The sequence below is a fragment of the Micromonospora sp. NPDC005979 genome, from assembly GCF_040614415.1.
Taxonomy (GTDB): Bacteria; Actinomycetota; Actinomycetes; order Mycobacteriales; family Micromonosporaceae; genus Micromonospora.
In genome coordinates, this window is record NZ_JBEXUR010000007.1 from 123,582 (window position 1) to 180,917 (window position 57,336).

Sequence of the window (57,336 nt, forward strand, 5' to 3'; positions counted from 1 at the left end):
GAAGCAGTCGAACAGCCCGGGCGTACGGCCGGTCACCACGAGATGGGCGGTGCCGTCCAGGGTGGTCGCGTTGGGGTTCCCACCGGCGGAGCGGATCGCCTCGACGATCCGGTCGTGCACCGCCTTGGCCGCCTTGGACCGTGACCCGGTGAGCGGGTGCGGCTTGTAGACCAGACGCACCCCGGGGTTGCTCGCCAGCAGGCCCTTGACGATCCGCTCACCCATCAGCACCAGCGAGGTGTGGTACGGGTCGTCGTCGAGCCAGCCCTCCCAGGTGGGCGCGTAGAGCACGGTGAACGGACGGTCCACCGACTCGGCCCCGAAGGTGTGCACGCCGGCCAGCTGCGGCCGGCCGATCTCCACGATGTCCGAGTCGAGCACGCCCACCCCGGCCCGGGCGTACCGCTCCCGACCGGCCAGACCCGCGACCCAGACCTCGTCGTACACCTTGCTGTAGGGGTTGACGCTGGCCTGCTTGTCGCTGTCGCCGTGCCCCACGAAGACGTGCTTCATGCCGGGCTCGCGCAGCATGTGGATGTTCGCGCCGACGTTCGCGGCGTAGAGGGCGGCGCGGACGCTGCCGAGTTCGAGGTTCATGAAGTCCACCCCGGCCGGTACGCAGAGCACCGGCAGCCGGGTGTCGGCCAGCTCGAAGAACGCCTCCCGGCTGCGCATCAGCACCACCGCGCGCTGGTTCAGCGCCTCGGTGGGAGCGAGCCACATGTTGGCCTGGTAGACGTCCTTGGCCGGGCCGGCGAAGTAGAGCGCCACCTCGGGCCGGTGGGTGTCGAGCCAGCGCTGCACGGCCGGCAGCAGCGGTCCCTGGCCGGAGCCCCGCCCACGCAGCCACGTCACGGCGATGATCGCGCCCACCACCCCGGTCGCCGCCACCGTCAGAGCGGCGGCGATGAAGTACGGCGTCGGCTCGTGCCGCACGGCGGCGACCACCGCGGCCGGGACCAGCAGGAGGTTGAGCAGGGGCATCCGGTCCCCCGCGACGGCCGCCGCCCAGGCCGGTGGGCGGGGGGCCGAGCGCAGGGGGCCCAGCTCGATGTTGCGGACCAGGGCGGACTGCGGGTTACGACGGTCGATCATGGTGGAGAGCGCGCCCGCGAAGACCGAGACGACCCACACGGCCGCCGGCAGGATCAGCAGGAGGCTCAACTCGACGCCGTCGAGCTCGACCTGGGCGGCGACCAGCAGCACGGCCGACAGGTCACGGGTCAACTGCCGGTACGAGAAGTTCAGGCCGACCTTCTCCAGCAGCACCTGCGACGGCGGGGACCAGCGTGCGGCGGCGAACTCCCCGACCACCGCCGCCAGTCCGGCGACGGCGAACAGGCCGACCCAACCGAAGACTCCTGCGACGAGCATGACCAGGTAGGCCAGCACCAGCAGCGCGCTCTGCGCGGCAACGCCGATGCGTCCCGATAACGTGCCGAACAAAGGTAAAGCTCCCTATGCGAGTGGTGACCGGCTGGGCGAGTGGGCCCTCGACGGCGACACCGGGTGGGGCGGGTGACGGACCACGCCGGGCCAAGGCGACGACGTGGAATTCGCATCCTCGCGCGCCGGCGGATCAGTCCGGATCACACACGCCACGTTCGATGTCCGAGCTCCTGATGTGCAGTGTGCCACGCGCGTGCCGGCCCGCACCGACCACAACGGGCCGTTCGTGGCGTGACTGCGACCTTAACGTCGCCGGACAAGAAGGCATCACCCGGGTGTCCGCCACCATTGCGGGCAGCGGGCCGGCTTGCCGGCACCGCGTCCGTCGACCGGCCACACCGACCCGACCAGAATTCGCCCGTACCGGCACGCCACGGCCCGGACGCGGTGGACGTCCGGGCCGTGACGACTGACTGTTCACTCAGTTCAGTCGCCGGCGGTCGGCGTCGCGGCCGAGGTGGTGCGGTAGCAGTACATCCCGCCGGGGGACTTGCGCGACGCGAACCGTTCCAGCCCCAGATAGCGGGCGGCGTCGGCGACTGTCGTGTTGGTCTTCCACACACAGACCACGCTCACCCCGACCCGGTGCATCGCGCCGTCCACCTCGTAGATCGAGACGGGTTCGCCGTCGGCGAACCTCGCCAGCAGCAGCCGATCCTGGGAGAACTCCGTCTGCGGGCCGTAGTCGGTGAGGTAGAGGTCCCGAGGCAGCACCACCCGAACCTCGGTGGTGACCTGTGGAAGCGCCCGCATGATGGTCGACGGGGCGAGCACCAGTCCCTCTGGCCGGTCCAGCCGCTTGATCCAGAAGGACACGTTCTTGCGGGTCTCCGGCATCCGCCAGGTCGGCTTCGTCTGCACCAGGTCGCCCGCCCACATCGGCTTGCCCTGGGTGTAGAAGGCGACGACCAGAAGGACCGGCAACGCGAAGGCCAGCACCCGGTTCACCCGGGCGAGCCCGGGCAGGCGGATGACCGCCAGGACGCCGACCAGCGCTGGCACGGGCAGGATCCACGGAACCCGCCACAGCACCGCCGTCAGCCCGCTCAGATCACCGCCGAGCTTCAACAGGCCGGGCACCATCAGGGCCGTCACCGCCAGCGCGGCGCCGGCCGCGAGCTGCTGCGGTGCCCCACGGCGAAGCAGAAGCGGCGACCACCACACCGCGAGCCCGCCGATGACGCCGAGCAGACCGAGCCAGAGCGTCAACTCGTAGATGGTCCGCAGGGGCAGCAGCGGAGAGTACGTCGCGGCGGCCTCCTCGACGCCGCCGCGCAGGACCTGGACGAGCACTCCGGACAGCAGCGGGTAGAGCGAGGCGGCCGCGAAGCACAGGACCGCGTCCCGGACGCGCCTCATGGCGACCAGCACCACGCCGGCCGCCGCCGCGAGCAGGGGCAGCAGGATGACGGCGGTGGTGGTGTAGCCGACGCTGGCCACCGACAGCAGCGTGAGCAGCACCAGAGCACGGCGCGAACGGTGCTCCAGGTAGTCGGTCAGGTAGACCCAGGCCAGGGGGATCAGGGCGTGCACGAACACGCTCTTGCCCTGGGTCAGCCGGGGCAGGTGGTAGGTGTTCAGAGCGTCGGCGTAGTACGCGACCAGGAGGATGTAGGACACCGCCACGCCGAACACGACGAGCGGCCGCCGCGGGGCCCACCGCTGCACGAGCCGCCACAGCGCGAGGATCGCGAAGACGGCCAGTACGGGCAGCAGGAGATACCAGGTCGTGGACGCCGCGTGGATGTGCAGGAACCGGGCCAGCGCCCCGATGAACACCTCGAACGACGGCAGCGGCGGGTTCGCCGAGCCACCCGGCAGGACACCCTCGGTGAACAGGAAGTCGCGGAACGGGATCTGGTCACGCTCGGCGACCCAGACGGACTTGCCGACGTAGAAGACATCGTCGAGCGACACCCGGCCGATGAGGGTGGCGAAGTACGCGGCGGCCAGCGAGACGGCGAGGACGACGTACGCCTGCGCCGGCGTGGTCCGGGTCTCCCGGACGGTCGGCGTGGGCCGCGTGCCGGCCGGGCTTGGGCGCTGGGACAGCGCCAACCAGGCGGACACGACCGAGACCAGGCCGAGCACGGCGGCCAGCCACCAGCTCAGCGTGCCGGTGCCGACCGCCGCGAACAGGGCCGCGGCGACCGCGGTGCCGACGGGCAGGGCGTAACGACGCAGCAGGGACGCGCTGTCGAATCGGGTCTCCTCCGCCGGCGGGGACACCGTTTCGTCGGCCTCGCGCGGTGCCGACACGTCCCGCCGCCGCAACCGCCACGCCACGTACGCGGCGACCGGTAGCAGCACGAGCCAGGCGAGGAAGACGACCGACGGACGCAGGTCGAGGCCGAGGTTGAGGTGGTAGAGCAGCGTCCAAATGGCGAAAGCGACCACCGCCGCGTCGGTGAACACCACGGGCGTGGCGGCCACGGCGGCGTTGAGCCGGCTGATCAGGCCGCGATCCCGACCGGGCTGGCTCGCGCCCTCCAGCCGAGCACCCGCACCAGGGGAGATCTTTCGGTCGGCTAGCGCTGGTGCCACGACAGCGTCTTCGACTTTCGTCACGGGGCGTCCTTGTCGTCCGGCGGCGGATGTGAGGGCGAAAAGTGGATGTCGGCTCGGTGACGGCCGGGTGTCAAGGGGGCAGCCTAGCGGAGGCGGGTGGCCCGCCAGGTCCCCGTCGTGGGTGGTGTCGCGGGCCCGGTCAGCCGGATACCGGCGTCGCCCTCGGCCGGGGCACGACGCCGGTCGCGCCGAGTCCGACGGCCACGGATTCGACCAGGTTGTCCAGGTAGCTGTCGGTGAGCGGCAGCCGGGCGATGGCGAGCCGCCAGTAGAGCGGGCCGACGATGAGGTCGACGGCGGCGTCCGGATCGGTGTCCGCGGGCAGCTCGCCGCGCTGCACGGCGCGGATGACCAGGCGACCGCCGATCTCCTGCTGGCGGGCGCGCAGCACCTGGCGCAGCGTCTCGTCGATGGCCGGGTTGCGGGCCGCCTCGGCCAGCAGGTCGGGGATGATCTGCGACGCCAGGGGGTGACGCAGCGCGTGCGCCACGGCCTGGAACAGCAGCGCGAGGTCGCCGCGCAGGGTGCCGGTGTCCAGCACCGGCAGCTTGCCGTGTGCGGCGGCGGCGACGATCTCCACCACCAGGTCGAGCTTCGAACTCCACCGGCGGTAGACCGCCGTCTTGCTGACGCCGGCCCGTCGGGCCACCGCCTCGATGGAGAGCCGGCCGTAGCCGACCGCTGCCAGCTCCTGCATGAGCGCGCGCCGGATGGCCGTGGTGATCTCGTCGCGCAGCACCGCCGCGCCGGCCGGTACGCGCCTCTTCTCGGTCGTCACCGAGGACTCTTCTCGCAGGTCACGCCCGCTAGAGTAGCGCAACGACGGTACGGTTGCGTCCCGACGTGTTTCGGACTACTGTCCACGCAGCGACGAGGCGGCGTCCCGCGCACAGTTCCCACTAGGATTCCATCGTCGCGAGCAACCCGTCTGCACGAAAGATCGGAGTGCCATTTCCATGGCCACCACCGCGCTGGTCGACCCGGACACGGGTCTGACCCAGGCGCAGCTGGCCGCTCGGCACGGGCTACGGGTCGCCGGTGAGCGACCCACCCTCGTCGAGTACAGCCGCCGACTCTGGGCCTACCGGCACTTCATCGCCGCGTACGCAAACGCCAAGCTGGTCGCGTCCTACAGCAACGCCAAGCTGGGCCAGCTCTGGCAGGTGCTCACCCCGCTGACCAACGCCGCGGTCTACTACCTGATCTTCGGGGTGGTGCTGGCACAGAACAGCATCCCGAACTTCATCGCGTACCTGACCACCGGGTTGTTCATCTTCAACTTCACCCAGAGCGCGGTCCTGGCCGGCACCCAGTCGATCAGCAGCAACCTCGGGCTGATCCGGGCGCTGCACTTCCCCCGGGCCAGCCTGCCGCTGTCCACCACCGTGACCCAGTTCCAGCAGCTCCTGGCGTCGATGGTGGTGCTGGTCGGCATCGTGCTGGTCACCGGCGAGCCGATCACCTGGGACTGGCTGATGCTGGTGCCGGCCCTGCTGTTGCAGGCGGTCTTCAACGCGGGCGTGGTGCTGCTGGTCGCCCGGCTGGGCTCCAAGGCCAGCGACCTCAAGCAGGTCATGCCGTTCGTCATGCGCACCTGGATGTACGGCTCCGGCGTCCTCTACAGCGTCAGCCTCTTCGAGCGGCTGCCCGGCTGGGCGACGACGGTGGTCCAGTTCAACCCGCTGCTGGTCTACATCGAGCTGGCCCGGTACGCGCTGCTCGAGCAGGCGCCACTGCTCAACGAGTCGCTGACCCAGCTCTGGCTGGTCGCCGCCGGTTGGGCCGTGGTGGCGGGTATCGGCGGCTACATCTACTTCTGGCGCGGCGAACAGGAGTACGGCCGTGGTTGATTCCCTGCCGGCCGCCGACGAGGCGACCGTCTCCCTGCCGACGCTGACGTCCGAGCGGATCCCCACCGTGGTGGTGGACGACGCGCACATCATCTACCGGGTCCACCAGGGCGCCACCGGTGGCACCACTCCGGTGGCGGCGCTGCGCCGGCTGGTCAAGCGCACCAACGCGCCGAACGTGCGGGAGGTGCACGCCGTCAAGGGCGTGTCGTTCACCGCGTACCGGGGCGAGGCGATCGGGCTGATCGGCAGCAACGGCTCGGGCAAGTCCACCATCCTGCGGGCCATCGCCGGCCTGCTGCCGGTCAACCGGGGCGCGATCCACACCCAGGGGCAGCCGTCGCTGCTCGGGGTGAACGCGGCGCTGCTCAACGACCTGTCCGGCGAACGCAACGTCGTGCTGGGGTGCCTGGCGATGGGCATGCACCCCGACGAGGTCGCCAAGCAGGCCGCTGGGATCATCGACTTCTCCGGGATCAACGAGCGGGGTGACTTCGCCAGCCTGCCGATGCGCACGTACTCGTCGGGCATGGCCGCCCGGCTGCGGTTCTCCATCGCCGCCGCCAAGAAGCACGACGTGCTGCTCATCGACGAGGCGCTCGCCACCGGCGACAAGGGTTTCCGCAAGCGCAGTGAGCAGCGCGTCCGCGAGCTGCGCGAGGGCGCCGGCACGGTGTTCCTGGTCAGCCACCAGCTCTCCTCCGTGCGCGACACCTGCGAACGGACGATCTGGCTGGAATCGGGCCTCATCCGGATGGACGGCCCGACCGACGAGGTCATCCGCGCGTACGAGGCGTTCGCGAACAGCAAGTAGAGTGCCGGCCAACCACCGGCATCGACACGGCAACCAGGACCGCGTCGCCCGCGTTGGGGCGGCGCGGTCCGCGCGTTAAGGTTCATTCCGTCGCCGCTCGGGCGGAACCTTCCGTTAACGCAACCCTGAGAGTGAGGATCCGGCAATGACGCAGGACCAGACCACTGGCCCGGACGCCGCAACGGAGACCCCCGCACCGTGGCGGCCCTCGCGGACAGTGGCCGTGGTGCTGGCCGGCGGCACCGGGACCCGGCTGGGCCTCGGCATCCCCAAGCAGCTGCTCAAGATCGCCGGTAAGCCGATCATCGAGCACACTCTCGCGGTCTTCGAGACCGCTCCGGAGATCGACGAGATCATCGTGCTGATGGCGACCGGTCACGTCGACGACGCCCGGCAGATCGTCGAGAAGGCCGGCCTGCGCAAGGTCACCAAGGTGATCGAGGGCGGCGACACCCGCAACGCGACCACCCGGATCGCGCTCGACGCCGTCGGGCCGGCCGACTGCAACATCCTCTTCCACGACGCCGTCCGCCCGCTGCTCAGCGGCCGGATCGTCCGCGAGTGCGTCAACGCGCTGTGGACCTACGACGCCGTCGACGTCGCCATCCCCTCCGCCGACACGATCATCCAGGTGGACGAGAACGACTGCATCACCGACATTCCGGTGCGCTCCCGGCTGCGCCGGGGACAGACCCCGCAGGCGTTCCGCTCCCCCACCATCCGCGAGGCGTACCGGATCGCCGAGGACGACCCCGACTTCGCCGCCACCGACGACTGCGGCGTGGTGCTGCGGTACCTGCCGGGCACGCCGATCAAGGTGATCGACGGCTCGGACGAGAACATCAAGGTCACCCACCCGGTCGACGTGCACCTGGCGGACAAGCTCTTCCAGCTCGCGGCGGCGCAGGCGCCCCGGCTGACCGACCACCGCAGCTACACCGAGGAGCTGACGGGCCGCACGATCGTGGTCTTCGGCGGCAGCTACGGGATCGGCCACGAGCTGACCGAGCTGGCGCGGCGCTACGGCGCGCAGGTCTTCCCGTTCAGCCGCTCCACCACGGGCACCCACGTCGAGCGCGCCGAGGACGTCGAGGCCGCGCTGACGACCGCCTTCGAGGCCACCGGCCGGATCGACCACGTGGTGGTCACCGCCGGGATCCTGGAGCGGGGCGCCCTGGCCGAGATGGACGAGGAGACGATGGACCGGGTGTTGCAGGTCAACTTCGTCGGCCCGGTGACCATCGCCCGGCAGGCGCTTCCGTACCTGCAGCAGACCAAGGGTCAGCTGCTGCTCTACACCTCCAGCTCGTACACCCGGGGTCGGGCCCGCTACGCCCTCTACTCGTCCACCAAGGCCGCCCTGGTCAACCTGACCCAGGCGCTCGCCGACGAGTGGGCCGACGTCGGCGTACGGGTCAACTGCATCAACCCGGAGCGGACGGCCACCCCCATGCGTACCCGGGCCTTCGGCGAGGAGCCGGAGAACACCCTGCTGGCCGCGGAGGCCGTCGCGCAGTCCTCGCTCGACGTGTTGATCTCCGACCTGACCGGTCAGGTCATCGACGTACGCCGGGCGCCTGGCGACGGCCCGTCCGTGCCGGCGCAGGCCGGCCCGGACCGGTCCGAGACGCCGGCCGCGGCGTCGACGAACTGACGCCGACGGCACCGCGAGACCGAGGGCGGCGATCGGAGCGACATGCGTGGTGACCTGGTTCGCAAGGTGGCCGCCCGGTGCCTGAGCACCGGGCTCGCCGTACTGGCCTTCGTCGTGCTGGCCCTCACCGGCAGCACCGGGTGGGGCCTCGCGCTGGCCGTCGCCGCGCTGGTGGCGGCGGCCGCTGAGCAGCGGATCCGACCGGCCGCCGACCTGGTGGCCGAGACCGCCCTGATCGCCGCGGCGATCCTGGTCGGCTACTCCCGGCGGCTCGACGACGGCTTCGACCCGGCGCTGGCCGCGACGGCGCTGGTCCTGCTGGGGCTGGTGCTGCTGGTGGGGCCGCTGCGTACCGCGGGCAACCTGGAGATCCGGGCCGCCAACCTGCCGGTACGCGCCTGGACCCCGCTGATCGCCGACCGACTCGGCGTCGCCCTGTTGGGGCTGCTCGCGGTGGTGGCCATCGCCGCCGCGTCGACCCTGCCGGCCGTCGTGGCGCTCGCCGCCAGCCTGCTGGTGGCCGCCGGCGCCGGGGCGGTCGCGCTGGACCTGGCCAAGCGACGGTTCCGCCCGACCGCCGGCGGTGGGCAGGTCGCCCGCGCGCTACGTCGGCACGAGCCGGAGTTCCTGCTCTACTTCTCCGCACCGCCCGGCTCCGAGTACCAGGTCACCATGTGGCTGCCGTACCTCGAACGGATCGGCCGGCCCTTCCTGGTGCTGGTCCGTGAGCCGGAGTTCGTCGCGCCGATCGCCGCGGCCACCGACGCGCCGGTGGTCTACTGCCCCACGCTGCGCGCGATGGACGAGGCGCTCGTGCCGAGCCTGCGGGTGGCCTTCTACGTCAACCACGGGGCGAAGAACAGCCACTGCATCCGGTTCACCCAGCTCACCCACGTCCAACTGCACCACGGCGACAGCGACAAGGCGCCCAGCGCCAACCCGGTCTCGGGCATCTTCGACCGGATCTTCGTGGCCGGGCCGGCGGCGATCGACCGGTACGCCCGCGCCGGGGTACAGATCCCGGCGGAGAAGTTCGTCGTGGTGGGCCGCCCCCAGGTCGAGTCGATCGAGGTACGCGAGGAGCCGACGCGGGGCCTCGCGCACCCGACGGTGCTCTACACCCCGACCTGGACCGGGCACCACGCCGACGCCGACTACTGCTCGCTGCCGGTGGCCGAGGAGCTGCTGCGGCGGCTGCTGGGGCGCGGCGCGACGGTGATCCTGCGGGCGCATCCGTACACGGCGCAGAACCCCGCGTCGGCACGCCAGTTGGGCCGGCTCACCGAACTGCTGGCCGCCGACCGCGCCCGCACCGGCCGGCAGCATTTGTTCGGCGCGGCCGCCCGGGAGCTGAGCCTGACCGAGTCCGTCAACCGCTCGGACGCGCTGGTCTCCGACGTCTCCGGGGTGATCTCCGACTACCTCTACTCCGGCAAGCCGTACGCCGTCACCGACATGGGTGACGAGGGCGACCGGTTCACCGAGCGCTTTCCACTGGCCGGCTCGGGCTACGTGCTGCGGCGCGACATGTCCAACGTGGACGCCGTGCTCACGGCCCTGCTGGACACCGACCCGCTGGCCGACGCCCGCTGGGTCACCCGCCGCCGCTACCTGGGGGACTTCCCGGCCGAGTCGTACGCCGAGGGCTTCCTGACCGCCGCCCGCCGCGAGCTGACCTCGACCCGGGAACTACCCGCGCCCGCACCTGCCTGACCGATCAACGGTACGGGTCCAGCAACGCCAGCACGGCCGCCGGATCCTCCAGGTGCGCGTTGTGCCCGAGACCGGCCAGCGTGGCGACCGGTACGCCGTACTCCTTGAGCTGCGCGTCCGTGACCATCGCGTCGTGCTCCCCGCGGGCCAGCACCACCGGCACGTCGGTCGCCGCGAGCAGCGCGGCCAGGTCGGGCGCGCCGACGGCGAACGCGGCGTTGTCCATCGCGAGCCGCCACCGGCCGTCGACCTGACGCAGACCGGCGTCGACCATCGGGTGGTCCGGGAGGACCAGACCGGTGAGGCCGGCGACCCGCAGATACCGGCGGGCGGCCTCGGTGCGGCTGGTGAACCAGCCCACCGGGCGGGCGGCGAGGTCCGCGGCGCGGGCCAGCTCGGCCGGCGCCCAGACGGCCTTGATGCCCAAGCCCACCACCGCGTCCACCGGCAGGCCGGCGGCGCGGGCCGCCAGCGCCAGGCCGACCACGCCACCGAGCGAGTGCCCGAGCACGACGATCCGGTCGTCGGAGGCCAGGCCCTGCGCGACCCGCTGGGCGAAACCCTCGAAGGAGTACGACGACAGCGGCGCCGACCAACCGTGACCGGCGAGATCGGGCGCCAGCCACCGGCCGGGCCAGTGGTGCTCCAGAAGTGGTGCCCAGGGCAGCCACACGTCACCCGTCGCCCCCATGCCGTGCAGCAGCAACAGGATCGGCTCACGGTCGGCTTGACCACCCGATTCATCCACCACGGCCGCAGTCTCCCACGGTTCGCGGCCCGGTACGAGAGCCGTTCACCCGCGTCGCGCCCCGACCCGGGAACGCCGCGGGCGCCGGCCCCTCGTGGGAGACGGCGCCCGCGGCGTCGTGGGGTGTCGCGCGTTGGTCAGGCGGAGTAACCCCGGGTGGCGATCCAGTTCGCCAGGTCGATCGTGGTGATCCAGTAGGCGGGGTCGGCGGCGTTCGCCGAGTCGGCGATCCGCACGGTACGGCCGTTGTCCTTGTAGCCGACGACGGCGATGTAGTGCCCACCGCCGTACGAGTGGTAGCCGCCCTCGGTGTCGATGGCGTCGCCGACGACGTTGGCCACCACGCCCCGGCCGTCGGTGATGGCCTTGACCACGTCGGCCTGAAGACGGTCCATCTGGGCCGGGCTGGGCGTGCCCGCGAACATGCGGGTGCGGTACGGGGAGCCCTTCACCTCGGCGTTGAGCACCCGGGTGGTGTCCTCGGCCGAGTTGGTGCCCATCTCGGTGGTGCCCAGCTCGGGGCCGAGCTCCTCCTGGGTGCGATCGATGCCGCTGGCGCTGAGCGCGTTGCGGGTGGCCGCCGGGCCGCAGTTGTAGTAGGTGTTCTGCGCCTCGTAGTCGTAGTCGAGCACCTTCGTCGCGGGCGGCTTCGGCGGCGTCGGCTTCCGGGTGACGTCCGGGTTGCTCGTGGCCTTCGCGGCGGGGGACGCGGCGCTGGTGGCCGGAGCGGCGGTGCTCGGGGCGGCGGTGCTCGGTGCGACGCTCGCCGACGGGGCCGCGGACCGGAGTTCGCCACGGGAGGCGACGGTGTCACTGCGCATCTCGGCGACCGTGGTCGGGGTGCGCGAGCCGGCCGGGGCGTCGTCGGCGCCGGCGACCAGGGCGCCGGCGGTGGTGGCGATCGCGAGGGCCGCGGCGGAGGCGGCGACGATCTGGTACGGGCGCTCGGTCGCGAGGCGACGGAGCTGGCGCTTCAGGGTGTGCTTCACGAGGTCCTCCACGGTTCACAGGGAGAGCGGCACACCGGGGCCCGACCGGCATCCGGGCAGGCGTCAGCGCGCGGGCGGTGACCCGCGGGTGATGAGCCGCTCAGGGGAACGCCCGGCGCGGCCGGGCGGGAAGTGCGGTGACCCGGGGGGTCAGCTCACCGTCACGAGGCGGATGAGCGGGGACACCGCGTCGCCGTGGAGGCGGAGGAACAACAAGGGGGTCGAGGGGTGCTGCACGAGGATGGAACTCCTTCCGTCACCGCCTACCGGGTTAGCTGACGGATTCGGGCGGGAAGATCGCCCTACCGCGGGCCGTGGCTCGCGGATTCACCCCGGACTTACTGTGGGTCCCCGGTTCGTTGATCACGATTGAGCGGGTCGGCGCGGCGTCGCCTCCTGCGATCGGTAACCGCACCGGACGGGACGACAGTACTGGCCGGTGCGCACTCTGCCAAGCCGCGCCCACCTGCGTAAACATCGATTGGCCCAGCAATTTCTGCGCGTTTTGCCGCTGACGTGACTCGATGGGACAACGGGTTCCACCGGCACCCGTGGGCGACAACCGGACAGGTGGCCGGCAACGCCGCCACAATCGCGGGCACAATGGCCGCCGATGATGCCGGCCGCCCGATTTCCACCGCCGGTGACCCGCCTCACATAACAGATCGGGCTCAACCGGCCCGGGCCGGACGCCAGCGTGCCACGAGGGCCGTACCCGACGGCCGCGTCGCGGTGCGCCGGGAGAGCGCCGGGCTCGGCCGGCACCGTGCCGCCGCCACGTACGCCTCCTCGGCGAGGACGCGCGCCGACTCGGCGGCAACCTCGGCGTCCCGCCAGGACGACCGTTCCCGCTCGGCGGCCGTCCGGTGCTCGGCCAGCCTGATGTCACGGATCGCCCGGATGAGCAGCGTCTCCTGCTCGACCGGGTGCCGGCGGGGGTCCCAGCCGCGCCGATGCCCGAACACGTCGCCGAGCTGAGCCATGGTCAACTCCCCCCGCCAGTGCGCCGCCATGGCGGCGCGGTGCAGATAGCGCTCCCGGGCCGCGTACTCGGCGGGGGTGTGCGGGGTACGCGGTGTCGGCAACGCCCCGGCACCGGCGACCCGACGGGCAGCGGTGTCCGCCTCGTCGTACGCCGTCCAGGCCCGCTGCGCCTCGTCCTGAGCGACCAGCCAGTCAGCGCGTCGCCGCCGGGCGGTCCGCGCCGCCCGGGCGGCGGCCACAGCCACCTCCTCGGCGTACCGGCGCAGGTCGGCCATCTCGGCGACGGCCATCTCGCGGGCGGTGGGTGTCGGCGGCGTGGGGTCGGCCGCGGGCGAGTCCCGCTCCGGACGGGCCACCAGGACGGCGAGGACCGTCAGCGCCAGGAGGAACAGGGCCGACCAGATGGCGGCGGCCTGGGGCACCTCGGTCAGGAACTGGTAGAAGACGACGGTTTCCATGATCGACACCTCGGCATGAGCACGTAAGCGATGGGATGCCGCACGGGCGGGTGCGGGCGGTGTGTCGTCAGGTGTGGTGACGGCGCTCGGCCCGGCGGCGCCGCCGGTGACTGACCCGCTAGGCCGGTGGGGCGCGGGGGGCCCGGGTGGCCGAGCCGGCGGCTCGCGGCGGCCGCTCCGATCCCGTGCGCGCCGAGGTCACGCCCGCCAGTGGGCGGGGCAGCGCTTCCGAACCACCGTGCCGGGCGGGCTGCGGGTCGACCGACCGCGCGGAGGCGTCAGCGCCAACCTCTGCGGCTCGCACCCCGCCGACGCGGTCGGTGACGACGCGGTCGGTGACGGCGCGGTCGGTGAGGACCGTGGAGAGGGCTGCGGTCGACGGTCCGAGCGGCTCGGCGAGGGCGAGCGACCCGATGGCGGGCGGCGGGGCCGCAGCGGTCGATGCCGGCAGCAGCGCCGGGGCCGCGCCCAGGGCGAGCGACAGCACAGCGAGGCTGGTCAGCACCCGTGCCGCCCAGCGCGCCACCCACCACAGGGGACAGGTGAGCGCGACCGGGAGCACGTCCTCACGCTACCGTCGGGACCGCCCCGACGCATCGGCGACGGGCGTGTCGGCCAGCGCCGCGCCGACCCCGTCCGACCAACGTGGACCAGGTGGCGTCAGCCGGCGCCGGTGGGTGCCACCGCGCCGGTCAAGATCGTGCTCGATCATTGATGTAGTGGCCTCACTCGGCTGACGAGACCACTACAACCAGGATCGAGCGCGATCTTGCGCGTCTGGACGGGCGGGCACGGGTGGCACGTCGGCGTCACCGCTCCCGGCCGACGAGGTGGTGCGCTGGTGGGGGACGAGCGGCGGGCGGCCCGGGCGGCGTGGCGCGAGCCGGCGCATCATCGGGGTCTCCACGAAGCGGTGCAGCAACCCGGCGAGGACCAGGTTCACGAGCAGGAATCCGAGCACCACCGCCGGGCCCCGCCAACCCCGAAAGCCGGTCCCCCAGCCGCCGCTGAGCCGGAGCACGCTCGTCATCACCAGGACGTGCACCAGGTAGAAGGCGAACGAGACCTCACCGAGCCAGACCAGCGGGCGCGAGCGCCACGGCGAGCGCCGGTCGCGCACGTCGGCGTCGGCGGCGGCGGTGATGACCAACAGGTACGCGACGGCGAGCAGCGTGGTCCACAACTCGGCGCGGATCCACTGCGCGGCGGCCACCCAGGTGCCCACGAAGATCGCGGTGGCGGCGGTCAGCCCCGGCCCGCGCCACCGGCCCCGGAGCATCAGCTCGGCCGCCACCGCGCCCAGCCAGAACTCCAGCGACCGCACCGGCGGAAAGATCTGGGTGAACCACCAGCGGCTCACCTCCGGCACCAGCTGCTGCGCCGGCCAGAGCGCGAGGATCAGCAGCGGTAGCGCGACGACGAGCGCCCAGAGAACCGCGGGTCGCGCCCGGCGCAGCAGGGGCAGCGCCAGCGGCAGGCAGAGGTAGAAGAAGAACTCGCAGGACAGCGACCAGCTCACCGTGTTGACGCTGTAGAACCAGCCCAGCCGGGGATCCCAGGCCTGCAACAGCAGCAGGTTCTCCACGGCGACGGCCGGCAGGACGGGATCGGCGAACCACCCGGCGACCAGCAGCGCGGCGGCCCACAGCACCACGTGGTTCGGGTAGATCTTCGCGACCCGTCGACGCCAGAAGGTCAGCCGCGAGTCGCCCGGGCGCGCCGACCAGACCAGCACGAAACCGCTGAGGATGAAGAAGAACTGCACGCCGGACAGGCCGAGGGTGAAGAGGGCGTCGACGACGGCCTTGTAGTCCGGCTCGGCGATGATCCGCATCGTCCCGGCGTGGAACCCGAAGACCAGCAGCGCGGCTATCCACCGCAGCCCGGTCAGCGACGGTAGCCGGGCGGGGGCGGCCGGCGCGGTCGGCGCGTCGGTGGTGCTCGTCATGCCGAGGCACCCTACCGGGTCACTCCCAGGTGAACCGGGCGGCCGTTGTTAACCTTCCGCTTCGCGGGTGTTCAGGGATTCCACCATCCGCGGCCACGTGTGGTTCCGGGGCCGGCCATCCGCGTCGTCGAAGGTGGCGACGTGGTCAATGAGCCGACGCACACGCCGCTGCTGAGCATCGTCGTGCCCGTCTACGGCGTCGAGGCTTACCTGTACCAGTGCCTCGAGTCGATCCGGGCGGACATCCCGGTGGGCGAGTCGGAGGCGGTCGAGCTGATCGCCGTGGACGACGCCTCCCCGGACGGCTGCGGCGCGATGCTGCGTTCCTACGCCACGGGACGCGACAACGTCCGGGTCGTACACCTGGAAGAGAACGTGGGCCTCGGCCTGGCCCGCAACGCGGGCCTCGACGTGGCCACCGGCCGGTACGTGTGGTTCGTCGACAGCGACGACTGGCTGCCGCCGGGCACGATCGCGGCGGTGCTGGACCGGCTGCGTGAACACCAGCCCGACGTCCTCATGCTGGACCACCTGCGGGTGCACGAGGACGGCCGGCGGGAGGTCGACGCGAGCAGCCACCTGCTGCGCGGGGTGCCGGGCGTGGCCCGCCTCGCCGACCAGCCGCACCTGCTGCGGGTGCAGCACACGGCGTGGAACAAGGTGGTACGCCGGGACTTCCTCGACGAGTTGGAGCTGCGCTTCTTTCCCGGCTGGTACGAGGACATCCCGTTCAGCCACCCGCTGCTGATCGGCGCGGAGAAGATCTCGGTGCTGGACCGGGTCTGCTACCTGTACCGGCAGGGCCGCCAGGGCGCGATCACCTCCACCCGCAGTGGCCGGCACTTCGACGCGTTCGGCCAGTACGAGCGGCTGATGGACTGGGTCGCCCGCCGGCACCCGGACGAGGGTCTGCGTGCCGAGCTGTTCGAGCTGATGATCAGCCACTACCTGGTGGTGGTCGGCAACGACGGACGGCTGCACCCACACCTGCGGCGCGCCTTCTTCCACCGGGTCGCCGAGCACTACCGCCGATACCTGCCCCCCGGGGGCTACCCGATGCCGCCCGGGGTCACCGGCCTCAAGCACCGCCTGGTGGGGCGGGGTGACTGGCTGGCGTACTCGGCGCTGCGGCAGGCGCACCGGGTCACGGGCCGGTGGCGACGGCCCGGCCCGACCGCTGGCGCCGGCTCGTCGTCGGCCGACGACCCCTCCCGAGCGGCGCGGTCGGCGAGCAGGTCGGACGGCGGGCCCGCCGCCGGCCGGCCGGGACGGTCGGACGCGCTGGCCGGTGGCCGCCTGCCGTGACTCGTTCGGCGGGTGCCGGGGTTTTTCAGGTCGTCCACCCGTTCGGGGGGACGACGACAGCACCACCGCACGTCGGTGCGGGCGTAAGGGAACAGAGGTCGGAATGACGGCGACAATCAAGATCGGACCGCACGCGGTCGGTGCCGGGGAGCGGCCCTTCGTGGTCGCCGAGATGTCCGGTAACCACAACGGCGACCTGGACCGGGCGCTGGCCATCGTGGACGCGGTCGCCGAGAGCGGCGCGCACGCGCTCAAGCTGCAGACGTACCGGCCGGACACGATCACGATCGACGTCGACACCCCGGCCTTCCGCATCTCCGGCGGGCACGAGCTGTGGGGCGGGGAGAACCTGTACCGCCTCTACGAGCGCGCGCACACCCCGTACGAGTGGCACGCCCCGATCTTCGCGCGGGCCCGCGAGCGCGGGCTGACGGTCTTCTCGTCACCGTTCGACGCGACCGCCGTGGAGCTGCTGGAGTCGTTGGACGCCCCGGCGTACAAGATCGCGTCCTCGGAACTGGTGGACCTGCCGCTGATCCGGTTGGTGGCCAGCACCGGCAAGCCGATGGTGATCTCGACCGGGATGGCGACGGTCGCCGAGATCGACGCCGCCGTACGGACCGCGCGCGACGGCGGCGCGGCGGGCATCGTCCTGCTGGCCTGCACCGCGTCCTACCCGGCGCCCCCCGCCGACAGCAACCTGCGCCGCCTGCCGGTGCTGGCCGGCGCGTTCGACGTGCCGGTCGGGCTCTCCGACCACACGCCCGGTATCGGCGTGGCGGTCGCCTCGGTGGCGCTGGGCGCCTGCTTCATCGAGAAGCACGTGACCCTGGACCGGGCCGACGGCGGCGTGGACTCGGACTTCTCGCTGAACCCGGCGGAGTTGACGGCGCTCGTCGAGGAGTCGGGCCGCGCCTACGCGGCGCTGGGCGGCACCGCGATCGGTCCGACACCGGCCGAGCGGGAAGGGCTGCGGTTCCGCCGTTCGCTGTTCGTGGTCGAGGACGTCCGGGCCGGCGACCCGGTGACGGCACAGAACGTCCGGTCGATCCGACCGGCCGGCGGCCTGGCCCCGATCGAGATCGACAGGGTGTTGGGCCGCACCTTCACCTCCGACGTCCCGCGCGGCACCCCGCTGAGCTGGGACCTGATCTGACCGCTGTGCGGTCGGGTGCCCCGCCGCGCCGGTAGAGGCGCCGCGGGGTGCCCGGCACTGCGGCCGGCAGTGCCCGGTGCGCCTCCTGTCGAGCTGCCCCGGAAATGGGCGCATGTCGTGGGTGCCATCCCGGCCCACCGATGGGGCAGCTCGACAGGCACCGCCGACAACACCGGCACCCCGCCGTCAGTCGCGGCCGATCAGCCCGGCGCCCTGCCCGGGGGCGACGCCGACGGTGACCACCAGGTCGGCGACCCGCAGGGTGCGCCAGAGGATGGCGCCGTTCACCGGAGTGCCCAGCCCGTGCCGGCGCCACCAGGCCGCGATCGGCACGTCGACCAACTTGCAGCAGCACTCGGCCCGGGTCCACCGGGCCCAGAAGTCACCGGCGCCGAAGCGGCGGGCCAGCGCCGGGGGCACCGGGGCGTTCACGCGCTCCGCGTCGATTGCCAAGCGCCAACCCGGCACCGGCGGGCCGTACCAGCCGACGCAGCGCCCGTCGTCGAGGTGACTGCGGGTCGTCGCCGAGGCCAGGTCGGCGGGCGTACCGATCCGTAGGTGCCGTTCGGCGGCGGCGAGCAGTCCCGGCACCGACCGCAGGTCAGATGGAGGCGGCACCGTCCACCGCGATGACCTGGCCGTTGATGTTGGTGTGCTCGCGCAGCAGCATCCGCACCACCGGTACGACCTCCTCCGGCTCGGTCAGGTGGCCGGTCGGGGTACGGCGCACGATCTGGTCGAGCTGGGTCGGGCCGAGCACGGCGGACATCTCCGAGGCGAAGAAGCCGGGCGCGACCGCGTTGACCAGCATCCGGCCGCCGAGCTCCCGGGCGAGCGAGCGGGTGGCGGCGTCCATGCCGCCCTTGGTGGCCGAGTATGCGACCAGGCCCGGGAAGCCGCGCTGCGCGCAGATCGAGGTGATGTTGACGATGCGGCCGCGCAGCCCCTTGCCGAGCATCCGACGGATCACCAGCCGGGTCAGTTGCAGCGGCGCGGTCAGGTTGGTCTCGATGATCCGGGCGATGTCGTCGGTCGCGGTGTGCACGTGCAGGGAGTCCTGCCCGACGGCGGCGTTGTTGACGATGCCGTCGATCGGGCCGAGGCGCTGCTCCACCTCGCGGACGAAGCCCTGCGCGGCGCGCAGGTCGGTGACGTCGACCGAACCGACGTGCACCCGGTCGGGATGCTCGGCGGCGAGCTTCTCCAGCTCGGGGGTGACGGTACGGGCGAACGCGGCCACCCGTACGCCCGCGTCGAGCAGGTCGGTGACGATGGCCAGGCCCAGCCCTCGGGAACCGCCGGAGACGAGGACCACGGAGCTGGGGGGAACGAGCTTGGTGTCGGCGGGGTCAGACATCGCTCTTCAGGGTCTCCTTGACGGGAATATCGGTCAGCACACGGATCCGGCGGGGCACGGCGTGCTCGGGCAGCCGGTCGGCGCACCAGCGGACCAGCGCGGCCTCGTCGGGCAGCGGGGCGTCCGCGTGCCCGGCGGGTGCGAGGACCACGTCGGCGACGACCATCCGGCCGAGCACCGGGGCGCGGCGACCGGTGACGCGGGCCCAGGCCACACCGGGATGCTGGGTCAGCACGCCACGGACCAGACCGGCGGAGACCTTGCTCCCACCCACGTTGATCTCGTCGGTGTCCAACCGACCCGTGATCAGCACCCGCCCGTCGACCACCTGCACCCGGTCCCCGGTGCGGACCGGGCCGGACAGTCCGACCCCGTGGTACGGGGAGGTGACGACCAGTTCGTCGGCACGCACCGACAGGGTGGGTCGGCCCTCGGTTTCCCGGTCCAGCCACTCGGCGGGGAACCCGGCCCGCCCGTCGTGCACCACGATGGACGCGCCGACCTCCGAGGACGCGTAGATCCAGGAGATCCGCGCGGCCGGGAAGACCTCGCGCAGCTGGTCCAGGATCGCCTGGTCCACCGGCTCGCCACCGAGGGTGATCTGACGCAGCGGCACCCGGGCCAACGCGGCGGCGTCCCGGTAGAGGGTGCGCCGCCAGAAGGTGGGCGTGCCGGACGCGGCGTCGACCCCGTGCGCGGCGGCGACCGCCGGCCAGTCGTCCAGTTCGTCCGGCTCGATGACCACCAGGTGCTGGCCGGGCTGGGTCAGCGACAGGGTCACGACCTGCCACCAGGCGTACGTGCCGGGGGCGTAGGGGCACAGCCAGGTCCGGTCGGGCTGGTCGGCCCGCACGGTGGTCAACGTGTCGAGGGTGTGCCCGACCCGCTTGGGGCGGCCCGTCGAGCCGGAGGTCAGCAGCCACAGCCGGCCGGGTTCGGCGGGGCGCGGTCGGGCCGGCGCGCTGGGGTGCGCGCCGTCGTCGTCGAGGAGGGTCAGGGTGAAGCCGGCGTCGTCCAGCTCCGCGCGCATCGCCGCGTCCACCCGGCTCGCGGTGCTGAGCAGCAACTCGGTGCCGTGCACGGCGTGCTGCCGCGCGGCGACGAGCGCGTGCCGGGCGGAGTGCGCCAGCACCGCGGCGGGGTCGGGCAGCTCCGGCGTCGGCAACGTCCGCCACGTCAGCGCGGCGCCGCCCACGACGAGCCGGTTGTCGACGCCGGCCGGTTCCGGGCCCGCGGTGGCCGGGTGGTGGGTCGCGACGGTCACTGCTGCTGTAGCTCGACGAGGAAGTCGAGGACGTCGCCGATGGTGGCGATGCGGCGCAGGCCGGGAGCGTCGAAGTTGAGCTCCTCCCCCGTCTCGTCCTCGACGCGCAGGGCCAGCTCGGAGAAGTCCAGCGAGCGGAAACCGATGTCCCGCAGCTGCGCCGCGTCGTCGGCGGGCAGCTCCTTGTCCTGGTTCTTGAGCACCTGCGCCATGAGGTCGCGGATCTGCGCGCGACTCAATTCGTTCATGCGCCGGAGTCTACAACCCAACGAATGGATAACTGCTTTCCCGGTGGGCCCGGGTAAGGTGCCGGGACCGGTTGTGTTCAGACAGGAAAGCGGGAGCACGTGCTACGCGAAGCGACGGCGGACGACGTTCATCTGATGTTGTCCTGGCGTAATCAGGAAACCAACCGTCAGGTCAGCAAGACCAGCCACGAGATCACCGCCGAGGAGCACGCCCGGTGGTGGTCGGCGGTGCGCGACGACCCGACGCGGCGCGTCCTGACGTACGTCCACGACGACCGGCCCTGCGGTGTCGTCACCTTCTTCGACCTGCGGCTGGACGCCCCACGAACCGGGGCGTGGGGCTTCTACCTGGACGCCGACGGGCTGGCCGGGCGGGGCGAGACGCTGCCGGCCTGGCTGGGGGTGATGCGGGAGGCCGTGGAGTACGCCTTCGACGGGTTGCACCTGACGCGGCTCGACGGCGAGGTGCTGGCGCACAACACCGTCGTGCGGCAGATGAACCGACGTTTCCGATTCGTCGAGGGCACGCCACGGCAGGAACTGTCCGACGGGCGGGAAATCACCGTCATTCCGATTTCCCTGGCGCGCGAGGATCGCCGCCAACGCTGATTACCACCGCTATTTTGCACGTTGGCAGATAAGCATTAACCCGGTGGACATCCGCCGTTCACGCAATTGCGGTGTCCACCGGGTGCGAACGAATATCGGATCAGGCGCGCCGCCAGGCCGCCCAGTGCTGCTGCTCGTTGCCGCCGAGCCGGACGAAGCCGTACCTCGCGCCGTCCCAGTCGTCCGGCTGGCCGGGCGCCCACCGGGCGAACACCACCTGCGCGGCGGCGGGTGGCTGCTCGCGGAACCACCGCACGTCGGTCCAGGTCACCTGGTGGCTCAGGTTGAACCGCAGGATGTAGTGCACGCCGGTGGAGGCCCAGACGCGCTCGCCGGGGCGTACGCCGACGTCGGCGACCCGGGGGGTCGGCGCGGTGCTCGCCGCCATGGGCCGCACCAGCCGTTGGTCGATCACCTGCATGGTGAGCAGGTTGGCCACGACCAGGACGCCGAGCACCGGCAGCCGCAGGCGGGGCACGCGGACCGCGGCCACCAGCAGCACGCACGCGCCGATGCCGATCAGCGACCCGAGCACCGGACGCATCTCGCGCCAACCGTTGGTCAACGCCATCAGGTCCGGCGCGCCGAAGCCGCCGTAGCGCAGCGAGTGACCTCGGCTGGCCACGTACGCGAGGCGACCGGCGACCACCGCGCCGCCGACGACCAGCAGGCCCACCGCGACCGCAGCCCGGCGCAGCGCCACCCGGCGCTCCTCGGTGAGCAGGACCCCGAGCCCGACCAGCAGCCAGAACGGGGCGAGCATCTGCACGTAGCGGCCGTAGATCGCGTCCAACGGCTTGCCGGTGATGCCGGCCAGGATCACCGACGCGCCGCTGGCGACCCCGACGCTCACGACCAGCGCCACACCCATCGTCCAGCGGGTGGGGTCACCGTGGCGCGGACGCCACAGCTCCTTGACGGCGGCGGCCCAGGCGATCCCGGCCAGCCCGAACGTGATCACCACGAGGTACCAGAGCTGGGTGGTGACGGCCGCCCCGACGCGGACCACCCCCTGCGCGGAGGCGACGGCGGCGACGGTGCCGCCGCCGGGGGTGCTGCCCAGCAGGTAGACCTTGTCCCCGAGGAAGCGGATGCCGGCCTCGTTGACCAGCGCCAGGGCCAGCACCGGCAGCAGCGCCGCGAGCACCGCGACGGGGGTGATCCGGCGGCGCACGAACAGCAGCAGGACCAGGCCGGCGTGCACGGCCACGATCACCAGACCGCGCGAGTGCAGCAGGTGGAACGCCCCCACCAGCAGGCCCACGGTGGCCGCCGCGAGCGGCCCGGGGCGTTCGATCCAGCGGTGTACGGCGAGCAGCCAGGCGACCACCAGCGGCGCCATCACCGTGTCGATCATCGCGACGCCGGCGTAGAAGGCGGTGGCCGGCAGCGTGGCCGCCACCACCGCCGCGAGCAACGCCGACGCGCGGGGCAGCCGGAGCACCCGCCGGCCCAGGAGGTACGCCAGCGGCAGCAGCGTCGAGTTGACCATCGCGTTGATCAGCTGGACGAGGCGGTAACTGTCGGCGAAGTCGTGGTGGCCGAGGAACGCGGGCGAGATGAGCATGGGGTATCCGACCCGGCGGAGCAGGTCGTTCTCGCTGCTGAAGCCGCCCGGACCGCCGGCGAGGGCGCGCGCGGTGTTCAGATAGCTGTCCTCGTCGGTGTGGGCGATGGGCAGCGCGATGTGCCGCGACAGCCACATGCGCCAGGCGACGCTCAGCACCCAACCGACGAACAGCAGCAGCGGCACCAGCCAGCGGCGTGCGGGTGTCGCGGGCGCTGTCTCGGCCGGGACCGCCGGCCGTTCGATCACGTCGCTGCCGGTTGCCATCAACGCCTCCTGAACCGCCGGCCGGACCGGCGCTGGGCACGCCGGACAGGCTGGTGACGCTCGGGGATGATCCGCTCGCACCGAGGCGGTGCGGATGTCGGGTGAACGCGGCGACCACGACGCGCGCAAGGCTGCCGGGTCGCTCGCGCGGCCACTGTAGCGGCCGGATCTCCGCTGGTCAGCCCGCTTTCCGAACGGTCGGAAGTGTTCGCCTGCGCGGTGCCCGCCATTCACGACGGCAGGGGAAGCGGTTAACCCGCGAGCGCCGGTGCGTTAACCCGCCGCCGTTAGCGTCTCACCCCGGTCGGCCGGCCGAGGGCCGCCGGTTCATCCACGATCACGGGAGCACCAAATTGAGTGAGTTGAATGGATCGTCCATTCTGATCACCGGGGGAACGGGTTCCTTCGGCAGGACCTTCCTCCGGCACATCCTCACCGAGGCCGACCCCGCCCGGGTGGTGGTCTTCTCCCGCGACGAGCTCAAGCAGTACGAGTTGCGCCAGCAGCTCGGCGACGACCCGCGCCTGCGCTGGTTCATCGGCGACATCCGGGACCGGCACCGCCTCACGCGGGCGATGCACGGCGTGGACCACGTGGTGCACGCCGCCGCCCTGAAGCAGGTGGACACCGCGGAGTACAACCCGTCGGAGTTCATCGCCACCAACATCACCGGCTCGCAGCACGTGGTGGACGCGGCGATCGAGGCGGGCGTCAAGAAGGTCATCGCGCTCTCGACCGACAAGGCGTCCAGCCCGATCAACCTGTACGGCGCCACCAAGCTGGTCGGCGACAAGCTGTTCGTCTCGGCCAACCACTACGCCGCGCACCACCCGACCCGGTTCGCCGTCGTGCGCTACGGCAACGTGGTCGGCAGCCGTGGTTCGGTCGTCCCGCTGTTCCACCGGCTGGCCGCCGAGGGCAAGAGCCTGCCGATCACCGACAAGCGGATGACCCGTTTCTGGATCACCCTCGAGCAGGCCGTGCAGTTCGTCATGGACTCGTTCGACCAGATGCAGGGTGGCGAGCTGTTCGTGCCCCGGATCCCCAGCATGCGCATCCTCGACCTGGTCGAGGCCGTCGCCCCGGACGCCACCACCCACGAGATCGGCATCCGGCCCGGCGAGAAGCTGCACGAGGAGATGATCGCCCCGGACGACAGCCGGCGGACGCTGCGCGCCAAGGACCGCTACATCGTCCAGCCGACCATCGCCGGTTGGGGCTACCAGCCGCCGGTCGACTGCGAGCCCGTGCCGGACGGCTTCGCCTACCAGTCGGACACGAACGACGAGTGGCTCACCGTCGAGCAGCTACGCGAGATGCTCGGCCTGACCGCATGACCGGGATGCTCCCGTACGGCCGGCAGTCGATCTCCGAGGACGACGTCGCGGCCGTCGCCGGCGTGCTGCGCGGCGACTGGCTCACCACCGGCCCGCAGGTCGACGCGTTCGAGGCCGACCTGGCCCGGGTGACCGGCGCGGCAGGTGTCGCCGCCGTCTCCAACGGCACCGCCGCCCTGCACGTGGCGTACGCGGCGGCCGGTGTCGGACCGGGCGACGAGGTGGTGGTGCCGCCCATGACGTTCGTCGCGACCGCCAGCAGCGCTGTCGCCCTCGGCGCGAAGATCGTCTTCGCGGACGTCGACGAGGAGACCTTCTGCCTCGACCCGGCTGCCGCCGCGGCGGCGGTCACCTCGCGTACCAAGGTGGTTTCCGCCGTCGACTACGGCGGCCACCCGGCCGACTACGACGCGCTGCGCAAGGCCGTCGAGGGCACCGACGCCCTGCTGCTCGCCGACGCGGCGCACTCCATCGGCGGGACGTACCACGGTCGGCCGGTCGGATCACTCGCCGACCTGACCACGTTCTCGTTCTTCCCGACGAAGAACCTCACCACCGCCGAGGGCGGCGGGGTCGCCGCGCTGGATCCGCAGATCCTGGAGCGGGCCCGCCGCTTCCGTGGCGTGGGCATGGTCCGCGAGCGCGACGACCTGCGCCGCCCCGACGAGGGCGGCTGGTTCTACGAGGTCCCCGAGTTCGGGCTGAACTACCGCCTGCCCGACGTGCTCTGCGCCCTGGGCCGCAGCCAACTGCGCCGCCTCGGCGAGTTCGTGGCCCGCCGGGCCGCGCTCGTCGCCCGCTACAACGAGGCGCTGGCCGACCTGGACGGGGTACGCCTGCCCGTCCAGCAGCCGTGGGCCGAGCCGGCCTGGCACCTCTACCCGATCCGAGTGCTCGACGGCCGTCGCCGCGAGGTGTACGACCGGATGCGGGCGGCCGGCATCGGCGTACAGGTCAACTACATCCCGGTGCACTGGCACCCGGCCTTCGCCGACCTGGGTTACCGGCGCGGGTCGTGCCCGGTGGCCGAGTCGTTCTACGCCCAGCAGCTGTCGCTGCCGCTGTACCCGGGACTCAGCGACGCCGACCAGGACCGCGTCATCGACGCGCTGACCGCGATCCTGCGCGGTAGCGCGGTGCGTTCCGCCGCCTGATGGGAAGCTGATGCACCACGCGAACCACTTCTACGGCCACGCCCACGTGCTGGCCCGTTACGCCGGTCTCGGCGATCGGCATCCGCCACGGATCAACGGGTACGTGCAGCACGGCTGGAACATCGGCGACGGCCTGGCGCCAGGTCACCCGTACGCCGACCGCACGCCCAGCCTGCTCTGGTCCGAGCAGACCCGCCGCCGGGCCTGGTCGGTGGGGCGGCGCAACGTCGTCGTGATCGGCGCACCGTTCGCCTACCTGCTGGCCATGCGGCCCGAGGACCCGCCGCAGCAGGAGCGGGAGGGCACCATCTGGTACCCGTTCCACGGCTGGGAGGGCCAGCACGTCAAGGGCGACCACCGGGAACTGATCGCCCGCATCCGGGACACCGAGCCCGGCCCGGTGACGGTCTGCCTCTACTGGCACGAGTACGGCATGCGCCACGTCCGGCGGCTCTACGAGCGCGCCGGGTTCCGGGTGATCTGCCACGGCTACCGGGGACACTGGTGGAAGGACACCGACCCGGAGTTCCTCGACAAGCAACTGACCGAGCTGCGCCGGCACCGCCGGGTAGCATCCAACCGGCTGACCAGCGCGATCTTCTACGGCATCGCGGCCGGCTGCGAACCGGCGGTCTACGGCGACCCGATGATCCTGTCCAACGAGGACCCGACCTTCGGGGGCACCGCCCGCATCCGTCGGCAGTGGCCGGAGCTGCACGGCACCCGGGTCGACCTGCCCACCGCCGTCTCGATCGCCCGCGCGGAGCTGGGCGTCGACCACCGCTGCACCCCTGCCGAGCTGCGTGAGCTGCTGGGTTGGGCGAACCTTGGGGAAGAAGAGGACGACAGTGACGACTGAGACCGCACCCGCCGGCCGGATCAGCCTGCCCGGCGGCGAGATGCTGGCCTGGTCCGACCTGCCGAAGGAGCGGTTGGCCGACGGCGGGCCGCTCGCCGTGCTGGCCGCCCGGGTCGTGCCGTCCGGCGCGCGTGTCCTGCTGGCCGGCCCGCACGACCCGGCGCTGCTCGACCGGCTCGCCCACGCCGAGGTGACCTGCCTGCTGCGCAGTCACCCGGACGCGGTGGTGCTCGCCCAACGGGCCAGTCGCGTCATCGTGGGCGGCCCCGCCGGCCTGCCCGGCGACGAGACGTACGACGTGGTGATCGCCGCCGCCGGCCTGGACCCGATCGAGTCGGTGGAGGGCACCCGGCTCGGCTGGGACGGCGTGCTGGCCCGGCTGGTCGCGGCGGTACGCCCCGGTGGCGCGCTGCTGCTGCGCCTGGACAACCCGCTCGGGCTGCACCGGCTGGTCGCCACCACCCCCTGGTACGCCGCCCGCGACCACTCCGCCTGGGTCATCGGCGGCGTGCTCGACCCGGCCCACCCCGCCAACCGGGACCAGCTCCGGCAGCGGATCACCGACAGCGGGCTCCGCCCGAGCGCCTGCTGGGCCGCGTACCCCGATGGCGCGACGGCGGCGGCCCTGCTCGACGCCGACCAGCTCGACCGCGGCGCGGACCGCGGGCTGTTCGACGCGGTGCTGCACGGCGCGTGCGCCGGCGCCTTCGCTCCCGCCACGGTGCTTCAGGACCCGGCCCGGCTGGCGGTGGACGCCCTGCACGCCGGGCGGGCCGCCGACCTCGCGCCGGCCTGGCTGATGCTGGCCCACCGGCCCGGTGGGCCCATGGACTCCCCCGCCCACGGGGAGCTGCCGGTGGCGCTGGTGCAGACCGGCTCGTCCGGCCAGCCCGGAATCGGTGTGCTGGAGGTGCGCGACGGCCCGTCCGGCTGGCGGTGGGGGCACGTCGCCACCGCCGACACGAGCGCGCCGAGCGCGCCCTTCGCCAGCCGCGAGGCCGCGTACCGGGACCCCGACGCGCTGACCGGGCCGGTGCCGTCCGGGCGGCTGCTGCACACCCTGCTGCTCGACGCCGCGCTGCGCCGCGACCTGACCACGGTGCGCGCGCTGCTGCACGGGTACGCGGGCTGGCTCGCCGATCAGGCCGACGCCGACGGACGGCTCGTCGGCGCCGCCGCGCTGGCCAGTGCCGACAACATGGTGGTCGACGGGGAACGCTTCGCGGTACTCGACCCGAGCTGGCGGGCCGCCGACCGGCTCCCCGGCGACGTGGTGCTGGCCCGCGGGCTGTGGCGCTTCGCGGCGGCCCTGCTCACCGGCGGGTACGCCCACCCGTGGTCGTCCACCCTCGACGTCGCCGGCCTCACCGTCGTCCTCGGCGGGCTCGCCGGCCACGACCTGGACCGGACGACGGTGGCCGAGGCGATCCAGGCCGAAGCGGCGATCACGGCCAGCCTGCACGGCCTGGACGCCGAGCACCGCACGGCCCTCGCCACCGACCTAACTGCGGTCGAACCGACCGACCCACCCGTCGGGGCGCACAGCTACCAGCAGTTGCGTGAGGCGTGGCTGCGCCAACGCGAGGAGATCAGCCGGCTGGCGGCCCTGACCAAGTGGACCGACGAACTGCTCACCTCCCGGGAGCGGGCACTGCGCCGGGCAGAGGCGAAGATCGGCCTGCTCAGCGGGTCCATCAGCTACCGCGTCGGCCGGCTCGCCATCACCCCCGCCCGGCTGGCCAAGCGGGGTGCGCGTGCCGCGAAGCGGCGTGCCCGCGCGGCGCTCGCCCCGAAGCAACTCGTCACGGAGCAGGAGGAGCAGCAGTGATCGACGACGACGCTCCCGCGACGACGCCGCCCGGCCCCGCGGCGCGGCCCGCCACGGCAGCGCGTCCGGATGCGACGGCCGACGCGGGAGCGGCCGCCGGAGCACGGATCGTCGGCATCGTGCAGGCCCGGATGGGCTCGTCCCGGCTGCCCGGCAAGGTGCTGCGCCCGCTCGCCGGACGGTCCGTGCTCGGCCGCGTCGTCCGCACCGCCCGCGACAGCGGCGTCCTGGCCGACCTGGTGGTCGCCACGAGCACCGACACCGTCGACGACGCGGTGGTCGACGAGTGCCGCCGGCTCGACGTGCCGTGCCATCGCGGCCCCGTCGACGACGTGCTGGCCCGGTTCGTGGGCGCGCTCGCCGCCCACCCGGGCGACGCGGTCATGCGGTTCACCGCCGACTGCCCGCTGCTCGACCCGGAGATCATCACGCTGGTGGCCTCGGTGTACCGGGCCGTACCCGGGTTGGACTACGCGAGCACGTCGATCGCGCGCACCCTGCCCCGAGGGCTGGACGTCGAGATCATCCGCGCGGACGCCCTGCGTACCCTGGACCGGCTCGCCACCGGCCACCACCGGGTGCACGTGACCTCGTACGCGTACACCCATCCGGAGCTGTTCCGGGTGCTCGGGGTGACCCTCGCCCCGGACCGTTCGGCGCTGCGGCTGACCCTCGACACCGAGCAGGACTGGGCGCTGGTGAGCGCGGTCGCCGACCACTTCGGCGACGTCAGCGTGCCACTGGCCAAGCTCGCCGACTGGCTCGACGGGCAACCCCGGCTGCGCGCGCTCAACGCCGACGTACGCCAGAAGCGGCTGGAGGAGTCCTGAGCACGCTACGGGTCGGGCTGCGCTGCGACGCCGGGCCGCGGCGCGGCGTCGGGCACCTCGTCCGCTGCCTGGCCCTCGCCGAGGAGTTCCTGGCCCGAGGCGCCCACGTCGCGGTGTTCGGCACGGTCGAGGGCGTCGGTTGGGCGAGCGCCGAGCTGGCCGAGCGCGGCATCGAGCTGCACCCCGGTCCCGAGTCACCGGGCGAGCTGGTCGAGGCGGCCCGACGACACGACCTCGACGTGGTGGTCCTCGACTCGTACGAACTGGACCCGGCCGCCGCCGGCGCCCTGCGCGCTGCCGGCATCCTCACCCTCGCCGTCATCGACGGGGACAGCCGGGGGCAGGACGCCGACCTCTACCTCGACCAGAACTTCGGGGCGCGGCTTCCGGAGCTGCCCGGACGGCTGCTCGCCGGCAGCGGGTACGCCCTGCTGCGCGACTCGGTCGTGACCGCCCGCCCGGCGACGCCCCGGCCCGCCACGACGGTCGGCCGGCCACGGGTGCTGGCCTTCTTCGGTGGCACCGACGCGGTCGGCGCGGCACCGGCGCTGACCCGGGTACTGCTGGCCACCGGCCACCCGATGGACCTCACGGTCGTCGTCGGGCGACCCGAGATCGAGGCCGAGCTGGAGACGATCACCCCCGGGCGGGGGCAGGTCGTCCGTCCCGTCCCGCCCACCGGCGCACTGCCCGCCCTGATCACCGAGGCGGACCTCGTGGTCAGCGCCGCCGGCACCTCCACCTGGGAACTGTGCTGCCTCGGCGCGCCCGCTGCGCTGGTCTGCGTGGTCGACAACCAGCGCGAGTCGTACTCCCGGGTGGTGCGCCACGGCCTGGCCGCCGGCCTCGGCGAACTGCCGGAACTGACCGCCGCCGGGCTGCCCGGGCGGACCGCCCGCGCGACGGCGGCGCGAACGCTCAACGGGCTGCTCAGCTCGCCGCGACGCCGGGCGGCGCTGGCCGCCCGAGCCTGGGCCGCCGTGGACGGCCAGGGCCGCGCCCGCGTCGTGGACGCCGTGCTGGAATCCGTAACCCCAACCCCAACCCCCGCCACCCCCTGACCCGCCCCCGGCCGATCTTGCACTTGCTGTCGCGACACAAGGGGCGTCTGCTCTTATATCGGCAACAGAAACTGCAAGATCGGCGCGGGGTGGGGGCGCTGCGGGCGTTGCGGAGCGGCACTCGCACGGGTGTACTAATGGGCTGCTAGGGTGGGTTGCATGGAGGCCGCCTACCAGCCGTCGATGCTCGATCTGACCGACGCGGGGCCGACTCTGGGGCCACTGCCCGGCGAGATCCGGCGGCACGATCTCACCCGGGGCGCCTGGGTCGACCACCTCCCCGGCTGGGTACGCGGCTCCGACGCGGTCCTCGACACCCTGCTCACCGAGGTGCCGTGGCGGGCGGAGCGCCGGACCATGTACGACAGCGAGGTCGACGTGCCCCGCCTGCTCTGCTGGTACGACGGCGACCGGCAACTGCCGCACCCCGTGCTCACGGCCGCGCGCACGGCCCTGACCCGGCACTACGCACCCGAGCTGGGCGAACCTTTCGTCACCGCCGGCATGTGCCTCTACCGCTCCGGCCGCGACAGCGTCGCCTGGCACGGCGACACCATCGGCCGATCCGCGCACACGGACACCATCGTCGCGATCGTCTCGTTCGGCTCACCTCGACCGCTGCTGCTACGCCCGCGCGGCGGCGGCGACAGCCTGCGCTTCCCCGTGGGACACGGCGACCTGATCGTCATGGGCGGCTCCTGCCAGCGCACCTGGGAACACGCCATCCCCAAGACCACTCGCCCAGTAGGCCCCAGGGTGAGCGTCCAGTTCCGCCCCATCAACGTCGCCTAACCCCCAACCCCCACCCCCAACCCCCACCCACCCACCCCGGTGATCAAGAGGTTTGCGTCACGACACGCCGGGAGCGGTGACGCAAACCTCTTGATCACCAAGGAGGCAGGGGAGCCCGGAGGGGGATCCGGGGGCGGGGGTTAGTCGCGTTCGATTAGGTGGCCTACTACCGTTGGGCCGAGCATCACGGCGAAGCCGCTGCCGTCGCGGCGGGGGTCGGCCGCCGGCAGTTCGACCGGCTCGCCGGTGGCGGTCGCGCCGACCGGGCGCGGCCCGACCCAGGCCACGGCGACGTCCGTCTCACCCTTGAGGAAGCGGTGGGCACGCACGCCGCCGGTCGCCCGGCCCTTCGCCGGGTACGCCTGGAACGGCGTGACCTTGACCGTCGCTCCGGTGGAGGTGACCACCATCGGCTCGCCGTGACCCGGATCGTCGGTGCGTACCGCGCCGAAGAAGACCACGCGCGCCCCGGCCGGCAGGTTGATGCCGGACATGCCACCGCCCTTGAGGCCCTGCGGGCGGACCAGTCCGGCCGCGAAGCGCAGCAACGACGCCTCCGAGGTCACGAACGTCAGCGTCTCGGTGTCGCTGGTCAGCCAGGTCGCCCCGACCACCTCGTCACCGTCCCGCAGGCCGATCACCTCGAACTCGTCGGAACGCACCGGCCACTCCGGGGCGCAGATCTTGACCACGCCCTGCCGGGTGCCCAGCGCCAGCCCGGGTGAGCCGTCGGCAGCGCCGCCGAGCGGGGCCAGACCGACGACGGTCTCCCCCGCCTCCAGCGGCACCAGCTCGGCCGCGGACATGCCGCCGCGCAGCGACACCGTGCCGGCCTGCTCGGGCAGCACCGGCAGCGGCAGTACGTCGATCTTGAAGGCGCGACCCGCGCTCGTGACCAGCAGCACCCGGCCACGGGCCGTGGAGTGCACGATGGCGCGTACCGTGTCGTGCTTGACCCGGCCGTTGCGCCGACGCCCCTCGGCGCTCTCCTCCGACTCGGCCGCGGTCCGGGCGACCAGCCCGGTCGCCGAGAGGATCACCTGGCACGGGTCGTCCGCTACCTCCAGCGGGCCGGCCGGCACGGACGCCGCCAGCACCTCCTTCAGGTCACCGTCGACGAGCGTCGTACGTCGTTCGGTGCCGAACTGCTTGACCACGGCCGCCAACTCGTCGGAGACCAGCTTCTTGAGCACCCGCTCGTCGTCGAGGATCGTGGACAGCTCGGCGATCTCGGAGCGCAGCCGCTCCTGCTCGGCCTCCAGCTCGATCCGGTCGAATTTCGTGAGCCGACGCAGCGGCGTGTCCAGGATGTAGGTGGCCTGGATGTCAGAGAGGCCGAACTGGCTCATCAGCCCGTCCTTGGCCGCCTGCGCGTCGTCGCTGCCACGGATCAGACGGACCACCCGGTCGATGTCGAGCAGCGCGATCAGCAGACCGTCGACCAGGTGGAGGCGCTCCTCGCGCTTGCGGCGACGGTAGGAGCTGCGCCGGGTGACGACCTCGTACCGGTGGGCGAGGAAGACCTCCAACAGGGCCTTCAATCCGAGGGTACGGGGCTGGCCGTCGACCAGCACGAGGTTGTTGACGCCGAAGGACTGCTCCAACGGGGTCAACCGGTACAGGTCGGCGAGGAGCGCCTGCGGGTTGACGCCCACCTTGCACTCGACCACGAGGCGGGTGCCGCTCTCCCGGTCGGTGAGGTCCTTGACGTCCGCGATGCCGGTCAGCCGCTTGGTCTTGGTGACCTCGTTGGTGATCGCCGCGATGACCTTCTCCGCGCCGACGCCGTAGGGCAGCTCGACCACGGTGATGGCCTGGCGGCCCCGGCTGCCCTCGATCGGGCCGATCTCCACCTTGCCGCGCATCCGCACCACGCCGCGCCCGGTCTCGTACGCCCGGCGCACCTCGTCGAGGCCGAGCAGCACGCCACCGCTGGGCAGGTCGGGCCCGGGGACGAACTCCATCAGCTTGTCCAGGGTGGCGTCCGGGTGGTTGATCAGCCAACGGGCCGCCGAGACGACCTCGGCGAGGTTGTGCGGGATCATGTTGGTGGCCATCCCGACCGCGATCCCGGACGCGCCGTTGACCAGCAGGTTGGGAAAGGCCGCCGGGAGTACGGTCGGCTGCGTCAACGATCCGTCGTAGTTGGGCTCGACGTCGACCGTGTCCTCGCCCAGCTCACCGACGAGCAGCATCGCCTCGCGGGACATCCGCGCTTCGGTGTAACGGCTCGCAGCCGGGCCGTCGTCTGGAGATCCAAAATTACCGTGCCCGTCGATCAGCGGCACGTTGAGCGAGAAGTCCTGCGCGAGGCGGACCATCGCGTCGTAGATCGCCGTGTCGCCGTGCGGATGGTACTTACCCATGCAGTTGTGGACCACGTAGCCCTCGGCGACGAAGGCGTGGTCGTCACTGCCCACCTGGATGTCGTACGTCACGTCGGGCGACACCGCTTCGACCGAGGTGACCCGCAGAAACGCGCTACCGACCAGCGCGTCCAGCCGGGCAGCGAGCGGCGAGTCGAGCCGGTGGAGTTTCTGGATCCAGCCGTCCCGGACCGCCCGCTCCAACTGGAACGACCGCTCGGCAAGCGGAATGCCGTTGCGGTCCTTGCCGTACCGCACCTTCGGTCCACCGCTCGGCGAGAGCGAGGCGCGAAACGCCTGTCCGGCCTGATCGCGGAACCAGCCGCCACCCTGGTGCGCTGCCGTGAATTCCGCCATCACCGGGCCGTATGGCAACCGGTCATCGCCCTGCTTGCCGCTGTACTGGTAGTCGATGTTGGCAACTCGTTGCAGGCCATCCTGCTTGTAGCCAATTCGGACCCATGGCAGCAGCATCCGAGCGAGGACGGCGGCGTCTCGCCCAGATATGGAAAGGCCGTGGAGCGGGTGTCCATCAGAACGATGACCGCTGGTCCAGTAGTGCCCGTGCAGCCCCAGATCGGCGAGCATGGCGTAGATCTGCCGTACCAGTAGTTTGCTGGTGCTGACGAAGACCATCTCTCGGAAACGCTTGCGGACGTAACCGTCGCCATCGAAGAAGCCGGCAAGAAACGGCACCCACGCTGACCGGCTACTGACGATGTCGCGCGGTACGTGCTTGTTGCGGCTGAGCGGCTCGGTGGCCTCCAACAGCCCTTCGTGGCGGCTGAACGTCAGGATGTGCTGATCACGGTGACCGGGATTCGCAGCCTCACGCTTTCCTCGGGAGACGTTCACCCCACTGGCGATAGCCCAGCCGTGTGCGACATCGAGCGGTTCGATGTCGCACATGTGGATCCGGACCCGGCCGTCCGCTGCGCGGTTCCGATCGGCCGGGAAGCCCTCGGCTACCAGTAGCCCGCGCACGTAGTCGTAGACATCGCCAGGGTGTGTCGACACCTCATGGCGGCGGCTGCCGTAGGAAAGCGCAAGGCGACCCGCAAGATCCCGGGCTTCAACCCACTGCACCGAGAGATCTTCTGCGACCACTCGGAAGCGCTGGCCCGGAGTGACGAGCATCGTGTGCCCATTGCTCCAGGTGACGCGAACGAGGTCAGACGTCGGGTTTCGATAGACGGTGGTAACCGGGACCGACATGCCTTTGTCATCCAGCACAAGGTCACCGACCTCGATCTCCTCGATTGGCCGAAGGCCATCCGGCGTGGAGACCAGAGTGCCAGCGACGAAACAGTCGCCCACGATGCGGGCCGACTTCACGTGCCCTCGGTCGGGGCGGTAGCCCTGCTCGTACATGGACCAGAGGATCCGACGGTGCACGGGCTTGAGGCCGTCGCGGGCGTCCGGCAGGGCGCGGGAGTGGATGACCGAGAAGGCGTACTCCAGATAGGAGTCGGAGACCTCGGTGACCAGCGGATTGTCGAAGACCCGCGCGCCGGCCTGGTCGAACGAGGAGAGGTCGACCTTGTTTTCCTTGCGCCGTGCCATGACTCAGCTCTCCACTCGAATGAAACGTCGGCTCATGCGTCGATCGCTTCCCGGTCGACCCGGTCGGCGGAGTCGATCAGCCAGTTGCGGCGCGGCTCGACCTTCTCGCCCATCAGCAGTTCGAGGATGCGCTCGGCGGCGTCCACGTCGTCGAGGGTGATCCGGCGGACCGCCCGGGTGGCCGGGTTCATCGTGGTGTCCCACAACTCGTCGGCGTCCATCTCACCGAGGCCCTTGAAGCGCGGGATGGGCGTGACGATCTGCTTGCCGGCCTTCTCCAGCTTGCGGACCGTCGTCTCCATCTCGGCCTGGGTGTAGGTGTAGACGGTCTGCGGGTTCCGCCCCTTGGTGGTGACCTTGTGCAGGGGCGGCATCGCGGCGTAGAGCCGGCCGGCCTCGATCAACGGCCGCATGTAGCGGGCGAACAGGGTGATCAGCAGCGTACGGATGTGCGCGCCGTCCACGTCGGCGTCGGCCATGATCAGTACGCGGCCGTAGCGCAGCGCGGACAGGTCGAACGTCCGCCCCGAACCCGCACCGAGCACCTGGACGATCGCGGCGCACTCGGCATTGTCCAGAACCTGCTGGAGGTTGGCCTTCTGCACGTTGAGGATCTTGCCGCGGATCGGCAGCAATGCCTGATATTCCGACGAACGGGCCATTCTGCTCGTGCCGAGGGCGCTGTCCCCCTCCACGATGAACAGCTCGCTGCGGTCGATGCCGGTCGCGCGGCAGTCGACCAGCTTCGGCGGCATGGACGCGCCCTCCAGGGCGGTCTTGCGCCGGGCGGCGTCCTTCTGCTGCTTCTGGGTGAGCCGCACCCGTGCCGCGTCGACGATCTTCTGGAGGACGACGCGCGCCTCGGCCTTGGTGCGGCGGTCCTCCAGCCAGGACTTGACGTGCGCGTCCACCAGGCTCTGGATGACCTTGGTGATGCCGGTGGTGGACAGCTCGTCCTTGGTCTGGGAGGTGAACTGCGGCTCGGGGATCCGCACGTGCACCACGGCGGTCATCCCCTCCAGGACGTCGTCCAGGGTGGGCGGCTCCTCCTTGGCCTTGAGCAGGCCGCGGGTGTTGCGGACGGCGTCGGCGAGGGTGCGCACCAGGGCCCGTTCGAAGCCCTTGCGGTGGGTGCCGCCGTGGGCGTTGCGGATGGTGTTGGTGAAGCACTCGACGGTGCGCTCGTAGCCGGTGCCCCACCGGAACGCCACCTCGACCTCGGCGCGCCGCTGCACGTTGGACTGCATGACGCCGTTGGCGTCGGCGGCGTTCTCCCGGTACGTCCCCTCGCCGTTGACCAGCAGAATGCCGGAGACCGGGCGGTCACCGGCCGGGGCGAGGAACTCGACCATGTCGCTGAGCCCGTTGGGGTAGTGGAACCGCTCCTCGACGGGCGCCTCACCGGTCGCATCGCGCAGCAGGTACGTCACGCCCGGGACCAGGAACGCGGTGTTGCGCAGCTTCATCCGGACCGCGTCGACGTCCAGCGCCGCGCCGGTCTCGAAGTAGCGCGCGTCGTGCCACCAGCGGATGGAGGTGCCGGTGCGCTGGCCGCGCTTCATCGCCCCGGTCACCTGCAGGCCCGGACCGGCGGTGAAGGGCGCGTCCGGCCCGGCGCCGTCGAAGATCCCGGGTACGCCGTGCCGGAAGGACATCGAGTGCACCTTGCCGGCCCGGCGGACGGTGACGTCGAAACGACGGGACAGCGCGTTGACGGCGGAGGCGCCCACGCCGTGCAGGCCGCCGGAGGTCTTGTAGCCGGAGCCGCCGAACTTGCCACCCGCGTGCAGGCGGGTCAGCACCAACTCGACGCCGGAGATGCCGGACTTGGCGTGCACGTCGGTGGGGATGCCCCGGCCGTCGTCGTCGACCTGGACCGAGCCGTCGGGGTGCAGGATCACCTCGACGTGGCTGGCGTGACCGGCGACGCCCTCGTCGGTGGAGTTGTCGAGGATCTCGTTGACGAGGTGACCCACGCCACGGCTGTCGGTGGAACCGATGTACATGCCGGGACGCTTGCGAACGGCGTCCAGCCCCTCAAGGTGGGTGAGGTCATCGGCCCCGTACAGGGTGTCAGGCTCTGCGGTCAACTGGTCGTACTCCCCGGTCTCGGCGGTGTGGTGCGGCGTCCCAACTGTCGGTCGGCCGGCGCGCGCCGCAGCGAGCCTAGCCCGAGACTGAGACAACTCCCGGAGGACCTACGCGACCCGCCGTGCTCGACCCGACGAACGTGAGCCACCGAACAGCCGCACGGTGAGCAGGGGACCACGCAGAGATACCCACGTCGGTACGATTCCTCACTTGCGGGGACGACGGACGCGGGGAGGCGGTCGGGGTGGACGACACGACACGCGATGCCCTGCGGCGCTCAGTCGGTACGCGTGCCCGGCGTTGGCTGCTCGCGGGCACCCTCCTGGCGGGGCTGCTCACCGCCGTGGCGCTCGTCGCGACCGCGGCGCCCGCCGATCGGACGTTCGTCGACCTCTCGGGTGCGGTCCAGAGTCTGATGTCGGTGGCGACGCCACTGTTCGGCATCCTGCTCGTGCACGATCCGCGCCGGGAGTCCGCCGGTGTCGTCCCGACGGCGCTCGGAGTGCTGCTGCCGGCCGTCGTGATCGGGGTGGCCGGTGTGGTGATCTGCGCCGCGACGCTGGCGCTGGGCCCGGCCGACGGGCCGGCCGACCCGTGGCGGCACGCCGGCACGGTCGCGGTGGGCAGCGTGCTGGTGCAGGTGGTCGCCGGTCTGGTCGGCACCGGGCTCGGTCTGCTGCTGCGCTCGCGGGTGGTCGCGTTCCTCGCCACGATCGTCCTCCCGCTGGGCCTGTTCGGGCTGTTGGAGGCCGTCGGCGCGCTGCGTCCGGCGCAGCCGTGGCTCACCCCGTTCGGCAGTGTCCGCAACCTGCTCTCCGGGGAGATGAGCGTGTTGCGGTGGGCGCAGTGGCTCTGCGTACTCCTGATCTGGGGTGTTGGTCTGAACGCGCTCGGCGCGGCCGTGCGCGGCCGGCGTCACCCCTGACGTAGTCGACGGTCCGGCGTTCATCCCCCATCCACAGTGGGCGCACACCGCTGCGCCGACATCCACGTGTCGATCGTCGAAAGATTCTGTTACGGGCCATTGACGCCCGTTGCACAGGAGTGATCTGATCGCGCTCTCAGAGAATCTTTCATCTTTCGATGGATGGGGGCCCCATGCCCAGGTTCCGCCGTACCGCGCTCGCCGCGGCACTCACGATCGTCACAGCCGCGCTGTCGACCGCCATCGCGCTGCCCGCCCCCGCGACCGCCGCGCTGCCCACCGCCGCCGTGGCACTCGGCGACAGCTTCATCAGCGGGGAGGGCGCCGGCGCGTACACCCCGGTGGTCGACGCGAACGGGGTCACCCAGGGCTTCCCCGGCTGGACCGCCCCGAACAACAACGCGTTCTTCTGCCACCGGTCGGCCAACGCCTCGCTGAACCAGGCGAACCTGCCGGGCATCCAGAACCGGTTCAACCTGGCCTGCTCCGGCGGCCAGCCGCACGACATCGCGACCGCCTCCCAGGCCCGGACCAACGGTCGTACGGTCTCGGCGCAGCTCGACCAGCTCCGTGCCGTCGCGCAGACCCAGGACATCGACCTGGTACTGATCGGCCTCGGTTCCAACAACAGCTCGTTCACCTTCGGCAGCGTCGCGGAGACCTGCGCCAACCGGTTCATCGCCGACGCCTGGACCGGCTGGTGGGAGTTCTGGGCGTACCTGAACGGGCCGGTGGAGCAGAAGCCGTGCAGCGACGCCGACCTGGCCACCGCCGCGCAGCTCAGCGCCGCGACCGCGGAGACCACCGCCGCCGTACGGCAGATCCTGACCACCCTCGACCAGGTGGACGCGGACGGGCAGCACCGGGTGGTGTTCCAGGACTACACCAACCCGCTGCCTCTCGATCTCAACCCGGCGTTCTACGAGGAGGACGGCCGCGACGACACCCGGGACAAGTTCCGTGACCTCGGCGCCGAGCGGTACGCGGCCGGTTGCCCGATCCACCTGGCCAGCCTCGCCCCCGGGCACCGCTTCTCCCAGGGTCTCGGTGGCATCGTGAAGTCCACCCGGGACACCCTGGCCGCCGAGTTCCCCAACGACGACCTGGTCTACCTGAACGTGCAGCGGGCCTTCGACGGTGCGCGGCTGTGTGAGTCGACGTCCAGCCCGGCCGGCGCGCTGGCCACCCCGATCCGGTTGCAGGACGGCGCGACGGGCACCTTCGTGACCAGCCTCGCCGGTAAGGACAAGATCGCCATTCAACGGATCGCCAACACCTGCGTCAGCTACTTCCAGACGTGCCAGGAGTCGTGGCACCCCAACGCCACCGGACACCAGGTGCTCGGCCAGTGCCTCGCCGGCGCCGCCGTCACCGCCGCCCGCGCGGTGTCGTGTGTCCGCGCGAGCAACGGGGCGATCTCGGTCTCCTGACCGGTCTCGCCACCGGAGGCCCCGTCATCCGACGGGGCCTCCGTCGTGTCGACTCAGTCCTCCTGCTCCACCGGCGTCCGTTCGCCGTCGCGCTCCACCTCGATCGGCGCGTGGTCCTTGCGCGGCGCGACCTCGGCGGTGGTGCGGTGCGGATCGTTGTCCGGGTGCATGAGCACCGCGTCGGTCTTGGGGGTCTTCTCGCGGACCTCGTCCGGCTGCGACATGCCGTTCCCCTCTCCGTCGGCGTCCGCCTGACCTACCCACCGCCGCGCCGACGACTCCTCCCGAAGACGGTTCGGTCCCCCGAAGCCCGGATGTCCCCGTCGCGGGGGATCGACCGGCGGACGACGGGGTTAGCCGTCCGGGCGACGGGTAAGCCGCGTCGCCCGACACGGCGGAAGGGGATCACATGTCCGAACGACACACCGCACTGCGCTCGATGCACGATCTGGGTCTGGCGGCCTGGTTCGGCGGCTCCCTCATGGGTGCCTTCGGCGTCAACGGCGCGGCAGCGAAGATCAACGACTCGACCCAGCGGCTCCCGGTCGCCTCGGCCGGATGGTCCAAGTGGACACCGGTCAACGCGGCCGCGATCGGCGCGCACCTCGCCGGCGCGGTCGGCGAACTGGTCACCGAGAGCCCGCGGGTGGCGGCCCAGCGTGGAGTGGGCCGGGCCAGCGCCATCAAGACGGCGCTGACGATCGGCGCGCTGGCCGTCACCGGCTACAGCCGGTTCGTCGGTATGCGGTTGGAGAAGGCGGGCGGACCGCCGGTGAGCGGCGCCACCGAGCCCAACCACCAGACACCGGCCAGCGTCGCCTCCTCGCAGCGGCAGATGAAGCTGCTCCAGTGGGCGATCCCGGCGCTGACCGGATCGCTGGTCGTGGTCACCGCGTACATGGGTGAGCAGCAGAAGCCCGGTCAGGTGCTGCGGGGCATCATGAGCCGCGCCGGCGGGATGCGCAGCGCCCCGATGGGCCTGGCGAAGATCGGCATGAGCGTCGGCGGCAAGCGCCAGATGGCGATGGCCGGACGCTGAGCGTCGGGCCGGCCGGGGCCCCGCCGGACCGTCGACGGCGGGACGCCGGCCGGCCCTGCGCCGAACGGCACTTCGGGGTGGGCACGGGTCGCACCGGCACCGGCCCACCCCGCGCCCACGTCCGGTGCACAGGACCGGGAGGGGCAACCCGTCCGTCGACAGGCGGACCGACCGAAGAGGTGGCCATGACGGCACACGAGGGACGCGGCGGTGACCGGCTCGAACCGGAGGCGACCAACCCGTGGGGAACCAGCGACGGCTTCGACGCCGACGCGCCCTGGGGTGCGGGCGACGACTCCCCGATGGACGAGGGCAGCGAGGAGACGGCGGTGCCCGAGGGGCGGCGCGGTGAACGGCGGGCGGGCTTGCCGGACGGGCAGGGCGGCCCGGCCGGACGGCACGGCTTCGGCTCGGTCGAGCCCACCCGCACCACGATGGCGGGGCCGGGCGCGCCGCCCGATCCCGCGCCCAGCGGGCGGACGTTCCCCGACGAGGCGGAGGTCACCGAGCGGTCCCAGGACGCGCTGCGCAGCCGGGGTCGCCGCTCCTGAAACAGCGACCCCGTGCGTGTGCCCCGACGGCCGCCGGTCAGCCGGGCGACGCCGCGACGGCCGGACCGTCGGACGTCCGACGCGACCCGACGGGCACCGGTGTGTCGCCGAGCATCGTCTCGGCGAGCAGCTGCGCCAGCCGGGTCGCGTCCCGCTGGGCCTGCCCGGCGCAGCAGTTGTTGAACAGGACGTGTAGGTCGTCGACGTCCTCGGCCAATCCGGCCAGCCGTTCCGCCCAGGCGCGTAGCTCCTGCTCGGCGTACGCGTAGCGGAACTTGTCCTGCTTGTCGCCGTCGCGCCACGCGTCGCTGTGGCCGTGGAAACGGACGATCGCCGGCTCGGCCGTACGCGCCAGGATCGGCGGCACCGACGACGGGTGCCCCTGCGGCATGTCCACGCAGACCAGTGAGAGGTCGTGCGCGCGCAGCAGGTCCAGGGTCGCGGTCGTGGCCGCGCCGTCGAACCAGGACCCGTGCCGCAGCTCCACCGCCACGCGCCACGGCCGGCACCGCTGCGCCAGTTCCACGATGCGCCGTTCGGCGGCGGCGCCACGGGCCAGCCAGGGCGGGAACTGCAGGAGGACCGCGCCCAACTTGTCGGCGGCCGCGATCGGGGCCAGCGCCTCCCGGAAGCGGACCCACAGCTCCTCGTACGCCTGCTCGGGCAGGTCACGGCGGCGGACCCGGCCGGGGCCGGCGGCCGGCCGCAGGTCGCGCGGCAACGCGGCCACCGGCGTCGGATGCCCGGTGAAGAGGCTGAACGCCTTGACGTCGAAGGTGAAGTCGTCGGGCGTGGCGTCGACCCAGCCCTGTGTCGTCTCCGGGACCGGGACGGCGTAGTAGGAGGTGTCCACCTCGACCAGCGGGAACCGGCCCGCGTAGAAGGCCAGCCGGCCGGCCGGCGTGTTGGCCGAACGGGGATACCAGCCGGAGCGCAGCAGCGACTGGTCCGCCCAGGACGACGTGCCCACCTTGATGACACCCATGTCATTCAGTGGACAGTCCCGCACCCCGATCGGCAACCGCTGACGCCCGATGCCCTCGTCGTGTCCGACCGGGAAGTGTCGGTCCCCGGTCCTAGGCTGCGGGCTGACGGACTTCGAGGAGAGGGCGACACCATGACCAGCACCGCGCAGCTCACCGGGGAACGGGCCGACCTGTTGCAGACGCTGCGCCGGCACCGGGGCTTCCTCCTGCAGACCGTCGACGGTCTGACCGACGAGCAGGCCGCCACCCGCAGCACCGTGAGCGAGCTCTGCCCCGGCGGGCTGATCAAGCACGTCGCGAGCACCGAGGAGCGCTGGATGCTGTTCGCCGTGGGGGGCGCGGAGGAGATGCAGCGGGCCGAGATGGACTGGGTCGGCCAGTTCCAGATGGCACCGGGCGAGACCCTGGCCGGGCTGGTCGAGCGGTTCCAGGCGGTGGCCGCCCACACCGACGAGCTGATCGCCACCCTCGACCTGGACGCGGCGCACCCGCTACCGCAGGCGCCCTGGTTCGAGCCGGGCGCGAGTTGGACGGTGCGGCGGGTCCTGCTGCACCTGATCGCCGAGACGTCCCAGCACGCCGGGCACGCCGACATCCTCCGGGAGGCGATCGACGGGGCGAAGACCATGGGCTGACCCGTAATCCGGCGGTCACCGGCCCGCGTTCACGTCGTGTTCCTCGATCCTCCGCGCGAGCGGATGTGACATCGCCCGACAGGGCGGCGCTGAGGGACACGAGATGAACGCGGACCGGATGGACGGCGAGACCGCCGAGCTGCTGCTCGGCGGTCTTCCCGTCGACGAGTCGGCCGGCTCGCATCCGGTCGGGCTGCTGCTGACGGCGGCCCGCGCCGCTGCCCGGCCCGGCGAGCTGGCCGGTCTGGGCAGCGCCGTGCAGGGCTTCCGCCAGGTCCAGGCGCAACGCCACCCGTCTCCCCCGGCCCAGCGGAAGGCGCCCGCGCAGGAGGACACGACGGCTGCCGATCTCAGGACCGGAACGGGGACGTCCGGGGCCTGACCGGCTGGAAGGAGCGCTCGCCGGCGTACGCGTCGGTACGGCCCCAACGCCCGGGAACGCCGAGCAGGTCGACACGGCCGAATCCCGCCGGCAGAGCGGGCCTGACCAGCAGGTCCTCACCGGTCGGCCGCAGACCCAGCAGGGTGCCGAGCAACATCAGCAGAGCTCCCGAGGACCACGACTGCGGGCGCCCGGCCGAGGGCAACTGGACCGGATACTTCGTCAGACTCCGCTCGTAGCCGGCGATCAACTCGGGTACCGCCCCGCCCAGCGTCTGGGCCAGGTCGAAGATGCCGTTCGCGATCCGGGCCGCGTGGGCGTCGAACCGGTAGTGCCGCAGCCCGGCGGCGATCAGGGCGTTGTCCGACGGCCACACCGCCCCCAGGTGCGACCCCACCGGGTTGTACGGGCGCTGACCGGCGGCGTACGTCCGCACACCCCAGCCGTTGAAGAGCTGGGGCCCCAGGAGGTGCTCGGCGACCGCCTCGGCCCGATCGTCCGCGACGATCCCGCTCCACAGCAGGTGCCCGATGTTCGACGACAGGGCGTCGACCGGTTCGCCGTACGGGTCCAGCGCCAGCGCGTAGTACTCCCGGTGCGGCAGCCAGAAGTCCCGGTTGAACCGCTCCTTGAGCGCGGCGGCCTCCCGGTCGAGACGGTCGGCGTACTCCGGTTCGCCCCAGAACTCGCGGGCCAGCCGGGCGCCGCGCCGCTTCGCGTCGTACGCGTAACCCTGCAACTCGCAGGTGGCGCGGGGGAACTCGGGCAGCCGCCCCTGCGCGTCGATGATCGCGTCCGAGGAGTCCTTCCAGGACTGGTTGACCGCGCCGACGCGTTCGTTGCGGCGCTGGTAGCGCACGTAGCCGTCACCGGTCATGTCGCCGTACTCGTCGATCCAGTCCAGCGCCATCCGGGCCGGCTGGCGCAGCTCGCGGACGAGCTGGGCGTCACCGGACCAGCGCTCGTACTCGTCGATCAGCACGACGAACAACGGGGTGATGTCCGCGGCGGCGTAGTACACCGCGCTCGGTCGTTCGCCGAAGACGCTCGACTCGCCGTACCGGAGCTCGGAGACGATCTTGCCGGGCTCCTCCTCGCGTTCGTCGTCGAGGTGCCCGCCCTGCAACAGGGCCAGCATCCGCAGCGTGGCCGGCGTCAACTCCGGGGTGAACGCCAGCGTCTCCAGGCAGGTGATGATGCTGTCCCGCCCCAGGAAGGCCATCGACCACGGGAGGCCGGCGACCGGCACGCGCTCGGCGGTCGACAATGGCCGGTAGCGCAGCGCGGCCAGGTCGGCGAGGCTCCCCCGGTACATCTCCTCCAGGCCCCCGCGCTCGGCCACCAATTGCGGCGCACGGTCCAGCCAGGCCGCCAGGTCCTCCCGCATCCCGGTGCGGACGGCCCGCTGGTGCGCGTGGAGGCTGGCGCGCATGTCCTGGCCGCCCTCCCCGACGACGGTCAGGACGACGTGCAGGTCGGTCTCCCACCGCCCGTGCGGGGGGATGCGGATCCGGAACGTCATCCCGCCCTCGTCGACGTCGACCGCGGCGGTGCTGGTGACCGTCGTCTCGCGGACGAACCGCTGCCGCTCGTAGCGCAGGGTGAGCCGTCGGCGCGCGGAGTCGACGTCGACCCGTACGTCCCGCCGCCGCAGGTTCCCGATCTCGGTGATGTCGGCGAAGTCGCTGCCCATCTCCATCCGTAGGGTCAGCTCGGCGGGCTCCGGCGAGTGGTTCAGCACGGTGATCTTCTCGTGGAAGCACTCGTGGATCGAGCGGTGCCGGATGATCGACAGGTCGGCGTCGACGTAGTGGCTCGCGGCGCCGGGCACCAGGAAGAACCGGGTCTCGAAGTACGTCATGTCGTCCCGGGAGAGGGCGTTGATCCGCTCGCCGTCGACCGTCAGCACCCAGTGCGAGAGGAAGCGCGTGTCGAACGCGAAGAGCCCGACGGGCGCCTGTGGATCCACCTCGACGTCACCCTGTGCGTCGCTGATAGCGAACACGTTGCCGGCGAGGACGTGCACGAGCTCCTGTTTCATGGCCGGCCGTCCGGCCCGCCGGTCGCCGCCCGCCCGGCCGGCGCGCTCCGCCGGGCCAACGCGGCCCGCCCCAGCTCACGCGGGTGCCGGGCGCCCCGCGGCCCTGGCAGGACACGCCGCAGCACCAGCAGCAGCCGCATGTCGCCCCGCAGGGTCAGCTGGTTGCGCAGCAGCGCCGTGCCCGGGGGCAGGCCACCGTTGACCAACTCGTCGAAGACCGCACGGGGCGCGCGGACGACCAGGTCCGCGTCGTCGGCCGAGCGGCTGACCCGGATGTGCTGGTCCGCCACGGTCAGGTACCAGTGCTCGGTGTACCCGTCGTCGCGCAGGTCCAGCCGGAGCGTCCCGGCCATCGTCTCGGGCAGGGCGAAAGGCCGGCCCGTGTCCAGGTGCTCCAGGTAGCTCGTCGCCGTCATGCCCATCACATCCCCTCCCGCATCCCCGCAGAGTCCCTCCCGCCAGGGTGAGCGGGCCTCACCCGGATCGGGTGAACCCGCGAACTCCGCCCCCCGCCCGCGCGCCCGCGCGCCCGCGCCCGCGCCCGCGCCCGCGCCCGCGCCCGCGCCCGCGATCTTGCACTTTCGGTGGTGACATATCGGTCGAGAGAACACGAATCGACAGCAGAAACCGCAAGATCGCGAGAGGACTCGGGGTCGGGGGCCGGGTTTGTTTGATGCCCGGTGCAGTGGGGAGGCACCGACGCCAGGACGGCGACGGGAGGGGTCGACATGCGGGCGCTGCGGCTGCGGGAGTGGCGGTCGACACCGGAGCTGGTCGAGGTCGCCGAACCGACGCCCGGCCCGGGTCAGGTGGTGGTACGGATCGGCGGCGCGGGCGCCTGCCACTCGGATCTGCACCTGATGGACGAGTTCGAGCCAGGCGCGATGCCGTGGAATCCGCCGTTCACCCTCGGACACGAGAACGCCGGCTGGGTACACACGCTCGGCGCCGGGGTGTCCGGGTTGACGGTGGGGCAGCCCGTGGCCGTGTTCGGCTCGTGGGGGTGCGGCACCTGCGCCCGGTGCCGCGTCGGCATCGACCCGTACTGCGAGGACCCGGCCGGCGCGCCGGTGCCGAGCGGAGGTGGCGGGCTGGGCCTGGACGGCGGGATGGCCGAGTACCAGTTGGTCCCCGACGCGCGGCATCTCGTGCCGCTGCCGGACGGGCTCGACCCGGTGCACGCCGCCCCGTTGACCGACGCGGGTCTCACCCCGTACCACGCCATCCGGCGGTCCTGGTCGAAACTGCCGCCGGGCAGCACCGCCGTCGTGATCGGCGTCGGCGGACTGGGACACGTCGGCGTGCAGATCCTCAAGGCGACGACGGCCGCCCGGGTCGTCGCCGTGGACACCCGTACCGAGGCGCTGGACCTGGCGCGGGAGTGCGGCGCCGACCACACGGTGACGCCGGGGCCCGAGGCCACCGAGGACATCCGGCGGGCCACCGGCGGGCGGGGCGCCGACGTGGTGTTGGACTTCGTCGGCAGCGACGCCACCCTGACGCTCGGCGCGGCGGTGGCCCGTACCGTCGGTGACCTGACGATCGTGGGCATCGGCGGCGGCACCCTGGGAGTCTCGTTCTTCTCCGTGCCGTACGAGGTGAGCATCGCGACCACCTACTGGGGGAGCCGGCCCGAGTTGGTGGAGGTGCTGGACCTCGGCGCGCGGGGCCTGGTCCGTCCGAAGGTCACCACGTTCGCGTTGGAGGACGCCCTCGACGCGTACCGGCAGATGCGCGACGGGACGCTCGAAGGCCGAGCGGTGATCGTGCCGTGAGCCCGGCGGACGCCGTGGGTCAGCCGCGCTCGAGCAGGCCCCGGACGTAGGCGGCCTGGCCGGCATGCTGCGCGTCGTCGTCGGCGATGCTGACCAGCCGCACGCCGAGGCTGACCGGCGGGTCCCACGACTCGTCGACGATGCGGTCCAGGTCCGCCGGGCGCAACCCGGCGAGAAACGATCGGGTACGCGCCGAGACGGCGCCGAAGTAGTCGATGAGCGCCTGCGCGCTCTCCGGCCGTACCCCCGCGACCTGGGCGGGCGTGTGACCGTAGCCGGTGTCGTGCGGGTCCGCGACCAGGCCGAACCGCCCGGCCCAGTCGCCACCGGTCCAGATCTGCTCGGCGTCGAGCAGGTCGGCGACGTGGTGGTCCTGAACGCGGGTCAGGTGCCAGACGAGCCAGCCGATCGAGTTGGCCCCCTCGGCGGGCGCCCAGCGCAGCTGCTCCGGCGTGAGGCCGTCGACCGCCGTGCGGACGAGGTCGGGCAGCCGGTCGTACGTCTCGGTCAGCAGGTCACTCACGTCCACGGGTACGCCTCCTGGTCGGTCTTGGATCACCGTACCGCCGGCCACCGACGGCCGAACCTCGGCCGCTACCGTGATCACGTGGTCGCCGCGCTGGAGCTGTATCTGGACCCGGACGCCACGCGGCGGATCCGGGTGCTGTGGGACGCCCTGGAGGCCGAGGGTGTGCAGAGCATGCGCTCGCTGCTCCAGCAGCGCCACCGCCCGCACGTGTCCCTCGCGGTGGCGCCCCGTTTCGACCCCGAGCAGGTCGCCGAGGCGCTGGGCGGAACGGTCGTGGCGGCCCCGCTGCGCCTCGACTTCCAGCACGCCGGGCAGTTCGTCGGCCGGGTGCTGTGGCTCGGTCCGACGCCGACGGCGGAGCTGCTGGCGCATCACCGGCTGGTGCACGACCGGCTCGCCGCCGCCGGCATCGGACTGGTCGAGCACTACCAGCCGGGGCGCTGGGTGCCGCACTGCACGCTGTCCATGCGGGTGCCGAACACGCTGATGGCCGCCGCGGTGCGCCGCTGTCTGGAGGTGCTGCCGCTGACGGCGACAGTGGTCGGCGCGGCGCTCACCGACCACGCCCGCGACATCGCCCACCCGCTGCGTTGAGCGGGTCCGACCGCCGGGCGAGTTGTCCGGTTTGGCGGGCCTGAGTCGGGAAACCGAAAACAGGGGGTGCGGACGCGGCCCATCGTGGGATGGTTCGACGTGGATGCCGTACCGGTGGCGACCCGCGTGCGCGGGCCGCCCGGCCGGGCGCGCGGGGCACACCGCGTCGCCCGCGACGGCTTCGACGAGGAGAGGCAGGGCCCATGCAGGCTCAGCGCAGGCCACCGCGGAGCGAGCGGAGCCAGACCAAGCACGACCGCACCGGCGGTGGCATGACCGGTGCCGCCACCCCGCTGACCATCTGGGCCGCCGCCGTGCTGCTCGGTCGCATCGGCGCCGGCGACGACGACCTCGAGGACGAGCGGCACATCCTGCGCGGCATCGAGTGAGCGTCGTTCACAGCCAGCCGCGGCGCTTGAAGACCAGGTAGAGGGTGCCGCAGACCAGCACCATGAGCAGGAGCGCGAACAGGTAGCCGAAGCGCCAGTTCAACTCGGGCATGTGCACGAAGTTCATCCCGTACACCGTGCCGATCAGGGTGGGGGCGAACAGGATCGCGGCCCACGAGGAGACCTTCTTCAGCTCCTCGTTCTGCGCGTAGCTGGCCGCCGTGAGGCTGCGCATCTCCTCGTTCTGCTGCTGCGACACCAGGGTGGCGTTGACGGTGAGGATGTTCTGCAGCAGGTGCCGGAACCCGTCCACCCGCTCCACCACCTGGGTGAGGTGGTCGATGACGTCACGCAGGTAGCGGCGCAGCTCCTCGTCGGTGCCGTAGCTGCCGGCGCCGGCCGCCAGGGAGTCGAGCATGCCCAGCAGTGGGCGGGCGGCCCGTTGAAACTCGATGACCTCCCGGCTGAGCCCGTAGATGCGCCGGCTGGCGTTCGGGTCACCGCCGAACACCTGGGTCTCGATCTCGTCGATGTCGTTCTCCAACCCGGCGACCACCGGCGCGTACCCGTCGACGACCTGGTCCAGGATCGCGTACAGCACCGCCTCGGGACCCCGGGCGAGCATCGGCGCGTCGGCCTCCATGCGACGTCGTACCGCGGCCAGGTCGGGCGCCTCCCCGTGCCGGACGGTGACCACGAAACCGGGCCCGATGAACAGGTGCAGCTCGGAGAACTCCACCTCCTCCCGCAGGTCGTCGTAGCGGGCGGCGCGCAGCACCACGAACAGGGTGTGCCCGTACCGTTCCAGCTTGGGCCGCTGGTGGGCGTTGATCGCGTCCTCCACCGCCAGGTCGTGCAGACGGAACTCGCGCGCCAGCGAGGAGATCTGGTCGATGTCGGGCCGGTACAACCCGATCCAGGCCATCGCGTGCTCCTGCGTCTGCAGGCAGGCGTACGTCTCGGCGAGACCGGCCGGTGAGGCGAACCGGTGTCCCCGGATGTAGACGGCGCTGTCCACCAGACGGCCGGCGGACGGGCTCCCCGGCTGCGCGGGCGGGACGGCGCCGACCCGGGCCTCGTGCTCGTCGAGCTGGCGGCCGAAGCCGTCGCCCCGGCGGAAGCGGCGGCCACCAACCACGAGCCCGCTCCCCTCCCGGCGCTGCCCGGCCCGGGGTTCGGGACGGGAGCGCTGCTTCCCCGGTGCTTCCGACCCGAAACCCGAGGCCCGGGGCCGGTGCTCCGGACGAACGGTTTCCGCACACCGCCGGACGGATGTCGACCACACGGCGGATACTCGCGGTGACCATGGGCGGGACGGGGGTGACGCCGGTGGAGGTGGACAGGCGTGCCGGCCGGCGGACCGACCGGGTTCGGCGCTGGCTGCTCGCCGACGAGTCGCAGCAGCCCGTGCCGCAGGGCCCGGGCGGCCGCCCACCCGAGCAGCGGCACCACCCGTGGTGGAAGGTGATGTGCCTGACCGGCGTCGACTACTTCTCGACGCTGGGCTACCAGCCGGGGATCGCGGCTCTGGCCGCCGGGGCGCTCTCCCCGGTGGCGACCCTGGTGCTGGTGCTGGTCACACTGCTGGGCGCGCTGCCCGTCTACCGACGGGTGGCGGTGGAGAGCCCGCACGGCGAGGGCTCGATCGCGATGCTCGTACGACTGCTCAGCTACTGGCCGGGCAAGCTGTTCGTGCTGGTGCTGCTGGGTTTCGCGGCCACCGACTTCATCATCACCATCACCCTGTCCGCGGCCGACGCGACCGCCCACCTCGACGAGAACCCGTTCCTGCCCAGCGGCCTCAAGGGTCACGAGGTCGCCGTCACGCTGCTGCTGGTGGCGCTGCTCGGCGCGGTGTTCCTCAAGGGATTCGGCGAGGCCATCGGGATCGCCGTCGCCCTGGTCGCGGTCTACCTGACGCTGAACGCGGTGGTGATCGCCGACGCGCTGTGGCGGGTGGTGAGTCACCCCAGCGCGGTCGGGGACTGGACGACCGCCCTGACCACCGGACACGGGGATCCCCTGATGGTCGTCGCGCTGTCCCTGCTCGTGTTCCCGAAGCTGGCGCTGGGCCTGTCCGGTTTCGAGACCGGGGTGGCGGTGATGCCGCACATCCGTGGAGACCGCAAGGACTCGGAGGACCGGCCGCTGGGCCGCATCCGGGGCGCGCGGCGGCTACTCACCACCGCCGCCGCGACGATGAGCGTCTTCCTGATCACGAGCAGCGTGACCACCACCGTGCTGATCCCGCCCGAGGCCTTCCAGCCGGGCGGGGCCGCCAACGGCCGGGCCCTGGCCTACCTGGCCCACCAGCACCTCGGCGGAGTGTTCGGCACCGTCTACGACCTCTCCACCATCGCGATCCTCTGGTTCGCCGGGGCGTCCGCGATGGCCGGGCTGCTCAACCTCGTACCCCGGTATCTGCCCCGCTACGGCATGGCGCCGACGTGGGCCCGCGCGGTCCGGCCGCTGGTCCTGGTCTTCACCGGCGTGGCGTTCCTGATCACGATCATTTTCTCCGCCAGCGTCGACGCGCAGGGCGGCGCGTACGCCACCGGGGTCCTGGTGTTGATCACCTCGGCGGCGACGGCCGTGACGCTCGCGGCGCGGCGACGGCGTCAGCGCGGTCGCACGGTCGCGTTCGGGATCATCGCGGTGGTGTTCGTCTACACCACCGTGGCGAACGTGGTGGAACGACCCGACGGTGTGAAGATCGCCGCCTGTTTCATCGGCGCGATGATCCTGGTGTCGGCGCTGTCGCGGGTGATGCGGGCGTTCGAGCTGCGGGTCGACCACGTGCAGCTCGACGAGCTGGCGAGCGCGATGATCGACGAGCGGTCCGGACGCCGCATCCGACTGGTCGCACACGAGCCGGAGCGCCGCGACCTCGCGGAGTACCGCGACAAGCTGGCCCAGACCATGGCGGACAACGACTTCCCCGACGACAGCGACGTGATCTTCGTCGAGGTCCGGGTCACCGATCCGTCGGACTTCGAGACGGGGTTGCTGGTACGCGGCAGCGTGGCGCACGACCGTTTCCCGGTGCTCAGCCTGGCCAGCTCCTCGGTGCCCAACGCGCTGGCGGCGCTGCTGCTGGAGATCCGCGACCGCAGCACGCGCCGCCCCCACATCTACTTCGAGTGGACCGAGGGCGGCCCGGCCCGCAACGTGCTGCGTTACCTGGCGTTCGGGCAGGGCGAGATCGCCTCGGTGACCCGGGAGATCCTGCGCCGTCAGGAGCCGGACCAGACGCGTCGACCCCACGTGCACGCCGGTTGACCGGCTCGTCGAGCGCGGGCCGGTGCCGGTGCCGGTGCCGGTGCCGGTGCCGGTGCCGGTGAGCGTGGTCATATCGGCTGGACGACCGACCGGTTCCTGCTGCTAACCTCGGCGCAGGTCATGAGCGCCAGCGCGAAGCCCCGGCTCGCTGGCCGGCAACCCTCCTCCGCGGTGGGGTGCCCCGGGTGAAGACCAGGCACCGGCGGGACGTCGGTGCAAGCGTGGCCTGGCACCCAGGTCAGCACCAAGACCCGGGAGACCGCATGCACATCCTCAGCCCCACGCCACCGGCCAGCCGGCGTACGCCGGCCCTGACCCGGCGTCGCCACGTGGACCTGATGCGAATGCGCAGCGCGGCGTGTACCGCCGCCTAAAGCGCTAATCCCGCCCCCTCCCCGCCCCACCCTCTCGACCCTTCTTCGTGTCGATCATGAAGTTGTTGCCCGCCTGACCGGCGTGTCGTGGCAACAACTTCATGATCGACGGGGTCGACGCATCCCTTTGGAGTTCAGTTATGCGTATTTTTTCGCGTTTTGTTGTTGCTGGGGTTTCCCTGTTGACCGTTGGTGTTCTTGGTGCGTGCGGCGCTGGCGGGGGTGACTCTTCGGGGGGTGGCGGCGGGAACCCGTACGGCCTGGCGCAGCCGGGTGTGCTGCGGGCCGGCACGCTGACCGACGCCCCGCCCAACGTGTACCTCAAGGACGGCAAGTTCACCGGCTTCGACAACGACCTGCTGACCGCCGTGGCCGGCAAGCTCGGCCTGAGGGTGGAGTACGTCGGCACCGACTTCTCCGCGCTGCTGTCCCAGGTCAACAACCACAAGTTCGACGTCGGCAGCTCCTCGATCACCATCACCGAGGCGCGCAAGAAGACCGTCGACTTCGGCAACGGATACGACTTCGGCTACTTCGGGCTGGACGTGCCGGCCGGCTCGCCGATCAAGGGATTCGACCAGCTCACCGGTAAGCGGGTCGTGGTGGTGCAGGGCACCGTCCAGGACGACTACGCCACCGGCAAGCAGCTCGACCCGGTCCGCGTGCCGGACTACAACGGCGCGATCAACCAGCTCAAGGCGGGCACGGCCGACGCCTGGATCGCACCGGCCGAGATCGGCGAGAAGTCCGCCGCCGACAGCAACGGCAAGATCACCGTGGCGGCCAAGCAGCTCAGCCCGGCGCCGACCGCGTACGCCGTCGCCAAGGGCAGCGACAAGCTGCGCGAGGCGCTGAACAAGGCCCTCGACGAGGTCATCGCCGACGGCACCTGGAGCCGGTTGCAGGCGCAGTACTACCCGGGCCGGCCGATCCCGGCGGACTTCGAGCCGGGCAGCGGCAAGGCGGCAGCCCCGGCCACGCCGTCCGGGTCGGCGCAACCGTCCGCGTCCGCGTCGGCCGCGTCCTGAGCTGGTGACGAGCGAGCAGGGGCGGTAGGAGAGGCGAACGATGGATCCGTTGAGCACCCTCTGGGAGACGTTCTTCGACGTCGACGCGATGCGCGAGGCGCTGCCCGAGATGCTGACCGTCGGGCTGCCCAACACGCTGATCCTGGCGGTCTCCGCCGCCCTGCTCGGCACGGTGCTGGGTCTGCTGCTGGCCGTGGCCGGCATCTCCCGCAGTCGGTGGCTACGCTGGCCGGCGCGCGTCTACACCGACGTGTTCCGGGGGCTGCCGGCCGCGGCCACGATCCTGCTGATCGGCGTCGGGTTGGCGCCGCTGGGCATGCGGGTGTGGGGGCCGGACCCGTACCCGCTGGGCATCCTCGCGCTGTCGCTGATCGCCGCCGCGTACATCGGGGAGATCTTCCGCTCCGGCATCCAATCGGTGGAGGCCGCCCAACTGGAGGGCGCCCGCGCGCTGGGTTTCTCCTGGACCGACGCGATGCGGCTGGTGATCATCCCGCAGGGCATCCGGCGGGTGCTGCCCGCCTGGGTCAACCAGCTCATCGCGCTGATCAAGGACTCCAGCCTGGTGTACTTCCTCGGCCTGGTGGCCAGCCAGCGGGAGTTGTTCCGGATCGGGCAGGACTACGCGGCCACCACCGGGAACGAGTCCGCGCTGCTGCTGGCGGGCCTGTTCTACCTGGCGTTGACCGTTCCGCTGACTCACCTCGTCAACTGGATCGACCGGCGGCTGCGCCAGGGTCGCCCGGCCACCGCCCCGGACGACGAGGACGACGACACGGCGCTGCTCGCCACGACGCAGGGAGACCGGCGATGACCACCACCTCGGTGAGCGTGCAGGCGCGCGACGTCCACCTGGCCTTCGGGCCCAACCGCGTGCTGCGCGGCGTCGACCTGACCGTGCCCCGCGGCGCGACGGCCTGCGTGATCGGACCGTCCGGTTCGGGCAAGTCCACCCTGCTGCGTACGCTCAACCGCCTCATCGAACCCGACCGCGGCGACGTGCTGCTGGACGGACGCAGCGTGCTGCGGGACGACCCGGACGCGCTACGTCAGCGGGTCGGCATGGTGTTCCAGCAGTTCAACCTCTTCCCGCACATGAGCGTGCTGCGCAACGTCACGCTGGCGCTGCGCCGACTGCGCAAGCTCGGCCAGGACGAGGCGGTCCAGGTCGCCCGCGCGCAGCTGGAGCTGGTGGGGCTCGCGGGCAAGGCCGACGCCCGGCCCGCGCAGCTCTCCGGTGGTCAGCAGCAGCGGGTGGCGATTGCCCGGGCGCTGGCGCTGCGACCCGAGGTGATGCTCTTCGACGAGGCCACCTCGGCGCTCGACCCGGAGCTGGTCAAGGGGGTCCTCGGGGTGATGGCCGACCTGTCCGCTGCCGGAATGACCATGGTCGTGGTCACCCACGAGATGGGCTTCGCCCGGCAGGTCGCCGACACCGTGGCCTTCATGGACCGGGGCGTGGTGCTGGAGGCCGGGCCGCCGGAGCGGATCTTCGAGGGGGCTGAGCATCCCCGGCTTCGCCGCTTCCTCGCCCAGGTGCTCTGAGGAGACCGCTCAGCCGGCCCGACGCGGGGACGCCCGCGCTCAGCCGGCCTGGTGGCGCAGGTGCGCGGCGAACGCCTTCAGGTCGCCGAGCAGTTCCAGGATGGCGTTGCGGTAGGCCACCGACGCCCACAGGTGCAGCTCCTCGTCGTCCAGCCCGCCGAACGCGAGCGACAGCGCCTTGCGGCGACGCCGGTCGAGCACCTTGTGCGGGCGCGCGAGCAGGTCACCCTCGCGCCGCAACGCCTGGAGGTAGGCGGCCACCGCCTCCTGGTAGTGCCGCCCGGCGACCCGTTCCAGCAGGGTGAACTCGAAGACGTTCAACGCCGCTTCGGAATCCCAGTACGCGCTGTCGCGCACCGGCGCGCTCGCCACGTGCCGACCCATGGCGTGCCGGGCCTCGTACAGCAGCAGCACGCCCCGGCCGGTGGTGCTCAGCGGTCGGCGCGGCGTCGGCAGCCGCAGCGTCCGCACCGGCGCGGCGGCGGTCAGGTCAACCGCACCGGAGTACGTCGGCAGGCGCTGCGTCGTCGACGCCGGCTCGGGCAGCAGGCAGGCCAGCTCCTGGTAGGGCACCGGGCCGCCGGAGGGCAGGGCGCGTACGGTCGCCTCGTGCAGCTCGCTGAGCGGCCGGTCGTCCGGGGGGCGCCCCGGCGGCAGCGTGAGCACGAGGCCGTTGGCGCCGGGCACGGGCACGCCCAGCACGCAGGAGTTACGCAGGAACGCCCAGGTCGCCGCCGCTTCGCGGATGCCACTCGCCACGGCCTGCGCGTCCGCGCGCCAGTCCTGGGCGATCCGTAACCGCCGCGCCAGGTCGGCGGTGGCCGCGCCGTCGTGCGGGTAGAGCTCCCGTACGGCCCGGGGCAGCGACCCCGGGCGCAGCGCCAACGGGTCACCGGTGGGCGCGGCCACGGCGTGCCTCGGGCAGTCGGCGTCCGAGTGCGGGTCACCGTCGACCGCGTGGCAGTCGCCCAGCCAGCTCGCCCCGGGTGGCCCCGCCGGACGGGCGAACGCCAGGTGGGGCAACCGGCCGGTACGCAGGACCGTCTCGTACTGCGGGCGGGCGCGGCCGGCCCGCAGCCCGTCCAGCGGCAGCACGGGGGCGAGGGTCACCACGGCGGCGAGGACGACGCAGTGCGGGCAGGCGTCGCGGACGCGGTAGCGGCGGAGGTGGTCGACGCCGGGCTGTTCCCACTGGACGCCGACGACGGCACCTTCCTGCGCCATCAGGTAGAGGAACTGGGTGGCGACCCGCTCGCGGGTGACCGAGGCCAGCTCGTCGAGGAACTGCCGCTCGGTGACCACCCGCGGCTCGGCCGCGCTCGCCCCGCTGGTCATGGACACCCCCACCCGGACCGAACGCATCGACGATCGCCGAACGGCTTTCACCGTACCCGCCGACGGCCTGCCCTCATGCCCCGTACCGGGCCGAGCCCATGTCACCAATCCGTCACGTGCGGACCGCCGCTGGTCACTCGGTCGGACCGCGGCCCAGCAGCCGGATCTCCTCGTTGTCCAGCGCCGACTGGAGCTCCTGGAGCACCAGGTCGTCGATCTCCCGGTTGTCGCGCAGCCGCGTCAGCTCCCGTCGCTTGTGGGCGAGGACGCCGAGACGCAGCCGGAGCTCCAGCTTGCGTTCCTTGGCGGTTCGACCACCGGTCTCGTTGAGGTCGGCCAGGTGTCGCTGGTACTCGGCCCGCAGCCGGCGGACGGCCTCCTCCTCGGCCCCCACCTCCTCGGCGACTTCGGGCAGGGCGTCCAGGCCGGCCTGGGTGGCCCGCCGGCGGGCGTGTCGGGCCTCGTCGACGCGCTCGGGGTCGCCGGACAGCCCCGCCCAGCGCACCACAAGCGGCAGCGTGGTGCCCTGCACCAGCATGATCAGGACGATCACCAGCGCCGTGACGAAGATGATCAGATCTCGCTCGACCACCGGGCGACCGGAGACCGTCATCGTCGGCACGGCCAGCGCGGCGGCGAGCGACACGGCGCCCCGGAAACCGGACCAGCCCGCGACCGTGCCGACCCGCCAACTCGGTGTCGTGCGCTCCTGCTCCGCCATCCGAAGACGCCGCAGCCGCACCGACTGCGACGTCAGGTAGACGAAGCCCAACCGGGTGAGCACCACAGCGAGCGTCACCGCGAGCACGATCAGCACGGCCCTCGGGGGCGAGGTGCTGACGATGCCGCGAACCGCGCGGGGAATCTGGGTGCCGAGCAGCACGAACAGGCCACCGTTGATGAGGAAGGTGGACAGGTCCCAGAACGCGTAGGCCAGCACCCGGGAGCGGGCGCGGATCACCCGTGGGCCGGCGTACGCGAGCACCAGACCGGCGACCACGACGGCCAGCACACCACTGGCGTGCACCGCGCTGGCGAGCAGGAAGGCGCCGAACGGCGTCAGGACGCTCAGCGCGCCCTCGCGCAGCGGATCGTCGAGCCGCTTGCGGATCAACACCACGATGACGCCCACCAGCAGACCGGCGACCACCCCGCCGAGGCTGGCCCCGACGAACTCCTCGCCGATGCCCAGCGCCCCCGGTTGCCCGCGCTGGGTGAGCAGGCCCACGGTCACCGCGAAGATCACCAGGGCGGTTCCGTCGTTGATCAGGCTCTCCGCGTGCAGCGTGGTGAGGAGCTTGCGGGGCAGCCGCTTGGCCAGACCGGTGACCGCGGCGGCGTCGGTCGGCGCGAGGACCGCGCCGAGCACCCAGGCGGCGGCGGGGTTCACGCCGAACGCCTGGGCGGTCAGGGAGACGGTGATCATGGTGAGGACCACGAGCACCACGGCGAGCAGCCCGATCACCGGCAGGTTGGCCCGGATCTCCCGCAGGCTGATGGTCAGGCTCTCCCGGTAGAGGATCGCCGGCAGGAAGATCAGCAGCACCAGGTCCGGTTCCAGGACCAGGTCCGACAGCGGCGGCGCGAGCCCGAGCAGCACTCCAAACGCGATGAGCAGCACCGGCGGCGCGACCCGGTAGCGGCCGCCGAGGGTGGTGCCGATCAGGACG

Annotated in this window: 50 protein-coding genes, 2 pseudogenes and 2 riboswitches (2 of these 54 running past the window's edge); of the genes and pseudogenes, 27 read left to right on the forward strand and 25 right to left on the reverse strand. The window is 72.1% G+C overall.

What is annotated here, in order from left to right; all coding sequences use genetic code 11:
• The 3 genes from ABZ272_RS14015 to ABZ272_RS14025 form a co-directional block, all read right to left on the reverse strand.
• Window positions 1–1,446, reverse strand: partial view of a CDP-glycerol glycerophosphotransferase family protein gene (locus ABZ272_RS14015; protein ID WP_355050326.1) — the 5' portion only. It extends 312 nt beyond the left edge of the window; only the first 1,446 of its 1,758 coding nucleotides appear in the window; its start codon is at window positions 1,444–1,446; its stop codon lies off the left edge, out of view.
• Window positions 1,447–1,875: 429 nt separating this feature from the next.
• Complete coding sequence (locus ABZ272_RS14020; protein WP_355050327.1) at window positions 1,876–4,017, reverse strand: DUF6077 domain-containing protein; 2,142 nt, start codon at window positions 4,015–4,017, stop codon at window positions 1,876–1,878.
• A 139-nt stretch (window positions 4,018–4,156) separates the two neighbouring features.
• A complete protein-coding gene (locus ABZ272_RS14025) occupies window positions 4,157–4,795 on the reverse strand; it encodes a TetR/AcrR family transcriptional regulator (protein ID WP_355050328.1) in 639 nt (212 codons plus the stop codon).
• Window positions 4,796–4,973: 178 nt separating this feature from the next.
• Between ABZ272_RS14025 and ABZ272_RS14030 the strand changes: the two genes are divergently transcribed.
• The 4 genes from ABZ272_RS14030 to ABZ272_RS14045 all read left to right on the forward strand — a co-directional run bounded on the left by ABZ272_RS14030 (window position 4,974) and on the right by ABZ272_RS14045 (window position 10,048).
• Window positions 4,974–5,867 carry an ABC transporter permease gene (locus ABZ272_RS14030; RefSeq protein ID WP_355050329.1) on the forward strand — a complete coding sequence of 298 codons (894 nt, stop codon included), beginning with the start codon at window positions 4,974–4,976 and terminating at the stop codon, window positions 5,865–5,867.
• 4 nt (window positions 5,868–5,871) lie between these two features.
• Complete coding sequence (locus ABZ272_RS14035) at window positions 5,872–6,681, forward strand: ABC transporter ATP-binding protein (protein ID WP_355050498.1); 810 nt, start codon at window positions 5,872–5,874, stop codon at window positions 6,679–6,681.
• Window positions 6,682–6,826: 145 nt separating this feature from the next.
• Window positions 6,827–8,335 (forward strand): bifunctional cytidylyltransferase/SDR family oxidoreductase, encoded by a 1,509-nt coding sequence (locus ABZ272_RS14040; RefSeq protein WP_355050330.1) that lies wholly within the window; start codon window positions 6,827–6,829, stop codon window positions 8,333–8,335.
• 42 nt (window positions 8,336–8,377) lie between these two features.
• The gene (locus ABZ272_RS14045; RefSeq protein WP_355050331.1) at window positions 8,378–10,048 is read left to right on the forward strand and encodes a CDP-glycerol glycerophosphotransferase family protein; all 1,671 of its coding nucleotides are present in this window, start codon (window positions 8,378–8,380) and stop codon (window positions 10,046–10,048) included.
• 4 nt (window positions 10,049–10,052) lie between these two features.
• On the opposite strand, the gene ABZ272_RS14050 is transcribed toward ABZ272_RS14045, so the two are convergent.
• From ABZ272_RS14050 to ABZ272_RS14070, 5 genes are all read right to left on the reverse strand, one after another.
• Window positions 10,053–10,799, reverse strand: a complete 747-nt coding sequence (locus tag ABZ272_RS14050; protein ID WP_355050332.1) for an alpha/beta hydrolase — start codon at window positions 10,797–10,799, stop codon at window positions 10,053–10,055.
• Between the two features lie 134 nt (window positions 10,800–10,933).
• Window positions 10,934–11,785: a C39 family peptidase gene (locus ABZ272_RS14055; protein ID WP_355050333.1), complete on the reverse strand. Its 852-nt coding sequence runs from the start codon at window positions 11,783–11,785 to the stop codon at window positions 10,934–10,936.
• A 245-nt stretch (window positions 11,786–12,030) separates the two neighbouring features.
• A riboswitch (cyclic di-AMP (ydaO/yuaA leader) is annotated at window positions 12,031–12,171 on the reverse strand.
• Window positions 12,172–12,456: 285 nt separating this feature from the next.
• On the reverse strand, window positions 12,457–13,227 hold the full coding sequence (locus ABZ272_RS14060) for a hypothetical protein (protein WP_355050334.1): 771 nt from the start codon (window positions 13,225–13,227) through the stop codon (window positions 12,457–12,459).
• 118 nt (window positions 13,228–13,345) lie between these two features.
• Window positions 13,346–13,789: a hypothetical protein gene (locus tag ABZ272_RS14065; protein WP_355050335.1), complete on the reverse strand. Its 444-nt coding sequence runs from the start codon at window positions 13,787–13,789 to the stop codon at window positions 13,346–13,348.
• A gap of 183 nt (window positions 13,790–13,972) precedes the next feature.
• The gene (locus tag ABZ272_RS14070; RefSeq protein WP_355050336.1) at window positions 13,973–15,175 is read right to left on the reverse strand and encodes an acyltransferase; all 1,203 of its coding nucleotides are present in this window, start codon (window positions 15,173–15,175) and stop codon (window positions 13,973–13,975) included.
• 141 nt (window positions 15,176–15,316) lie between these two features.
• Between ABZ272_RS14070 and ABZ272_RS14075 the strand changes: the two genes are divergently transcribed.
• Together ABZ272_RS14075 and pseI are read left to right on the forward strand one after the other, a co-directional pair.
• Window positions 15,317–16,480 carry a glycosyltransferase gene (locus tag ABZ272_RS14075; RefSeq protein WP_355050337.1) on the forward strand — a complete coding sequence of 388 codons (1,164 nt, stop codon included), beginning with the start codon at window positions 15,317–15,319 and terminating at the stop codon, window positions 16,478–16,480.
• Between the two features lie 103 nt (window positions 16,481–16,583).
• Window positions 16,584–17,636: a pseudaminic acid synthase gene (gene pseI / locus ABZ272_RS14080; protein WP_355050338.1), complete on the forward strand. Its 1,053-nt coding sequence runs from the start codon at window positions 16,584–16,586 to the stop codon at window positions 17,634–17,636.
• 186 nt (window positions 17,637–17,822) lie between these two features.
• On the opposite strand, the gene ABZ272_RS14085 is transcribed toward pseI, so the two are convergent.
• From ABZ272_RS14085 to ABZ272_RS14100, 4 genes are read right to left on the reverse strand one after another with little or no spacing between them, the layout of a single operon-like run.
• Window positions 17,823–18,254, reverse strand: coding sequence for a hypothetical protein (locus ABZ272_RS14085; protein ID WP_355050339.1), 432 nt, complete (start codon window positions 18,252–18,254; stop codon window positions 17,823–17,825).
• Window positions 18,238–18,993, reverse strand: coding sequence for an SDR family NAD(P)-dependent oxidoreductase (locus ABZ272_RS14090; protein ID WP_355050340.1), 756 nt, complete (start codon window positions 18,991–18,993; stop codon window positions 18,238–18,240). Before ABZ272_RS14090 ends, ABZ272_RS14085 begins: the two co-directional genes overlap by 17 nt.
• Entirely contained in the window at window positions 18,986–20,257 is a 1,272-nt protein-coding gene (locus tag ABZ272_RS14095) for an AMP-binding protein (protein WP_355050341.1), read from the reverse strand. The genes ABZ272_RS14090 and ABZ272_RS14095 overlap by 8 nt, the downstream gene beginning before the upstream one ends.
• The gene (locus ABZ272_RS14100; RefSeq protein WP_355050342.1) at window positions 20,254–20,505 is read right to left on the reverse strand and encodes an acyl carrier protein; all 252 of its coding nucleotides are present in this window, start codon (window positions 20,503–20,505) and stop codon (window positions 20,254–20,256) included. The genes ABZ272_RS14095 and ABZ272_RS14100 overlap by 4 nt, the downstream gene beginning before the upstream one ends.
• Window positions 20,506–20,604: 99 nt before the next feature.
• Between ABZ272_RS14100 and ABZ272_RS14105 the strand changes: the two genes are divergently transcribed.
• Entirely contained in the window at window positions 20,605–21,114 is a 510-nt protein-coding gene (locus ABZ272_RS14105) for a GNAT family N-acetyltransferase (protein ID WP_355050343.1), read from the forward strand.
• Between the two features lie 100 nt (window positions 21,115–21,214).
• Here ABZ272_RS14105 and ABZ272_RS14110 read toward each other — a convergent pair whose 3' ends face one another.
• The gene (locus tag ABZ272_RS14110) at window positions 21,215–22,948 is read right to left on the reverse strand and encodes a hypothetical protein (protein WP_355050344.1); all 1,734 of its coding nucleotides are present in this window, start codon (window positions 22,946–22,948) and stop codon (window positions 21,215–21,217) included.
• A gap of 353 nt (window positions 22,949–23,301) precedes the next feature.
• Here ABZ272_RS14110 and pseB point away from each other — a divergent pair, with 353 nt between their 5' ends.
• The 7 genes from pseB to ABZ272_RS14145 all read left to right on the forward strand — a co-directional run bounded on the left by pseB (window position 23,302) and on the right by ABZ272_RS14145 (window position 30,809).
• Window positions 23,302–24,285: a UDP-N-acetylglucosamine 4,6-dehydratase (inverting) gene (gene pseB / locus ABZ272_RS14115; protein WP_355050345.1), complete on the forward strand. Its 984-nt coding sequence runs from the start codon at window positions 23,302–23,304 to the stop codon at window positions 24,283–24,285.
• On the forward strand, window positions 24,282–25,439 hold the full coding sequence (locus ABZ272_RS14120) for an aminotransferase class I/II-fold pyridoxal phosphate-dependent enzyme (protein WP_355050346.1): 1,158 nt from the start codon (window positions 24,282–24,284) through the stop codon (window positions 25,437–25,439). The genes pseB and ABZ272_RS14120 overlap by 4 nt, the downstream gene beginning before the upstream one ends.
• 10 nt (window positions 25,440–25,449) lie before the next feature.
• Window positions 25,450–26,298: a hypothetical protein gene (locus tag ABZ272_RS14125; RefSeq protein ID WP_355050347.1), complete on the forward strand. Its 849-nt coding sequence runs from the start codon at window positions 25,450–25,452 to the stop codon at window positions 26,296–26,298.
• Complete coding sequence (locus ABZ272_RS14130) at window positions 26,288–28,126, forward strand: class I SAM-dependent methyltransferase (protein WP_355050348.1); 1,839 nt, start codon at window positions 26,288–26,290, stop codon at window positions 28,124–28,126. The genes ABZ272_RS14125 and ABZ272_RS14130 overlap by 11 nt, the downstream gene beginning before the upstream one ends.
• Window positions 28,127–28,233: 107 nt before the next feature.
• Window positions 28,234–28,956 (forward strand): glycosyltransferase family protein, encoded by a 723-nt coding sequence (locus ABZ272_RS14135; protein WP_355050499.1) that lies wholly within the window; start codon window positions 28,234–28,236, stop codon window positions 28,954–28,956.
• Window positions 28,953–30,017 carry a spore coat protein gene (locus tag ABZ272_RS14140; protein ID WP_355050500.1) on the forward strand — a complete coding sequence of 355 codons (1,065 nt, stop codon included), beginning with the start codon at window positions 28,953–28,955 and terminating at the stop codon, window positions 30,015–30,017. The genes ABZ272_RS14135 and ABZ272_RS14140 overlap by 4 nt, the downstream gene beginning before the upstream one ends.
• A gap of 159 nt (window positions 30,018–30,176) precedes the next feature.
• Complete coding sequence (locus ABZ272_RS14145; RefSeq protein WP_355050349.1) at window positions 30,177–30,809, forward strand: alpha-ketoglutarate-dependent dioxygenase AlkB; 633 nt, start codon at window positions 30,177–30,179, stop codon at window positions 30,807–30,809.
• 140 nt (window positions 30,810–30,949) lie between these two features.
• On the opposite strand, the gene ABZ272_RS14150 is transcribed toward ABZ272_RS14145, so the two are convergent.
• The 4 genes and pseudogenes from ABZ272_RS14150 to ABZ272_RS14165 all read right to left on the reverse strand — a co-directional run bounded on the left by ABZ272_RS14150 (window position 30,950) and on the right by ABZ272_RS14165 (window position 36,828).
• Window positions 30,950–33,649, reverse strand: a complete 2,700-nt coding sequence (locus ABZ272_RS14150) for a DNA topoisomerase (ATP-hydrolyzing) (protein ID WP_355050501.1) — start codon at window positions 33,647–33,649, stop codon at window positions 30,950–30,952.
• Window positions 33,650–33,676: 27 nt separating this feature from the next.
• Window positions 33,677–34,510 (reverse strand): annotated as a pseudogene (locus ABZ272_RS14155) (LAGLIDADG family homing endonuclease); the annotation flags it as partial.
• Window positions 34,484–34,738 (reverse strand): annotated as a pseudogene (locus ABZ272_RS14160) (DNA gyrase subunit A); the annotation flags it as partial. The pseudogenes ABZ272_RS14155 and ABZ272_RS14160, both read right to left, overlap by 27 nt.
• Window positions 34,739–34,770: 32 nt before the next feature.
• On the reverse strand, window positions 34,771–36,828 hold the full coding sequence (locus tag ABZ272_RS14165; protein ID WP_355050350.1) for a DNA topoisomerase IV subunit B: 2,058 nt from the start codon (window positions 36,826–36,828) through the stop codon (window positions 34,771–34,773).
• 245 nt (window positions 36,829–37,073) lie between these two features.
• Here ABZ272_RS14165 and ABZ272_RS14170 point away from each other — a divergent pair, with 245 nt between their 5' ends.
• The gene (locus ABZ272_RS14170) at window positions 37,074–37,754 is read left to right on the forward strand and encodes a hypothetical protein (protein WP_355050351.1); all 681 of its coding nucleotides are present in this window, start codon (window positions 37,074–37,076) and stop codon (window positions 37,752–37,754) included.
• 173 nt (window positions 37,755–37,927) lie between these two features.
• On the forward strand, window positions 37,928–39,184 hold the full coding sequence (locus ABZ272_RS14175; protein WP_355050352.1) for a hypothetical protein: 1,257 nt from the start codon (window positions 37,928–37,930) through the stop codon (window positions 39,182–39,184).
• A 53-nt stretch (window positions 39,185–39,237) separates the two neighbouring features.
• Here the strand turns inward: ABZ272_RS14175 and ABZ272_RS14180 are convergent, their stop codons facing one another.
• Window positions 39,238–39,408, reverse strand: a complete 171-nt coding sequence (locus ABZ272_RS14180) for a hypothetical protein (protein ID WP_355050353.1) — start codon at window positions 39,406–39,408, stop codon at window positions 39,238–39,240.
• A 185-nt stretch (window positions 39,409–39,593) separates the two neighbouring features.
• Between ABZ272_RS14180 and ABZ272_RS14185 the strand changes: the two genes are divergently transcribed.
• Together ABZ272_RS14185 and ABZ272_RS14190 are read left to right on the forward strand one after the other, a co-directional pair.
• Window positions 39,594–40,223 carry a hypothetical protein gene (locus ABZ272_RS14185; protein WP_355050354.1) on the forward strand — a complete coding sequence of 210 codons (630 nt, stop codon included), beginning with the start codon at window positions 39,594–39,596 and terminating at the stop codon, window positions 40,221–40,223.
• A gap of 185 nt (window positions 40,224–40,408) precedes the next feature.
• Window positions 40,409–40,774, forward strand: coding sequence for a hypothetical protein (locus ABZ272_RS14190; RefSeq protein ID WP_355050355.1), 366 nt, complete (start codon window positions 40,409–40,411; stop codon window positions 40,772–40,774).
• Window positions 40,775–40,811: 37 nt separating this feature from the next.
• On the opposite strand, the gene ABZ272_RS14195 is transcribed toward ABZ272_RS14190, so the two are convergent.
• A complete protein-coding gene (locus ABZ272_RS14195; RefSeq protein WP_355050356.1) occupies window positions 40,812–41,759 on the reverse strand; it encodes a DUF72 domain-containing protein in 948 nt (315 codons plus the stop codon).
• A 132-nt stretch (window positions 41,760–41,891) separates the two neighbouring features.
• On the opposite strand from ABZ272_RS14195, the gene ABZ272_RS14200 reads away from it, so the two are divergent.
• Together ABZ272_RS14200 and ABZ272_RS14205 are read left to right on the forward strand one after the other, a co-directional pair.
• On the forward strand, window positions 41,892–42,395 hold the full coding sequence (locus tag ABZ272_RS14200; RefSeq protein ID WP_355050357.1) for a DinB family protein: 504 nt from the start codon (window positions 41,892–41,894) through the stop codon (window positions 42,393–42,395).
• A 103-nt stretch (window positions 42,396–42,498) separates the two neighbouring features.
• A complete protein-coding gene (locus ABZ272_RS14205) occupies window positions 42,499–42,777 on the forward strand; it encodes a hypothetical protein (RefSeq protein ID WP_355050358.1) in 279 nt (92 codons plus the stop codon).
• Here ABZ272_RS14205 and ABZ272_RS14210 read toward each other — a convergent pair.
• On the reverse strand, window positions 42,746–44,818 hold the full coding sequence (locus ABZ272_RS14210; RefSeq protein WP_355050359.1) for a glycogen debranching N-terminal domain-containing protein: 2,073 nt from the start codon (window positions 44,816–44,818) through the stop codon (window positions 42,746–42,748). The two genes, ABZ272_RS14205 and ABZ272_RS14210, sit on opposite strands and share 32 nt — an antisense overlap.
• On the reverse strand, window positions 44,815–45,240 hold the full coding sequence (locus ABZ272_RS14215; RefSeq protein WP_355050360.1) for an SCP2 sterol-binding domain-containing protein: 426 nt from the start codon (window positions 45,238–45,240) through the stop codon (window positions 44,815–44,817). Before ABZ272_RS14215 ends, ABZ272_RS14210 begins: the two co-directional genes overlap by 4 nt.
• A 306-nt stretch (window positions 45,241–45,546) precedes the next feature.
• Here ABZ272_RS14215 and ABZ272_RS14220 point away from each other — a divergent pair, with 306 nt between their 5' ends.
• On the forward strand, window positions 45,547–46,593 hold the full coding sequence (locus ABZ272_RS14220) for an NAD(P)-dependent alcohol dehydrogenase (RefSeq protein WP_355050361.1): 1,047 nt from the start codon (window positions 45,547–45,549) through the stop codon (window positions 46,591–46,593).
• 19 nt (window positions 46,594–46,612) lie between these two features.
• Here the strand turns inward: ABZ272_RS14220 and ABZ272_RS14225 are convergent, their stop codons facing one another.
• A complete protein-coding gene (locus ABZ272_RS14225; protein WP_355050362.1) occupies window positions 46,613–47,122 on the reverse strand; it encodes a DinB family protein in 510 nt (169 codons plus the stop codon).
• Window positions 47,123–47,200: 78 nt separating this feature from the next.
• Here ABZ272_RS14225 and ABZ272_RS14230 point away from each other — a divergent pair, with 78 nt between their 5' ends.
• On the forward strand, window positions 47,201–47,716 hold the full coding sequence (locus tag ABZ272_RS14230; RefSeq protein WP_355050363.1) for a 2'-5' RNA ligase family protein: 516 nt from the start codon (window positions 47,201–47,203) through the stop codon (window positions 47,714–47,716).
• 203 nt (window positions 47,717–47,919) lie between these two features.
• On the forward strand, window positions 47,920–48,105 hold the full coding sequence (locus ABZ272_RS14235; RefSeq protein ID WP_355050364.1) for a hypothetical protein: 186 nt from the start codon (window positions 47,920–47,922) through the stop codon (window positions 48,103–48,105).
• 7 nt (window positions 48,106–48,112) lie between these two features.
• Here the strand turns inward: ABZ272_RS14235 and corA are convergent, their stop codons facing one another.
• Window positions 48,113–49,243, reverse strand: coding sequence for a magnesium/cobalt transporter CorA (corA, locus tag ABZ272_RS14240; RefSeq protein WP_355050365.1), 1,131 nt, complete (start codon window positions 49,241–49,243; stop codon window positions 48,113–48,115).
• A gap of 134 nt (window positions 49,244–49,377) precedes the next feature.
• On the opposite strand from corA, the gene ABZ272_RS14245 reads away from it, so the two are divergent.
• The 4 genes from ABZ272_RS14245 (at window position 49,378) to ABZ272_RS14260 (ending at window position 54,331) form a co-directional block, all read left to right on the forward strand.
• Entirely contained in the window at window positions 49,378–51,384 is a 2,007-nt protein-coding gene (locus tag ABZ272_RS14245; RefSeq protein WP_355050366.1) for an amino acid transporter, read from the forward strand.
• 116 nt (window positions 51,385–51,500) lie between these two features.
• Window positions 51,501–51,612, forward strand: a riboswitch (SAM riboswitch).
• A gap of 328 nt (window positions 51,613–51,940) precedes the next feature.
• The gene (locus ABZ272_RS14250; RefSeq protein WP_355050367.1) at window positions 51,941–52,786 is read left to right on the forward strand and encodes an ABC transporter substrate-binding protein; all 846 of its coding nucleotides are present in this window, start codon (window positions 51,941–51,943) and stop codon (window positions 52,784–52,786) included.
• 40 nt (window positions 52,787–52,826) lie between these two features.
• Window positions 52,827–53,600 (forward strand): amino acid ABC transporter permease, encoded by a 774-nt coding sequence (locus ABZ272_RS14255; protein WP_355050368.1) that lies wholly within the window; start codon window positions 52,827–52,829, stop codon window positions 53,598–53,600.
• Complete coding sequence (locus ABZ272_RS14260; RefSeq protein ID WP_355050369.1) at window positions 53,597–54,331, forward strand: amino acid ABC transporter ATP-binding protein; 735 nt, start codon at window positions 53,597–53,599, stop codon at window positions 54,329–54,331. Before ABZ272_RS14255 ends, ABZ272_RS14260 begins: the two co-directional genes overlap by 4 nt.
• Window positions 54,332–54,370: 39 nt before the next feature.
• Here ABZ272_RS14260 and ABZ272_RS14265 read toward each other — a convergent pair whose 3' ends face one another.
• Both ABZ272_RS14265 and ABZ272_RS14270 read right to left on the reverse strand, forming a co-directional pair.
• A complete protein-coding gene (locus ABZ272_RS14265; protein WP_355050370.1) occupies window positions 54,371–55,666 on the reverse strand; it encodes a hypothetical protein in 1,296 nt (431 codons plus the stop codon).
• Window positions 55,667–55,799: 133 nt separating this feature from the next.
• On the reverse strand, window positions 55,800–57,336 hold the 3' portion of the coding sequence (locus tag ABZ272_RS14270; protein ID WP_355050371.1) for a Na+/H+ antiporter. 38 nt of this gene lie beyond the right edge of the window; 1,537 of the gene's 1,575 nt are visible here — the last part of the coding sequence; its start codon lies off the right edge, out of view — the gene reads right to left on this strand; it ends in the stop codon at window positions 55,800–55,802.

Coding starts and splice junctions, on each gene's coding strand:
- ABZ272_RS14030 (WP_355050329.1), top strand. CDS start 4,974: ATGGCCACCACCGCGCTGGTCGACCCGGACACGGGTCTGACCCAGGCG.
- ABZ272_RS14040 (WP_355050330.1), top strand. CDS start 6,827: ATGACGCAGGACCAGACCACTGGCCCGGACGCCGCAACGGAGACCCCC.
- ABZ272_RS14045 (WP_355050331.1), top strand. CDS start 8,378: ATGCGTGGTGACCTGGTTCGCAAGGTGGCCGCCCGGTGCCTGAGCACC.
- ABZ272_RS14060 (WP_355050334.1), bottom strand. CDS start 13,227: ATGGAAACCGTCGTCTTCTACCAGTTCCTGACCGAGGTGCCCCAGGCC.
- ABZ272_RS14070 (WP_355050336.1), bottom strand. CDS start 15,175: ATGACGAGCACCACCGACGCGCCGACCGCGCCGGCCGCCCCCGCCCGG.
- pseI (WP_355050338.1), top strand. CDS start 16,584: ATGACGGCGACAATCAAGATCGGACCGCACGCGGTCGGTGCCGGGGAG.
- ABZ272_RS14090 (WP_355050340.1), bottom strand. CDS start 18,993: ATGTCTGACCCCGCCGACACCAAGCTCGTTCCCCCCAGCTCCGTGGTC.
- ABZ272_RS14100 (WP_355050342.1), bottom strand. CDS start 20,505: ATGAACGAATTGAGTCGCGCGCAGATCCGCGACCTCATGGCGCAGGTG.
- ABZ272_RS14110 (WP_355050344.1), bottom strand. CDS start 22,948: ATGGCAACCGGCAGCGACGTGATCGAACGGCCGGCGGTCCCGGCCGAG.
- ABZ272_RS14120 (WP_355050346.1), top strand. CDS start 24,282: ATGACCGGGATGCTCCCGTACGGCCGGCAGTCGATCTCCGAGGACGAC.
- ABZ272_RS14125 (WP_355050347.1), top strand. CDS start 25,450: ATGCACCACGCGAACCACTTCTACGGCCACGCCCACGTGCTGGCCCGT.
- ABZ272_RS14145 (WP_355050349.1), top strand. CDS start 30,177: ATGGAGGCCGCCTACCAGCCGTCGATGCTCGATCTGACCGACGCGGGG.
- ABZ272_RS14150 (WP_355050501.1), bottom strand. CDS start 33,649: ATGCTGCTGCCATGGGTCCGAATTGGCTACAAGCAGGATGGCCTGCAA.
- ABZ272_RS14175 (WP_355050352.1), top strand. CDS start 37,928: ATGCCCAGGTTCCGCCGTACCGCGCTCGCCGCGGCACTCACGATCGTC.
- ABZ272_RS14180 (WP_355050353.1), bottom strand. CDS start 39,408: ATGTCGCAGCCGGACGAGGTCCGCGAGAAGACCCCCAAGACCGACGCG.
- ABZ272_RS14185 (WP_355050354.1), top strand. CDS start 39,594: ATGTCCGAACGACACACCGCACTGCGCTCGATGCACGATCTGGGTCTG.
- ABZ272_RS14190 (WP_355050355.1), top strand. CDS start 40,409: ATGACGGCACACGAGGGACGCGGCGGTGACCGGCTCGAACCGGAGGCG.
- ABZ272_RS14195 (WP_355050356.1), bottom strand. CDS start 41,759: ATGGGTGTCATCAAGGTGGGCACGTCGTCCTGGGCGGACCAGTCGCTG.
- ABZ272_RS14200 (WP_355050357.1), top strand. CDS start 41,892: ATGACCAGCACCGCGCAGCTCACCGGGGAACGGGCCGACCTGTTGCAG.
- ABZ272_RS14205 (WP_355050358.1), top strand. CDS start 42,499: ATGAACGCGGACCGGATGGACGGCGAGACCGCCGAGCTGCTGCTCGGC.
- ABZ272_RS14210 (WP_355050359.1), bottom strand. CDS start 44,818: ATGAAACAGGAGCTCGTGCACGTCCTCGCCGGCAACGTGTTCGCTATC.
- ABZ272_RS14215 (WP_355050360.1), bottom strand. CDS start 45,240: ATGGGCATGACGGCGACGAGCTACCTGGAGCACCTGGACACGGGCCGG.
- ABZ272_RS14220 (WP_355050361.1), top strand. CDS start 45,547: ATGCGGGCGCTGCGGCTGCGGGAGTGGCGGTCGACACCGGAGCTGGTC.
- ABZ272_RS14235 (WP_355050364.1), top strand. CDS start 47,920: ATGCAGGCTCAGCGCAGGCCACCGCGGAGCGAGCGGAGCCAGACCAAG.
- ABZ272_RS14245 (WP_355050366.1), top strand. CDS start 49,378: ATGTCGACCACACGGCGGATACTCGCGGTGACCATGGGCGGGACGGGG.
- ABZ272_RS14255 (WP_355050368.1), top strand. CDS start 52,827: ATGGATCCGTTGAGCACCCTCTGGGAGACGTTCTTCGACGTCGACGCG.
- ABZ272_RS14260 (WP_355050369.1), top strand. CDS start 53,597: ATGACCACCACCTCGGTGAGCGTGCAGGCGCGCGACGTCCACCTGGCC.
- ABZ272_RS14265 (WP_355050370.1), bottom strand. CDS start 55,666: ATGACCAGCGGGGCGAGCGCGGCCGAGCCGCGGGTGGTCACCGAGCGG.